This window comes from Kosakonia sp. WA-90 (assembly GCF_039871955.1).
GTDB classification, from domain to species: Bacteria; Pseudomonadota; Gammaproteobacteria; order Enterobacterales; family Enterobacteriaceae; genus Kosakonia; species Kosakonia oryzendophytica.
Genome location: NZ_JBDPLJ010000001.1, coordinates 172,499 through 230,169 on the forward strand (window position 1 = coordinate 172,499; position 57,671 = coordinate 230,169).

Sequence of the window (57,671 nt, forward strand, 5' to 3'; positions counted from 1 at the left end):
TGTGCAACGCTCATGGCCTGCGACTCATTGGTATCCGGCAGGATCAGCAGGAACTCTTCACCTCCGTAACGGAAGGCGAGCCCTTTGTCATCCAGCACATCGGTAATCAAACGTGAGAGTTCGCGCAAAACCTTATCTCCCGCTTCATGTCCGTGCAGGTCATTGAGTCTCTTGAAGTAATCAACATCCACCATCAGGCAACTCAACATTGTGCCTTCAACCATTGCCTGATCGATCATACTGCGTAGCGTCTCATCCAGACTGTGGCGGTTCCGCAACCCGGTCAGCGAGTCGAAAGTCGCTTTTTCGGTGAGTGTATCGCGCAGGATCTGGTTGGCTAATGCCAGCGCCAGCGTTTCCGCTAACAATTCCAGATAGATATACGGCGGCTCTTTATCCGGCGTGTAGTTATCGAAAGTCAGTAGACCAATGCTCTTATTCTGCGCGTTCAGCGGTACACAAATCGCTCGTGGTGCAATCTCCGGCGAAATATGTTCGCAGGGCATATCCACCGCGTCTTTACTGGGGCTGTGCAATTGCCCGCGTTTCAGTGCCCAGCAACTGTCAGGTGAAAATGCCGGATCCTCGCCCGGCGGCAGCCCCCAGCGCGCGGCACATTTCATGCGCCCGGTGCGTTTATCGAGTAGATACAAACGACCGCCCATATTCGGAATGATTTGCGGTGCGAAACGGCTGACGACTTTGATGATCGCGCTGTGGGAGTCGCAGCCCTGCAAGCGCTGCGTCATGCGCGCCAGTAGCGTCCGCGTTCCCCATTCCGCATCGCGCTCCTGCTCCAGACGCTGGCGGGCCAGACCGTTTTCACGAAATACGCGAATCGCCTGCGCCATATCGCCAATTTCATCCACCTGCGCCAGGACTGGCGCTTCCACGGCGTAATCCTGCGTCGCCAGGCGGTTAACCACATCGCTTAAGGTGACCACCGGGCGCAGAATGCGATGTTTGATAATAAAACCGAGCACAAAGAGAAACAGCACCGCCGTCAGACCAACCATGATTTCCGACAATGTTCGCAAACGTAACGAACGTTCAGTGGCTTCGTTAATGACCGTCTGGGTGCGTTGATCGGCGAGGCTGCGGAAATGGGCGAAACGGTACTCCGTTTCCGAAAGACGCTCTTCATAGTTCGCGCTAAACAGCAAATCCATCGCCTCACTGACTTTACCGGCCTCCATATTGGCAATGGCGATACGTTGTTCATCTTCAAGCTGATCCAGTGTCGCAATACCATCTCGCAATATCAGGATCTCTGCATCAGATGCGCCGTTATCGTGAAGCGCGATCAGGTGGTTCTCCAGCGCCACATCCTGCTCTTCGCGGGTTTTCCAGCTCTGTATCGCTTCAGGTTGCTTTTTTATCACCGCTTCACGCGCCAGGTCGGTGAGGGCGTACGCTTCTTTTTCCAGATCATCGGTGAGGGAGTCGAAAACACGGTTTTGTGCCACCGCGGCGCGCTCAGCGCGCTCCGCATTGGACGCCAGAAATAACGCCACGCCCGATGTCAGCGTTAAGACCACCGTGGCGACATAAGCAAAATTAGTGATCGTTGCGATACGCACGCGATATTGCCTTTTAAAAGGTAAAGAGAGGTATGCCTATCATTTTAGCCATCCTGTTAAAAATCAATGCGCAATATTCACGTCATTTATTCGTCATATTCCCTGCCTATAGTCAGCCGAATCAAATCCCAAAGAGGATACCAGTATGTTTGCTCCCCTGACTTGTGCGCAGGTGGATGCGTCCTGTGAGCTGCGGTTCATGGGTCAGTCACGGCTTCCTGCTGCGGGAGCCTGCTGATGGATGCATTCACGGATATCCGCCTTAAAGGTGTCTCCTACGCTTTTGGCACACACACCGTTCTCCATCATATCGACTTACATATTCAACCCGGTAGCGTCGTTGCGTTGCTAGGGCCTTCCGGTTGCGGCAAAAGCACGCTGCTGCGTTTGCTGGCGGGGCTGGCTGAACCCGCATTCGGTGAGATCTGGTTTGGCGATCGCCTGATGGCAAAAGCGGGTTGGTCGTTACCGCCTGAAGCGCGTGACATTGGCATGGTCTTTCAGGATTACGCGCTGTGGCCGCATATGAGCGTAGCGCAAAACGTCGCCTTTCCGTTGAAGATGCGCAATGTTCCGCGTGCCGAGCGTGAGCAACGCGTCATGCAGGCACTGGAAAGAGTCGGGTTGACGGCATTCGCCGGACGTAAACCCGCAGGGTTGTCCGGCGGGCAACAGCAGCGCGTCGCACTGGCGCGCGCCATTGTCGCCGAACCCCGTGTGTTGCTGTTTGATGAGCCGCTCTCCAATCTCGACAGCGCACTGCGCGAGTCTTTATGCCATGAGATGGCGCAATTGCTGCGTCAAATCGGCACCACTGCCGTCTATGTCACCCACGATCGTCGGGAAGCGGAATGGCTTGCCGACCGCATTGTGCATCTCGCCGCTGGCACTGTTGAATCTGAATGCACCGTTACATCATCCTCAGGGGAAATGGCATGAAAACCATACTGTCTGTCAAAAAAGGAGTCGCTTTAGCCATGGTGTTGTCGTCCATGATCATGTCCAGTGCGCATGCGCTGACCGTCTATACCGCCGGTCCTGGGTCGCTGGCAAAAAGCCTTGCCAACGGTTTTGAGCAGAAGACCGGCGTGAAGGTCAATATCTTCCAGGCCACCACCGGCAAAGTCATGGCGAGACTGGAAGCAGAACAAGCCAATCCACAGGCGGATATTTTGATCTCTGCCTCCTGGGACACTGCAGAAGATCTGCATAACCGGGGCTGGTTGCTGCCGTTTAGCAGTGCGAACGCCGCGAAAGTGCCGGAGACGCTAAAAAGCACGGACTACATTGCGCAAGGGGTTTCCGCGCTGGGCATTGTATGGAACAGCAAAAGCGGCACTCCGGAACCGAAAGAGTGGCAGGATCTGACCACCGCAGATTTTAAAGATAAAGTCACCACGCCGGATCCAGCGCTCTCTGGCGCGTCGCTGGATCTGCTGATTGGCCTGCAAAACGGCATGGGTGAGAAAGCCTGGCAGTTGTTCGATGCCCTGAAACAAAACGGCATGGTGGTAAGCGGCCCAAATGCCCAGGCCGTCACACCCGTGATGCAAGGCGCGAAAGCGGCAGTGTTTGGCGCAGTAGATTACGTCACCTACGGCAATATTGCGCAGGGTGAATCGCTGAAAGTGATCTTCCCGGCCAGCGGCACGGTAATTGCGCCGCGCCCGATGATGATCCTCAAAACCACGCAGCATGCCGATGACGCCAAAGCATTCGTGGACTATGTGCTGTCGCCGGAGGGACAGAAAATGGTTGCCGATGCCTGGCTAATGCCTGCCCGTACCGATGTTGAAGCAAAACGCCCGCTGTTCACCGAACTGAAGGTGCTACCGACGCAAAGTGGCGGCGCCAGCGAACGCGGTGAAGTCCTGAAGCGCTTTAATACGCTGTTTGCGCAGTAATGCCATTCTCATTTCAGCGGGGGTAACCCCGCTTTCAGGATTGCCGCTGTGAACCAGAAGATAATTGCGCGAGTGACGATGGCGCTGCTGGCGCTGTTGGTGGCGCTACCGTTACTGTTTATTGTGTTGCAGGCTGTTTTCCCCCATTTCAGCGCCGGGACATTCAACGATGCGTTCGCCGGGGTGCCTGCGCTGCTGGCGGAACCGCAACTGCCCGCCATGTTCAGCGGTACGCTGCGTATTGCCACCGGTGTTGCGCTACTCAGCATGTTGATTGGCCTGCCGCTCGGCATCGTGCGGGGGTTATTCGATGTGCCGTGGCCAAAATTATGGGATCTGCTGTTTTTAATCCCGTTCCTCACGCCGCCCTATATTGCCGCCTTGTCATGGATGCTGATCCTGCAAACGCAGGGGTATCTGATGCAGCTTACCGGTCTCGACCTGAATAATCTGCTGTTCAGCAAAAGCGGGATTGTGCTGGTAATGACGCTGAATATTTTCCCGGTGGTCTATTTCGCTGTATCACGCAGCCTGCTCGCCAGCGGGCAACGCCTGGCACAAGTGGCGCGTGTCCACGGTGCGACGTCCTGGCGGGCGTTTTGCCATATCACATTGCCACTCTTGTCTCCCGCACTGGCTGCCGGGATGCTGCTGGCGTTTACCCTTGCAGTAGAGGAGTACGGCGTTCCCGCCGCGCTGGGGACACGTGCCGGCGTGGTGATGCTGACAGTGGGAATTGAAGAGAAGCTGGCCGACTGGCCCATCGACATGCCAGGCGCCGCGCTGCTTTCCGTTGTACTGATCGCCATTGCCCTGGGCGGATGGTGGCTGCAACGCAAACTCACCGGCAGCAGCGACGTTACCAGCGTCTCGGGTAAACCCACTGAAAACGTGGGCGCACGGCTCGGTCTGGCAAGCATACCGGTTGTCATTCTCATGGCGCTGGTCGGTTTTATTGCAGTGGTGTTGCCTGGATTGTCGATGGCCATTACCGCATTCAGTTCAACACTCTCGGGCGGCGTGTCGCTCGCTAATTTGACGATGAAACATTTTGCCGCGCTGTTTGCTGAACGGGGCGATGCACTTTGGGCGCTTGGCACCAGTCTGTCGCTGGCGCTGGCGGCGGCGCTGCTCACCGGTTTTCTGGGGTTGTGCATTGCCTGGCTGGTGGTATTACAGAAGGTAAAAGGGCGCGCCATCATCGATGCGCTTTCGCTGATGCCTGCGGCGTTGCCAGGGGTTGTGGTCGGGGTGGGGTTAATCCTGATGTGGAACCGTGCATTCTGGCCGGTTTCGCCTTACAACACGTGGGCGATTTTGCTGCTCTCCTATTGCTGCCTGCTGCTGCCCTGGCCGGTGCGCTATATCAGTAGCGCTATGCGTCAACTTGGCGGCAATCTTGAGCCCGCCGCGCGGGTACACGGTGCCAGCGCCTTTCAGGCACTGCGTCTGATTGTGCTCCCATTGATCTTTCCGGCCATGCTGGCAGCCATGTTAATGGTGTTCGCCATTGCCTCTCGCGAACTGGTCACCTCACTGTTGCTGGCCCCCGCCGGAACACAAACGGTCGCCGTGTTTATCTGGCGGCAGTTTGAGCAGGGATCGGTGGGTCAGGGGATGGCCATGGCGACACTGACGTTGATCGCCGGATTGCTGTTAATGCTCACGGCGCTGAGCCTGTTGCAACGCAGCACAAAGCGATAAATGCAGGGCACAAAATCGCCGGTACAGGGAAAAAAATGCGTTATAACAAAGGGACATCTTTCGCAAGGAGCCTGTATGACCCCTTTTTTGACCGCTTATCTGGCCCGTATTGGCTGGAACGCTTCTCTGGATGTGTCGCTGGAGACACTGCGGGCGCTGCATCTGCATCACAACAGCGCGATTCCCTTTGAAAACCTTGATGTGGTCCTACCGCGTGAAATCGAACTCAGCGATGAGGCTGTCTTCCAAAAACTGGTGGTGGCCCGCCGTGGCGGCTACTGTTTTGAACAAAATGGATTATTTGAACGCGCGCTGAACGAGGTGGGCTTCGAGGTGCGCAGTTTGCTGGGGAGGGTGGTGATCGCCAACCCGTCGCAGATGCCGCCGCGCACCCACCGCATTTTGTTGGTTCAACTTGCGGGAGAGCCGTGGATCGCCGATGTGGGCTTTGGCGGTCAAACTCTGACCGCGCCGATCAGGCTGCAAGCTGATATTGAGCAGATCACTCCGCATGGCGTGTACCGTTTACAGCGCGCCGGAGACGACTGGGTGTTGCAGTTCCGTCACCATCAACGCTGGCAGTCGATGTATCAGTTTGAAATGGGGCGGCAATATCAGGCGGATTTTGTGATGGGTAATTTTCACTCCGCCCACTGGCCGGCGTCGCATTTTCGCCATCATCTGCTGATGTGCCGCCATTTGCCGGACGGGGAGAAACTGACGCTCACCAACTTCCACTTTACCCACTGGCGGCAGGGGCAGGTGCAGGAAGAAAAGGTGCTGGCCGACGTGGCTGCACTGTATGAAACCCTGCAAACCCGTTTTGGTCTGGGAGTGAATGACGCGCAGCATGGTTTTAGTCTGCAAGAGCTGGAGACGGTGATGTCGCGTTTCGAACTGCACGGTGTACAGGCTTAGCACAGTTCTTTTGTGATCATAACCGCCAGATGGCGATTGAAGGCTGCTTCATCGACATCTGGCATCCCCAGCATACAAATGCCATCCATCCCACAGACAAAGGCAATGAGCCGCCATGCGATATCGTGCGCCGCATCGCCGCCGGTAAACTCGCCTGCGGCACGGCCTTTGTCGATCAGCTCCACGACTTTGTCACACCACATTTCCATGGTCAGCAGATATGCGCCTTTGATTTCCGGCTCTTTACCAGCCAGCACCAGCGCTTCACGCCACAGTCGCACGTAAGGCTCCAGTCCACCGTCATCGCTGCCGAGCATGGAATGCAATTGATCGCGCCACGGTGCAGTCGCAGGGACCACTTCCACATTGAGCAATGCGTCGATCAGCCGGATAAACGCCTGCGCTTTAAGTTCATTCGACGAGGCGAAATGGTGATGAACCTGGCCCGTCGCCACAGCAGCTTCCTGGGCGATACGCCGTACCGTCATGGCGGCGAACCCATCCGCCAGCGCCACACGCATGGCGGCCTGTAAGATCACCTCCCGGCGATCATCACGGTGTAAGTAACGCATAAAAACTCCCCTCAACAGAGACGAAACCGAGTGTAACAAAAAGCTGGACATGCGTTCAACTTTACGTAGGATCGGCATTCTGGACGCCTGTCCAGGATTGATAAAACGTGGAGTGTTGTATGTTTCGTCAGTGGTTAACGTTGGTCATTATCGTGTTGGTGTACATCCCGGTCGCCATCGATGCGACGGTATTGCACGTCGCTGCGCCGACGCTCAGCAGCGCACTGAACGCCAGCGGTAATGAACTGTTATGGATAATTGATATTTACTCGCTGGTGATGGCGGGCATGGTGCTGCCAATGGGCGCACTGGGTGACAGAATCGGTTTTAAACGCCTGCTGCTGATGGGCAGCGGCCTGTTCGGTACGGCTTCGTTGCTGGCGGCTTTCGCAACCAGCGCCAGCTGGCTTATCGCCACACGCTCACTGCTGGCAATAGGGGCGGCGATGATCGTACCGGCAACGCTTGCCGGTATCCGCACGACGTTCTCGCAGGCGCGTCACCGTAATACTGCGCTGGGTGTGTGGGCGGCGGTAGGTTCCGGCGGAGCCGCGTTCGGTCCTTTAGTCGGGGGCATGCTGCTGGAGCATTTTTATTGGGGTTCCGTATTCCTGATTAACGTGCCGATCGTGCTTATGGTGATGGCGCTGACTGCCCGCCTGGTACCGCGCCAGCAGGGGCGTAAAGAACAGCCGTTAAACCTGAACCAGGCGCTGGGGCTGATTGTGGCAATCCTGCTGCTGGTCTGGAGCGCCAAAAGCGCCATGAAAGGGGCATTGCCGCTGTGGATTATCACCAGCACGTTGCTGGTCGGTGGCCTGTTGCTGGCGACGTTTGTCCGTCTGCAGTTAGCGGCAAAAACACCGATGATCGATATGCGTCTGTTTACCCACCCGGTGATTTTAAGCGGCGTTGTGATGGCGATGACGGCGATGATCACACTGGTCGGTTTTGAGCTGTTGATGGCACAGGAACTGCAATTTGTGCACGGCTTTACGCCGTTTGCTGCCGGGGTGTTTATGCTGCCGGTGATGCTGGCCAGTGGGTTTAGCGGGCCAATTGCAGGCTTTCTGGTGTCCAGCCTGGGTTTACGGCGGGTCGCGACGGGTGGAATGGCGTTAAGCGCATGCAGTTTTCTTGGCTTGTCGGTCACCCATTTCTCCACGCAGCCATGGCAGGCCGGAATATTGATGGCGTTGCTGGGATTCAGCGCCGCCAGCGCATTACTGGCGTCAACCTCGGCTATCATGGCCGCAGCGCCAAAAGAGAAAGCGGCGGCGGCGGGCGCGATTGAAACCATGTCCTACGAACTGGGGGCCGGGCTCGGGATTGCGGTGTTTGGCCTGATTTTAAGCCGCAGCTTTGCCCATTCTATCCAGTTGCCGTCGGGGTTGAGCAGTCACGAAGTGACACAGGCGTCCTCCTCGATTGGTGAGGCGTTCCGCCTGGCGCAGGAGAGCAATACGGGTCTGGCGCAGGAGATTATCGCTGCCGCAAAAACGGCGTTTATCAGTTCTCACAGCGTGGCGCTGAGTACAGCAGGTGTGTTGTTGATCGTGCTGGCGGTGGGGATCTGGTTCAGTCTGGCAAAAGCGGAACAGCCGTCACGATAAGGACGCAGGGCTTCACCTGCGCCCGCAGACGCCGGGTTAAGCCACCTGCCGGGTCGACCACCAACAGAGCAACGACCCGGCGCACACCATCACCGCGCCTTGCCAGAATGAGAAGGAGAGCGGGGCGCTTAAAACAAACGCCGCCAGAGCCGAAGAGAACACTGGTGTAAAATACGACGCCGCCGCCAATACAGTCACGTTGCCGTGCAATATGCCAATATTCCATGACGCATAACCAAAACCGAGCGCGATACCGGTCATCACTAATTTCACCACCACCGGCAGTGTAAAGAGCATGGCGGGTTGCGGCGTGAGGGCAAATTTTACCCACAGGGTTGCTGCCGTCAGTAAAACAAACAGCGTAATGCCATTCGCCCCTTTGGCGTATTTGGTGGTTACCGTACAGTAAATTGCCCAAATAAATGCCCCGGCGAAAGCCAGCGCGTAACTGAGCGGGTTGGAAATAATATTGCGTTGGATATCGGCAATATTCAGACCGTTATTACCGCCTAATACCCAGCACACACCCACTAATGCCAGTAATAAACCGGGGACAACCCACAGCGTGGATTTTTGCCCGTTAAATAATATCGCGCAGAGAATCGTCAGGCTCGGCCATAAATAATTCACCATCCCCACTTCTATCGCCTGCTGGCGCGTATTCGCATACCCCAGCGAGAGTGCCAGGCACAACTCATAGCTGACAAATAGAACGCTACCGGCAATAAGATAATGGTGGGGAATAGCGCGCAGGCGGGGAAAACCCACCGTAAAGATTAACAACAAGCCACTGATGCTGTAGATCATGGCCGCGCCGCCCACCGGGCCGAGTCCTTCGCTGACTGCCCGAATAAACCCGACCATCGTGCTCCATAATAATACCGCCAGTAAACCAATTAGCGTTGCGCGTTTTTTCGTCATCGCTGCACTTATATTGTCCGTAACAAAACCTCACCTTATAACACAGTTACTTGTTGCCGGGCGAATGACGTAATCCTTAAGGATAAGAAAAACCCCACAGCGGCGACTATTAGGTATCAGCCCCCGGCGGTTATTGATTTATCGCAATTACCACACCGTGTGGAATGTTTAGTTTCCCGCCCGAAGTCGAAAACCAATAATGAGGAAAGCAATGGACGTCAGCCGCAGACAATTTTTCCGCATCTGCGCGGGCGGTATGGCAGGAACCACAGTTGCCGCATTGGGGTTTGCCCCGAAAATGGCGCTGGCTCAAACGCGAAATTATAAATTGCTTCGCGCAAAAGAGACCCGAAATTCCTGCACATACTGCTCCGTGGGTTGTGGGCTCGTCATGTATAGCCTGGGAGATGGCGCAAAAAACGCCAAAGAGACCATTTACCACATTGAAGGGGATGCCGATCATCCGGTCAGCCGGGGCGCATTGTGCCCGAAAGGCGCTGGCTTGCTGGATTACGTACACAGCGAAAACCGCCTGCGTTACCCGGAATACCGCGCACCCGGCTCGAATAAATGGCAGCGCATCTCCTGGGATGACGCCTTCAGCCGTATTGCCCGTCTGATGAAAGACGATCGCGATGCGCATTTTATGGAAACCAACGCCACAGGGGTGACAGTCAATCGCTGGCTCTCTACGGGTATGCTTTGCGCATCAGCGGCAAGCAATGAAACCGGTATGCTGACACAAAAATTTGTGCGCGCCCTCGGCATGCTGGCGGTAGATAACCAGGCGCGTGTCTGACACGGACCAACGGTAGCAAGTCTTGCTCCAACATTTGGTCGCGGTGCGATGACCAACCACTGGGTTGATATCAAAAATGCCAACGTGGTGATGGTGATGGGCGGTAACGCCGCTGAAGCCCACCCGGTCGGTTTCCGCTGGGCAATGGAAGCCAAAAATAACAATGATGCCACGCTAATTGTGGTCGATCCGCGCTTTACGCGTACTGCATCGGTGGCTGATATTTACGCGCCAATCCGCTCCGGGACGGATATCACCTTCCTCTCCGGTGTGCTGCGCTACCTGATCGAACATAACAAGATTAACGCCGAATACGTCAAACATTACACCAACGCCAGCCTGCTGGTACGGGATGACTTTGCCTTTGAAGAGGGTTTATTCAGCGGTTACGACGCGCAGAAACGCCAGTATGACAAGTCATCATGGAACTATCAGTTTGATGAAAACGGCTACGCCAAACGCGATGACACCCTCAGCCACCCGCGCTGTGTGTGGAACCTGCTGAAACACCATGTCTCACGCTATACCCCGGAAACCGTCGAGAACATTTGCGGCACGCCGCAAGCGGACTTCCTGAAAGTGTGTAACGTGCTGGCCTCAACCAGCGCAGCCGATCGCACCACCACCTTCCTCTATGCCTTAGGCTGGACGCAACACACCGTTGGCGCGCAGAACATCCGCACCATGGCGATGATCCAGTTACTGCTGGGCAATATGGGCATGGCTGGCGGCGGGGTGAATGCATTGCGCGGGCACTCGAATATTCAGGGGTTAACGGACCTCGGTCTGCTGTCGACCAGCCTGCCAGGTTACCTGACGCTGCCGTCGGAAAAACAGACGGATTTGCAGCAATACCTGAGCGCGAATACGCCGAAAGCGATGCTGCCGGATCAGGTGAACTACTGGAGCAACTACCCGAAATTCTTTGTCAGTCTGATGAAGTCGTTCTACGGCGATGCCGCGCAGAAAGAGAATAACTGGGGCTTCGACTGGTTGCCGAAGTGGGATCAGTCTTACGACGTCATCAAGTATTTCCACATGATGGCGAAGGGGGAAGTCACTGGCTACATCTGCCAGGGCTTTAACCCGGTAGCCTCGTTCCCGGACAAAAACAACGTCGTCAGCACCCTGAGCAAGCTCAAATATATGGTGGTGATCGACCCGCTGGTGACGGAAACCTCCACCTTCTGGCAGAACCACGGTGAGATGAACGATGTCGATCCGGCGATGATTGCCACGGAAGTGTTCCGTTTGCCGTCGACCTGTTTTGCCGAAGAGGATGGCTCTATTGCTAACTCCGGACGCTGGTTGCAGTGGCACTGGAAAGGTCAGGATGCGCCGGGAGAAGCATTGAATGACGGTGAAATTCTGGCCGGGATTTTCCACCGCCTGCGTGATATGTACCGTATGGAAGGCGGAAAAGGTGCGGAACCGCTGCTGAAAATGTCATGGAACTACAGCCAGCCCCACAATCCACACTCGGAAGAGGTGGCGAAAGAGAACAACGGCTATGCGCTGGCGGATCTGTACGATCCCAACGGTCAGTTGCTGGCGAAAAAAGGGCAACTGCTGAACAGTTTCGCACTGCTGCGCGATGATGGCACTACGTCTTCGTCCTGCTGGATCTACAGCGGTAGCTGGACTGAACAGGGCAATCAGATGGCGAATCGCGATAACGCCGATCCGTCGGGGCTGGGCAATACGCTGGGCTGGGCGTGGGCATGGCCAATGAACCGCCGTGTGCTGTACAACCGCGCCTCCGCCGATCCGCAAGGGAAACCCTGGGATGCGAAACGGATGTTGATCCAGTGGAACGGCACGAAATGGCACGGTAACGATATTCCGGACTTTTCTACCGCGCCGCCAGGCAGCAATACCGGGCCGTTTATCATGCAGCAGGAAGGGTTGGGCCGCCTGTTTGCGCTTGATAAGCTGGCGGAAGGGCCCTTCCCGGAACACTACGAACCGGTCGAAACCCCGATTGGCACGAACCCGTTACACCCGAATGTGGTCTCCAGCCCGGTAGTTCGGTTGTACGCGGAAGATGCGAAACGAATGGGGAAAAAAGATCGCTTCCCGTATGTCGGCACCACCTATCGCCTGACCGAACACTTCCATACCTGGACCAAACATGCGCGTCTGAACGCCATCGCCCAACCGCAGCAGTTCGTTGAAATCAGCGAAACGTTGGCAGCGGCAAAAGGCATTGCTAATGGCGATCGGGTAACGGTGAGCAGCCAGCGTGGGTTTATCCGCGCGGTGGCAGTCGTCACGCGGCGTCTGCGTACGTTGCAGGTTCACGGTCAGCCTGTGGAAACTATCGGCATCCCGCTGCACTGGGGCTTTGAAGGCGTGGCGCAGAAGGGGTATATCGCCAACACCCTGACGCCAAACGTCGGTGATGCGAACTCGCAAACACCGGAATATAAGGCGTTTTTAGTGAATATCGAGAAGGCGTAAGGGGCGAGTATGACAATGGAAACTCAGGACATTATCAAACGCTCCGCAACCAACCCGGTGACGCCGCCCCCACGGGCGCGCGATCACAAAGCGGAAATCGCCAAGCTGATCGACGTCTCCACCTGCGTAGGCTGCAAAGCCTGCCAGGTGGCCTGCTCGGAGTGGAACGATATCCGCGATGAGGTGGGGCACTGCGTCGGGGTTTACGATAACCCCGCCGATCTCAGCGCCAAATCCTGGACGGTGATGCGTTTTAGCGAAACCGAACAGAATGGCAAGCTGGAGTGGTTAATCCGCAAAGACGGTTGTATGCACTGTGCGGATCCCGGCTGCCTGAAGGCATGCCCGTCCGCCGGGGCGATCATTCAGTACGCGAATGGCATTGTCGACTTCCAGCAGGAGAACTGCATCGGTTGCGGTTATTGCATCGCTGGCTGTCCGTTTAATGTCCCGCGCCTCAATAAAGAGGATAACCGGGTCTATAAATGCACGCTGTGCGTCGATCGCGTCAGTGTGGGTCAGGAGCCAGCCTGTGTGAAAACCTGCCCGACAGGTGCCATTCATTTTGGCACCAAAGAGGAGATGCTGGAGTTGGGGCAACAGCGGGTTGAGAAGCTGAAAGCGCGGGGTTACGACAACGCAGGGCTGTATAACCCGCAGGGGGTCGGCGGTACGCATGTGATGTATGTGCTGCATCATGCCGATCAGCCTCAGCTTTATCACAATCTGCCGAAAGATCCGCATATCGATACGGCGGTCGGGCTGTGGAAAGGGGTGTTAAAACCGCTCTCTGCCGCCGGCTTTATCGCCACCTTCGCCGGGCTGATTTATCACTACGTCGGCATCGGGCCGAACAAAGAAGTGGATGACGACGAGGAGTCCCCCCATGAGTAAGTCGAAAATGATTGTGCGCACAAAGTTTATTGACCGCGCCTGTCACTGGACGGTGGTTATCTGCTTTTTCCTTGTCGCCTTGTCCGGGATTTCGTTCTTCTTCCCGACGCTGCAATGGCTGACAGAAACGTTCGGTACACCGCAGATGGGACGTATTCTGCACCCGTTCTTTGGTGTGGTGGTGTTCATGGCGCTGATGTGTATGTTTGTGCGTTTTGTTCATCACAACATCCCGGACAAGCAGGATCTGCCGTGGCTGAAAAACATCGTCGAGGTGTTAAAAGGCAATGAGCACAAAGTGGCGAAAGTCGGGAAATACAACGCCGGGCAGAAGATGATGTTCTGGACCATCATGAGCATGATGACCGTGCTGCTGGTCACGGGCGTCATCATCTGGCGACCTTACTTTGCGCACTATTTTCCCATTCAGGTGATCCGCTACAGTCTGCTGCTGCACGCCACCTCGGCCATTATTTTAATCCATGCCATCCTGATCCATATGTATATGGCGTTCTGGGTGAAAGGCTCCATTAAAGGCATGGTGGAAGGTAAGGTCAGCCGCCGTTGGGCGCAAAAACATCATCCGCGCTGGTACCGTGAGGTCGAGCGAATGGAAGCCAAAAAAGAGAGCACGGAAGGCATTAACTAACTGAAAAACTGCGCCAGCACCTCGTCTGGCGCAGACGGCTTAGAGAAGGGGTTTATTAAGCAACGTTAAGCGATATACATGCGTTTGCCGCTCAAAAAAACCAAATTTATGGTACAGCGCGTGGGCCTCTTCACGCTCAGAACGAGAGGTCAGTTCGATATAGCGCGCAGCATAAATGCAGGCAAAGGAGAGGGCGGAGCGCAGCAACGCCGTCGCGATGCCACGGCGTCGGAATTCGCTGCCGACAATCACATCTTCGATCATGCATTTCTTGCCAGAGAGCAGTGTCGCACAGACTAAGGTCAACATACCGGCGGGAACGCCATCATCCCAGGCCACAAACAGATGCACCGAGTCAGACGCAAACACGCGTTGAAAGTCTTCCACGCTTAGCGTTGGTGCGTGGGGGGAAAGCTCTGCCAGCAGCCGGGTTAAATCGGTTGCCAGCGTATCGGTAATGGATGACAGTCGTTCAACGCGAAGCGTATGCATGGCTTTCCTGCTCCAGGAAGAGGGAACTCTTTGAGCATAGCCTGGTTTATGCCGGCGCGGCAGTCTGCCGTTACGTTTATTACCGTTCGCACGCCATTCGATATCCGACAGATCAAAAGCGACCGAATCCATGGATTAATGTGCCAGCCGGGACATTTCAACTGGTCTGCCCGGAGCGGATGGTCAATAATGCGAGTCGCAATCTTTTAACAAGTGGTCCGTAGTATGAAAAAAACGGTTTTTTCGTTGGCACTTGCGACCTTTGGTTTAGGCATGGCGGAGTTCGGCATCATGGGCGTCCTCACCGAACTTGCCAGGGATGTCGGTATCTCTATTCCTTCTGCCGGGTACTTAATCTCCGGTTACGCCGTGGGCGTGGTCATTGGCGCGCCGATTATGGCGCTGTTCTCCAGCCGCTTTTCGCTCAAAAAGGTGATGCTGTTTCTGGTCGCGTTGTGCGTCCTTGGTAATGCTATTTTCACCTTTTCCAACTCCTACACGATGTTACTGATTGGCCGGTTAATCTCCGGGTTTCCCCACGGTGCGATTTTTGGCGTCGGCGCGATAATCCTCTCCAAAATTGCGCCGCCGGGCAAAGTGACCATGGCGGTGGCGGGGATGATCGCGGGCATGACCGTCGCCAACCTGGTGGGGATCCCGCTGGGTACCTGGTTGGGGCATGAATTTAGCTGGCGTTACACATTTATGCTGATTGTGTTATTCGATGCAGCAGTGATTGTTTCGGTGATTTTCTGGGTGCCGGACCTGCACGATACTGCGCCAACCCACCTGCGTGAGCAGTTTCATTTTTTGCGAAAAACGGAACCGTGGCTGATTTTTGCCGCCACCATGCTCGGTAATGCCGGGGTGTTTGCCTGGTTCAGCTACGTCAAACCGTTTATGGTGACTATCGCTGGCTTTTCCCCCACCGCAGTGACGTTGATCATGATGCTGATGGGGCTGGGTATGGTGCTGGGCAATATGTTCAGCGGCAGACTATCGGTAAGATTCAGCCCGCTGCGCATTGCGGTTGTGACCGAACTGATTGTGGTGCTGGCAATGCTGGCGCTGTTTGTGCTGGGTGAACATAAGCAGGCGTCGCTGGCAATGGGGTTTGTATGCTGCGCCGGGTTGTTTGCCGTTTCCGCGCCGCTGCAAATTATGCTGCTGCAAAATGCGAAGGGCGGTGAAATGCTCGGCGCAGCAGGCGGGCAGATGGCGTTCAACCTCGGCAATGCCCTCGGCGCCTGGTTCGGCGGGCTGATCATTGCGTTTGGCTTTACCTACAGCTACCTCACACTCCCTGCTGCGCTGTTGTCACTGGCCGCAATGGCGGCCTTGATGATGTACGGGCGTCGTAAAGCCGCGCGCCAGTTGGAACCGGTGGCAGAGTAAACCCGCGTCTTCTCCGGCCTGCAACGCGGGTGATGAAAACCCTTGCAGGCCGGGTCTCGCTGACCCCCATTATGGCAAATAGGGTTCTCCGAGCGTCAGCATCAGGCGGTTAGCCCAGGCAAAAAACGCCGCCGACTGGATCAGATCCAGCTGTTGCAAGGTATCCAGCCCCTGCGCATCCAGTGTCGCCAGATGGGCCGCCGTTAACGCCGGCGGTGTCACCGATAACGCCGCAGCACTCTCAATTTCAGCACCCCAGCGCGCCGATTGCCCCTCGCTTAACGTTTTCCCCGGCGGTACGGCCAGCAACGCTTCTACGGCATTGTCATCCTTCGACAATTGGCTGGTTTTACGCGCATGGACAGAAGCACAATAGATACAACCGTTAATCTTGCTGGCGACCGTCGCGGCCAGTTCACGCTCTGCACGCGGCAGACCACCTGGGGTGTAAAAAATGCCTTTATCCGTTAACGTGCGCTGTTCCAGCACCGGTAAGTTACGCCCTAACAAGCGAAAATAGTCCGAATCGGTATGACCGAACTTTGCCAGAATTGCCTGTTCGTCCGGCGTAAATTCCGCCAGCGGTTTCGCTGCAATCCACGGCTCCCAGCCAAGCTCTTGCTGGGTAAAAGCCACCGGTGCGACTTTGCCACTCTGGGTACGCGGTGCGGTATGCCATACACCTGCGGCTACCGTGCTCTCGCTGGCAGCAACCGGTTTTCCATTCAGCAACCGTAACCCCACCAACAACCGGCTCTGAAAACTGACAAACGCGATCAGTTGCGCCAGCGTGACGATGCTCTGTTTATTCCAGCCAGCGCTCGCCAGCGATTTCAGTGCATCCGGTGTGGCTTTTACCGGAGAGAAGGTGAGCAAGCGGGCAAAATCCAGCGCCGGGGAAAGTCGGGGGGATGTGGGGTCGGCCAGACCAAAACTGGCGTAATGCGCCGCCAGATCGTTGGCGTTGTGCCATTTCGCCACTTTCGCCGCCACAATAAAGCGCTCATCGGCCGGGAAGTCGGCGTTTTCCGCACTAAACAGGGCATCGTAGCTACCCTGTGCGTGAAGCGTCGCGGCATCACGGGTATCGCGGGCGCTGGCCAGTGTGGAACCGGGGGCGATCTCCGCCAGTTCAGCCAGAATATCCTGACGTAAAGCCATCGTGACTCCTTATAAAATATGTGGGGCGACATGCCCGGCAATCAGTTCGATAGAGCGTAATGTGTCCTGATGCGACGGTTCCACAGAGTGAACCTGGAAGGAGATATCGGTTGCGCGCGCCAGAATGCTGTCGTTTTTCAGGGAGGCAACCACCGTTGACGGATCGCCGATATGCGCATCGAACTGGCGAATATAATCCGTGACACTGTCACCAATAACCTCATAACCCGCCGCACGGTGCTGCTGCGCCTGGCGGGTTAACCCCGGTGTTGCTACCTGCAGCGCATATTCCGTGCTGTCGGCAACAAATGCAGTGCGCGAGGCGAGAATGCGCGGCGCAACACCTGCCGGAAGGGCGTCAAGGTAGGCATCAACCATCGGGTTTTGCAGCGCATCCAGTGTCAGTGAAAGAGCGTCTGCCGGTCGCGGCTGCGTGCGGGAGAGCATTAATCCGTGCCCCGCCTGTCCGGCGCGGATTGCCCCCTCAACGGAAAATGTGGCGATCCATACACGCTCCGCCAGTTGCGGTGCCGGTGGGTAAAGATGATTATCGGGATGGGTCAGTAAATCACCGCGCCAGGCACTCTGGATCAGATGCAGATATTCAGCAAACACGCTTGCTCGCTGGTCAATCGTCAGGCCAAACGGCAGAAACGAGGTCGGCGTACCGCCGGAGCCAAAACCGACTTCCAGTCGCCCGCCGGCCAGCAAATCCAGTACGGCCGCATCTTCCGCCACGCGCAACGGGTTTTCCAGCGGCAGGGTGATGATCGCCGTACCTAAACGGATGCTCTGCGTATGCGCAGCGACATGCGCCAGAAATACCAACGGTGAAGGCAAACCGCCTTCATGCTCATGAAAGTGGTGCTGCGCAATCCACGCACTGTCAAACCCCTGGCGCTCAGCATGGCGGATCTGCTCTGTCGCCAGTCGGTAGCGCTCCTTAGGCGGCGCATCATCCAGTAAACGGGTAAAAAATCCCAGGCGTTTTCGCGTCATGCGAACTCCTCCGTGGCAGGTGAAAAATGGGGAATGGCATTAATCAATTCCCGGGTGTAGTTGTCCTGAGGCGCGGCGAAGAGACTTTCTACCGTTCCGTGTTCGACAACACGGCCATTGCGTAGCACTGTCACGCTGTGCCCAATGCGGCGAACCGTCGCCAGGTCATGTGTAATAAACAGATAGGTCAGCCCGAGTTGCTGCTGTAATTGCTGGAGCAGGGCAAGGATCTGTGCCTGTACGGTCACATCAAGCGCCGAGGTGGCTTCATCCAGCACCAGAATGCCTGGTTCGAGGATGAGGGCGCGGGCAATCGCAACGCGCTGCCGCTGTCCACCTGAGAGTTCATGAGCATAGCGACTTAACAGTTCCGGCGACAACGCAACGCGCCGGGCCACGGTTTCCACCCGGCGTTTACGCTCAGCCTTATCGACAGGCTCGAAATTCTTCAGCGGCTCTTCAATGATGTCGAACAGCGTCTGGCGCGGATCCAGCGACGCAAACGGGTTCTGATAAACAAACTGAATTTTGCGGCGTAACTGGCGGCGGGCCTCCTGGCTCAGGTGCGTGGCATCAATGCCATCAATCATCACGCTACCGCTGTCGGCCTGTTCAAATCCCAGCAGAATACGCGCCAGTGTGGTTTTGCCGGATCCAGACTCACCCACCAGCGCATGCGTACTGCCGCGACGGACATCGAAACTGACGCAGTCGAGCGCCTGCAACGCGTGGCCTTTACCCAGTGAAAACTGCTTACTGATCTCCCGCACACGAATAGCCGCCAACGCCAGTGGCTGACCGGATACTGGCGCAATTGTCAGCGCATGGCCCTGAAGATCGCTCAGTAACTGGCGGGTATACGCCTGTTGCGGCGCGCGAATAATATCCGCCGTTGCGCCTTGCTCCTGAATTTCTCCGTGCCTGAAGACCAGTAAACGGTCGGCTCGCTCAGCCGCCAGTGCCAAATCGTGCGTCACAAACAGCACCGCCGTACCGGACTCGCGCCGCAGCCTGTCCAGCAGATCGAGGATCCTTTTTTGCACCGTGACATCGAGTGCGCTGGTGGGTTCATCGGCAATGATCAAGTCCGGTTGCAGCGCAATCGCGATAGCAATTAACACCCGTTGTTTCATGCCGCCGGAGAGTTGATGCGGAAACTGTTTCATCCGCTGTTCCGGGTGGCTCAACCCCACTTTAGTGAGCAATGCCAGCACCTGTTCATCACGTTCACGGGCGCTGATTTTGCTGTGCAGCGTGAGGATTTCTCCCACCTGTGCGCCGATGGTTTTAACCGGGTTAAGCGAATTGCCCGGATCCTGCGGAACAAGGCTGATGCGAGCACCGCGCAGACTATCCAGTCGCCTGGCTGACCACTGGCTTATCGCCTCACCATTAAGCAGGATCGTTCCACTGTCGCGACGGGCATTGTCGGCCAGCAGCCCCATAATCGCCTGCGCGGTAGTGGTTTTTCCTGAGCCGGATTCCCCGACAAACGCCAGCATTTCGCCGCGCTTGAGCGTAAAACTGACGTGATGAACCACCTCTCGCCATTCACGCCCGGTACGGTAACTGAGCGTCAAATCTTCTACGGTAAGCACCGTCATGGACGACCTCCGCTAAGCTGGCGGCTGATGCGGTTCGCCGCCAGCACGACCAAAATAACCACGACGCCGGGGAACGTGGTCAGCCACCAGGCTGTGGATAAATAGTTACGCCCTTCGGCAATCAGCAATCCCCATTCCGGGGTGGGCGGCGGCGTGCCGTAGCCGAGGAAACTGAGGGTGGAGAGGGCGAGGATCGCCTGGCCGAATTGCAGCGTGGCAAAGGCCAGTACTGCGGTCAGCGAGTTCGGTAAAATATGCCGCCACAGCACAGCCAGGAATGTACCGCCACTGCCTCTGGCGGCTTCAACGTAATCGGTATGGCGAATACGCACCACTTCCCCACGCGCCAGACGGGCAAAACTGGCAACCGACGCCACCCCAACCGCAATCGCAGCATTCACCGTGCCGAACCCCAGGAGAATGATCACCGTAAGTGACAACAACAGCGACGGAATAGAGAGCAGCACATCCACCAGGCGCATCAGTAGCGACTCGGTGCGCCCACCAACAGCCCCCGCCATGACGCCCAGCAAGGTGCCGGCCAACAATCCCATTGCCACGGCGGCCAACGCAGCAGAAAGGGAGTGCGACGCACCAAAAATAATCCGGGTATAGAGATCGCGCCCAAGTTGATCGGTGCCCAGCCAGTGGTTGGCCTGGGGTGCCAGCCGTTGTGCACCGGCAATCCCTTCAACGGGACTGTAATGCGTGAGCAGCCCCGGAAAAAACGCCGCCGTCACCGCCAGCACTATTATTAGCCAGGCCAGCCATAAGCCGGGCTGCCAGCGAAATACAGGAAATACCTCTACCCGCTTACGGGCGGCAGCTGCGTAGTCAACCAGACTCATAAGGCACCTCCGGTCACCGTTTTCAGCCGTGGGTCAAACCACGGCATAAGGAGATCAACAAGCAGGTTAATCAGCACAAACCCAAGCGCAGAGATCATCACCACGGCCTGTAAAACTGCGATATCCTGGTTATTCACCGCCTGCTGGGTCAGTTGCCCCAGCCCGCCGCGACCAAATACCGTTTCGGTGATCAACGCGCCCGCAATTAACTCACCCAACAGTAAACCGGCAACGTTCAGCACCGGCAGTAACGCGTTACCGGTCACATGCCGCCACAGTACGCCGGTTTCGCTTAAACCTTTCGCCCGCGCCACTGCCACAAACGGCTGCGCGGCAACCTGGTCGAGGCTGCGCATCAGGATCTGCGCCAGCGGTGCGGAGATCGGAATAGCGACCGTGATAATCGGCAGAATCACCCCTTGCAGCGGCGACGGGTTGATAACCGGAACCCACCGCAACTGGAAGGAGAACACCTGAATCAGCGCGATACCGAGCCAGAAGGTTGGCAGCGAGATAAACAGTACTGGCAACGCCTGAATCCCGTTGCTTATGCCACGCAGGAACGGCAGTCGCGAGGCAAATGCCAGGGCAAAGGCCAGCACCACGGCAAGCGCAAATGCGGGAAGGGCGAGGCTCAGTGTTTCGGGCAGATTACTGCGAATCAGTTCGCTCACTGCTACGCCAGCCTGGACCGAATAGCCAAAATCGCCGCGCAACATCGCGAACAGTGTGTGCACATATTGCTGCCACAGCGGGCTATCCGCGCCATAGGCAAGGCGCATCTCCTCGATTTGCGCCGGGCTGAGCCCCAGATCCGGATTTTGAAATTTAATCAGTACCGCGTCGCCCGGCAGCACCTGAAGCAGTACGAAGGAGAGCGTAAAAGCTGCCCACAGTACCAGTAGCCCAAGCCCTGCACGACGCAACAGATAGTGGCTCATCGCTCGCCCCCTTAGTGTTTCGCAATCCACGCGCCGTAAAACGATGGACGCCCCACGGCTTCAAAGTTGACGTTTTTCACCCAGGGCGCGCCAGCAAAGACCTGCGGCTCTTCGAAAATAGGGATCACATAGGCATTTTCCAGCAGATAGCGCTGCGCATCGCCAGTCAGTTGCAGACGTTTTTGTGGGTCAACTTCGGCGGAAATATTCACCAGCAAGGCGTTGAGTTTGTCGTCGCGAAAGCTTTTTACCTTGTCGCTGGATCCGCCCTGTTGCAGCAGCGCGTCGCGGTTGGCGGGGTAGAACATACTTTTCACCACATCCGGATCGGCACGGCCGACTTCCGAAACGGTAAGCGGCGTTTTCAGCGGGTCAAGGTTATCGAGCGTGCGGCTGCCTGCATCACCGGCTTTGACCGTCAGCGCCACGCCGACCTGACGCCATTGCTGCGCCACCAGTTGCAGTACCTCTTTGTTTTGTGGCTGCGGCAGTGACTCATAAATGGTCAACGCCAGCGGTTGACCCTCTTTGGTGCGGATCCCGTTCGCTGCAGTTTTCCAGCCTGCGTCATCAAGTAACTGCCGGGCTTTGACCGGGTCAAATTTCAGTGCATCGCTAAGGTTGACGTAACCCGCAGCAGTGTGGGCAATAACCGAAGTGGCTTGCGGGTAATTGGCAGAGAAGAGGGTGTCGACGACCTGTTTCGCATTTGTCGCATGGAGTAAGGCCTGGCGCACGCGTAGATCGGCAACCAGCGGATTATCCGGGCGGAAACTGATGCTGTCGTTGACGCCACGGGTTGGTGGCGCATAGATGGCAAAGCCTTGTTCCGTGGCCTGTTTTTCATCATAGGCCTGTACCTGACGAATAAAACCGGCCTGTCCCGCCAGCAACGCGCCAATGCGCACGCTGTCTTCCGGCGTAACGATGAATTTAATACCATCCAGATTGGCCGGGCCTTGCTGGGCACTGTTTTTTGGTCCCCACTGATACGCTTTACGCGCCTGTAGCGTCACTTCACGCCCCAGTTTCTCGTCCGTCACCACAAACGGCCCGGAGCCGATAATATGTCGCGCATCACCCAGCTCATCGAAGTTGCGCTGCAACGTGCTGAGAGAAACCAGCCCTGACCCGATTGTCGCAGTGCCTTGCAGGAACCCCGGCGACGGTTTTTTAAAGTAGAATTTCACCGTCTGCGCATCAATCACTTCACTGTGATCGTAATTATTAATGACTTCCGATACCGGCAAGCGCTGCGCTTTGTTGCCGAGTCCGTAAGTGTCGAAGTTCTTCGCCACAGCAGCCGCATCAAGCGGAGTGCCATCTGAAAAGGTGACACCAGGGCGAATTTTAAAGGTGTATTCCGTTTTGTCGGCGTTGGTGGTCCAGCTTTCAGCAATCCACGGTTCCACCTGCAACGTTTGCGGGTTCTGCCAGGTCAGCTTGTCAGTGATCTGGTTGAGGATGCCGCCGTTAGGGTAAAACCCGCCTGCCGGGGGATACAAATTGGTGTGCGCTTGCTGTTCAAGGTAAATCAGGGTACCGCCTTTAACCGGCGTTTCCGCCGCAAAGGCCTGAACCGAACTGACGGTAATCAGCGCCGTCAGCAGCGGTAAACGAAAAGCGATGTGCATGGTGAATTCCTTTGTTATCTATTGTCTTAGCCTCGAAAGCATCTTCCGGTGTGGCTGATAACAAGGGAACAAAGGAATTGAGATAAGCATTTCAGAAAAGAGCAAAACGCGCGGCAGGCCTGTATATCAGGCCTGAGAACGCGTCAACGCAGCCAGGGCGTGACCGTCAGTCCGACCAGCAGACCTTCAGGGCCAAGCAACCGCGTCACGCTTTGCCCCCACGGCTCCAGGCGGTTTGCCACCAGTAACTGATACCCTTTTTTCATCAGTATATCGGTAGCCGAAGTCAGATCGTCGACTTCGAACTCAATCCAGCCTTGCGGAACCGGATGTGTATCCGGCCATACCGAAGTACCGAAACAGGAGGCTGCCGCCTGGTCCAGTGGCCACAGAGCAAAGTGCTTTGCCCCCGTCAGCGCATCGTGCTCGGCGACCAGGTAGTCGCTGTTGCCTTCCATCGGTTTCAATGGCAAGCCAAGGGTTTGCTGATAAAAGTCCTGACTGTCGCTCACGCGTTGGGGGATGGGGCCGAACCCGGCGATAAACAGCACGTCAAGCCCGGGAATAGACGTTGTCATAAAGCACCTCCATTGGGTAAAAAAGGGGGCGCAGGCCCCACTCCTGGATACAATATCCGGTAATTCATCGCGTAAAGCAATCACCCGGTCGCGTCTGAAAAGAGTGCATTCCAGCCTGTTTTTCGGGCGAATCATCAACGCGTCGCTGTCATGCTGCTGTCATCATTTGTCGCCAAATTGTTGCTTTCTCTCAACAAAAGAGTGATTAACAATGCATCTGGTGAAAAATATCCTCGCAGCCAGCCTTTTTCTCTCCGCGTATGCACAGGCTGACAATATTCTTGCGTTCCCGCAGCCGCAAAATACCCCGGACGAGTTTTACGCGGTGACCGAAATCCCGGCGGGCAGCATGATCAAATATGAAACCGACGCGAAAACCGGTTTTATCGTCGTTGACCGTTTTCAGTCCATGCCGGTGGCTTACCCGGCGAACTACGGTTCGCTCACGCAGTCACTGGCAGGTGATGGCGATCCGCTGGATGTGATTTTTTACACCCGTGCGCCACTGGCCCCCGGTACGCTGATTAAACTGCGTCCCATCGGCGTGCTGAAAATGGTGGATGGCGGCGAGACCGACGACAAAATCGTGGCGGTTCCGGCCAGTAAAATCGACCCGACTTATGACGATATTAAAACCGTTACCGACCTGCCCAAAATTGAGCAGGATCGACTGGAAGCCTTCTTCCGCGTCTATAAACAGTTGCCTGACGGTCGCAAAAAAGTGGAGCTGAGTGGCTTTAACGACGCCGCCACGGCAAAGCAGGAGATCAAAGGGGCATGGGATGCCTGGAAGGCGAAAAACCCGCAAAAATAAACGACCCAGAGATGGCCCGCACGGGGCCATCCTGTCGCCAGTTTACTGGCGTACATACATCGGGTAGGTGAAGAGCAATAAATGGCAGATATTCAGCGCGAAATGAAACAGTACTGCCACCCAGAGACGCCCGCTCCACATCCAGGCAAGACCGTAAATTACCCCGGCCAGGCTGGCAAAAATCACCAGCAACATACCGCCTGCGACATGTACGCTACCAAAGATAAGCGCCTGTATCACCAGCGCAACAACCGGGTGCATAAGCCCTGCTAACCGCTGTTGCAAATAGCCGCGAAACAGCGCTTCTTCCGCCAGAGAGACAAAGAACAGATTGGCCAGGGCGAATGGCAATAACCACTGGGGCCAGTGAGGTTCAATTTTTAACCCGCCCAACAGGACAGCCAGCAACAACAAGGCCGGAACGGAAAGAAGCAATACCAGCCATTGCCATAGCGGGCGGTGCGTTGGGATTTCACGGACGAATAGCGTTCTGGTACAGATCAGCAGAACAAACGGCGTTAACGCTTTATCAACATTAAAATAGAGCGTGAAGGGGGCGCTTTGCGGCCCCGCTTTAACCAAATCCAGTACCTTTGGATTGTGAAAACCGGGCATAAGATGGAGCGTCAGCGCAACGGCCAGCACCACCAGCAGACACTCAAGAGTCCGCTGTATCGCAGGGCGTTGCGGGAGAGTGAACCCCGTCATACTGATCGCCGCCAGCAGAATAATGATCCCGGCAGCCCAGAGTTCGATAACACCAAGCCAGCCCGCCCACACGGTGGCGGCAAGCAATAACCCAACGGCGATTTTTTTGTTAAATGACAGAGTCAATAAAGCAAGTGCAAGTAGTATCCACATACTCATCCCGGATGTGTTAATGAGAAAAACGCCTGGGGAGAATAAACCAGGCCGTGCAACGTTGTACGGCCTGGTTTAGATTACGTCAATTGCCTGTTAATACGTGTTATCTCCTCACGCCATTGCGCCTGTAGTTGCGGTTTCTGGTGTTTCGGTTTGCGGGCCAGATCCTCTGCCAGGCGCGTTTCCAGCTCAATAAGCCGTGCCAGCAGGGTATCCTGATCGTCCGCGACCTCCGTCACGGTGTGTTGCGACCGGGCAGTTGCATTGAGGGTGCCAGCGCTTTCCCGCAATCGCTCATACACGGCTTGCACATCATGCCACTCCTGCAACTCACCGTTTTCCACCAGCCAGAAACGGTTACAGCTTGCGCTGATCAACTGACGATCGTGGCTCACCAGCAGCACACCACCGCTGAACTGTTGCAGCGTGTGCGCCAGCGCTTCTTTACCGGCCATATCCAGATGGTTGGTGGGTTCATCCAGCAACAGCAGGTTAAACCGTGCCAGCGACAGGCCAACAAACAACAACCGCGAACGCTCACCGCCGCTCAGCGTCGCAACGCGCTGCCCATGACGCGCCCATGCAAAACCGGCGCTGATCAGCGCCATTTTGCGATCCTCCGGCGCAGGGGCGAAGGGTTCCAAAGCCTCAAACAGCGTGGCCTCATCCGGCAACTGGTGCAGCGTCTGATCGTAGTAACCGGCCTGCAAACGTGGGTGCAGGCGCAACGTCGCTGGATTTTGCTGGCGGTACGCCTGCCAGATTAACCGCAGCAGCGAGGATTTCCCGCAGCCATTACGCCCGACAATGGCGACCCGATCGCCGCTCTTCAGACGGGCGAGGGGAACGTGAAACAACGCCGGTAAACCCACCGCGGGCGCAACCGGCAACTGTTCCATTTCCAGCAGACGATCCGCCGGTAACGCCTCACCATGCAGCGCAAGCGTCCACCGGCTTCCGGCGGTCAGTTCCGTCTGACTCTCTTTCAGGCGTTCAACCTGTTTTTCCATCTGTTTGGCTTTGCGCGACAGGTCTTCATTGTCATAAACCCGCCCCCATGTCGCCAGCCGTTTGGCGCTGGCGGTAACGCGATCGATCTCCTTTTGCTCCGCTTTATGCCGCAGTGCGTCACTCTCATCCCGATCCTCCAGCGCAAGACGCGCCGCACTACAGGGTAATGCGAAGCAATGCAGCGTATGGTCACGCAGGATCCAGGTGCCGTTGGTCACTGCATCCAGCAGAGAAGCATCGTGTGAGACCATGACAAAACTGCCGGACCAGTTTTGTAAAAACTGCTCCAGCCATAGCAACGTAGGCAGATCAAGGTGGTTACCGGGCTCGTCCAGCAGGAGAAGATCCGGTTCGCGGATTAACGCCCGCGCCAACAACAAGCGGGTATGCTGACCACCGCTCAGCGTCGCCGCTGTCAGGGCAATCTCCTGCGGGCTCAGTCCCATACTGGCCAGTAACGCTTCGCCTCGCCAGCGCTGGCTCTCCCGTTCCGTTTCAGAGATCTGAGCCAGTACCGCCTCCAACAGCGTGACAGGCAGTAACTCAGCGGGGAGATGTTGTTCCACGCGGGCTAACAGACAGTGGTGCGCCACCGTCACAGTACCGGAAAGGGGGGACAGCGAACCGTCCAGTACCTTCAACAGCGTGCTTTTACCGCAGCCATTGTCACCAATAAGGCCAAGGCGATCGCCTTTTTTCAGGGTAAAGGAGAGTTCGGAGAATAACGGACCGAAAGCCGTTTCAACACGGATTGATTGTGCAGATAGTAAAGTGCTCATTGCTTACTCAAGAGTTACAGGCATGTGTATGCCTCGTCAAACATCGCTGACGATAACCCGGTAAGCCCAAGGGAAGGGGATTGTGTCTTCGCTCAAGCAGAAGTTATCGCAGCACGATACCGATAACGCTTGAGCAGGTGCGATCACCAAGAGTATGTGAAACATAAAACAGTTCACAATACAGCATAATTAGCCTCCTTTTATATTCAGTAAGTTGATGGGTGAAAGGAGTGTAGCGGGGAAATAAATGATTTGCCAGCGTCGCCGGTACGTACCGCGTGCAAAAGCCGCCATCACAGCCATCCGCAGATGGCTGTGAAGAGGCAACTGGCGCTAAACGCACCGTCAAACCTGGGTCATTCCGCCATCCACACAGATCTCTGCCCCTGCAATGTAGCTGCTCTCATCGCTCGCCAGAAAGAGCGCTGCGTTGGCCACTTCATCGGGTTTGCCCATTCTGTGTAGCGGGATATTACGGGTTAACGCGTCGCGAACCTCATCAGTGACAGCCGCCATCATTTCGGTGTCAATTGGACCCGGCGCAACAACGTTAATGCGGATACCGCGGCTGGAGAGTTCACGTGTCCAGGTCCGGGCAAATGAACGCAGCGCCGCTTTACTGGCGCCGTAAACACCGTATCCCTCCGTGCCGATCGTATCGGCTATCGAACCGATAAGCACCACGCTCGCACCGGGCTGCAACAGCGGCAGCGCGGCCTGCAAGGCAAACACAGGCGAACGAACATTCAGACCAAATATCTGGTCAAAATGCGCTTCGCTGATTTCCCCGAGGGTGGCGTATTCCGACATTCCGGCATTAATCACCAGTACATCAATGCGACCCGCTTGCGCCTTAACCGTTGCCATAATGCGGGCCAGTTCGCTTTGTTGACTCACATCCGCGCGCATCGGCATGGAAACGCCTGACAGGGTGCGACTGGCTGCCTGGAGCTCCTCATCACGCCGTGAAGTAAACCAGGTTGTTGCCCCTTCACGGGTGAAACGCTGGCTGATTGCCAGGCCAATGCCTTTTGCACCGCCAAGCACCACAGCCACTTTATTGTCTAATCTGCCCATCTGTTCTCTCCGGTTTGAGTGGAAAACAGATGATATAAATTTTATACTTAATATCAATTACGCACTTTGTTTATATCTGATATCGCGGAGTATATCGCTATGGAGAAAATTGACTGTAACAGCCTGAACAATGTGGGAAAAACCCGCTGGGTACTGGAACACATCACCAATAAATGGTCGATTATGATCCTCACAGTACTCTGCACCGAACCTGCCCGCTTTAATGAAATCCGCCGTCGGCTGGATGGCATTACCCACAAAGCGCTGGCGGATGCGCTAAAACGGTTGGAGCGCAATGGACTGGTGCGCCGTGAAGTACTGCCGACTTCGCCGGTGGGCGTGGAGTACAGCATCACACCGCTGGCGCAGACGCTACAACAACCGTTTATGGCACTGAATGATTGGGCACTGGAGTACGGTCCGGCACTGGAGCGAGCGCAGGCGGCCTACGATCTTGTCCATGCCAATGAAGAAACAACAACGGATTAGGTGATCAGCGCGGGCACACCCGGAGCACAGCGACTCCGGGTGGAAAACAGGCGGTTAGATCGAGGTACGGCGATAGCTGCGGTACTTCGGCTCCCAGAAGTTATCATTAATGGCTTGTTCCAGCGCTTCGGCAGAGGTTTTCACCGCCAGGCCTTGTTGCTGTGCCATTTTGCCGACGGCAAACGCAATAGCGCGCGACACTTTCTGAATATCTTTCAGCTCCGGCAACACCAGCCCTTCGCCATTAAGCAGCAACGGCGAGTATTCTGCCAGCGTTTCACTTGCCGCCATCAGCATTTCATCGGTAATGCGTGACGCCCCTGCGGAGATCACCCCCAGACCAATGCCAGGGAAGATATAGGCGTTGTTGCACTGTGCAATTGGGTAGGTTTTCTCTTTCCACTGCACCGGCGCAAACGGGCTACCGGTTGCGACCAACGCCATACCGTCAGTCCAACTGATGATGTCCTGCGGCGTCGCTTCCACACGGGAGGTCGGGTTAGAGAGCGGCATAATAATCGGGCGCGGGCAGTGTTTGTGCATTTCACGGATGATCTCTTCCGTGAACAGCCCGGTCTGACCGGAAACGCCAATCAAAATGTCCGGTTTCACATTGCGCACCACATCCAGCAGGGAGATGGCTTCGCTCTGGGTTTCGCGATCCCAGTTTTGCAGATTTTCACGTTTCTGCACCAGCTTGCTCTGGAACGGCAGCAAGTTTGGCATTTCGTCGGTCAGCAGACCAAAGCGATCCACCATATAGACTTTCTGGCGTGCATCCGCTTCGCTCAGACCTTCGCGCTGGGTCTGCGCAATAATCTGCTCGGCAATCCCGCAGCCAGCGGAACCCGCGCCGAGGAAGACGATTTTCTGCTGGCTCAACTGGCTGCCCGCTGCGCGACTGGCGGCAATCAGTGTCCCGACAGTCACGGCTGCGGTTCCCTGAATATCATCGTTAAACGAGCAGATTTCGTTGCGGTAGCGATTCAACAGCGGCATGGCGTTTTTCTGCGCAAAATCTTCAAATTGCAGCAGCACATCCGGCCAGCGTTGTTTGACCGCCTGGATAAATTCATCGACAAACGCGTAGTACTCATCCCCCGTAATACGTGGGTGGCGCGAGCCCATATACAGCGGATCGTTAATCAGTTGCTGGTTGTTGGTACCAACGTCCAGCACCACCGGCAGGGTATACGCCGGGCTGATCCCGCCGCAGGAGGTATAAAGCGAGAGCTTACCGATTGGAATGCCCATTCCGCCAATCCCCTGGTCGCCCAGGCCAAGGATGCGCTCGCCGTCGGTGACAACAATCACTTTGATATTGTGGTTGGGGACGTTTTGCAGAATGTCGTCCATGTTGCCGCGATTCTGCCAGGAGATAAACACGCCGCGCGCGCGACGGTAAATGTCCGAAAAACGTTCACAAGCCCAACCGACCGTTGGGGTATAGATCACCGGCATCATCTCTTCGAGATGGTTATCCACCAGGCGATAGAAAAGGGTTTCGTTCGTGTCCTGGATGTTACGCAGGTAAATGTGCTTATCAATATCGGTTTTAAAACCCTGATATTGTAGCCAGGCACGTTCCGCCTGTTCTTCAATCGTTTCAACCACTTCGGGCAACAGACCCAGCAGGTTGAAGCTGCTGCGCTCTTCCATGCTGAAGGCGCTGCCTTTGTTCAGCAGGGGAAACTCCAGCAACACGGGGCCGGCATAGGGGATATACAACGATCGGTTTTTATTATGTTTGGCATTCATCTTACTGCTCCTTTATCAACGATCACTCCGCGTGGCATAGCGTAGCGGGTGGGTACTGCGGCGGGCGCAAGTATAAAGCATCAATACGGTAAATACTTCCTATTCGCGGCATTCGTTGATTGAATTTTTATCAAGCAGAAGAGAAAACAAAACGCCACTCCGAATGGAGTGGCGAGGGTGGAAAACATTAGCCAGCGCGGCGATGACGCCCGGAACGATGGACCACCACCGTTTCTTCGTGGTTGTCTTTGGTCACCACTTTGCGGGTATTAGACACTTTGTAATCCAGTCCCATGATATGACGTGCCTGACGGTTCGATTTCATGCTTACTCCTTAATCCAGTTCAATGTTTCAAGGACAAGCCCGGTAAACTGCGCCGGGCGAAATACAATCTCATCATTGCGCGGTATAAAAAACATACCGGACTGTCATCCTCGGACATCGTGACGCAAAGCGCAAGCGATTGACGACTTTTAAGAACAGTCTCTTATTATTCGTGGCGCAGGTCATAGAATTGAACAATAAACGAACTTGATCACTTGACTGATCAAGTGAACCAAACCTATTTTTGATGGGCATCTTCCATTTGCTTTCAGAGGGTTGCCCGATGGGTTTTATTCGTACGTTGCATGGAGATATTGCCCCCGCCCAGCTGGGTGTGACCTACAGTCACGATCATATCTACTGCATTCCGCCGTATTGGGCAGAGCGTAACGATGAGGATCTGCTGCTGGATTCAGCGGAAGCCTCGGAAAGGGAGCTGGCGGATTTTCGCGCCGCTGGCGGGCACTCTTTCTATGACGCCACCGCGCCGGATTATGGCAGACAGGTCGAGGTTGTTGCCAGAATCGCACAGCGTCAGCACGTACAGATCATCGCTACCGCCGGGTTTAACAAAGGCTTCCTCTGGAGCTGCAAACGCCCTGGTCACAACGACACGTTTGCACAGTGGATTGAACACTCGCCGTTGGACGCACTGGTGGAGCACGTTGTCCGCGAAGTGACGGACGGCATCGATGGCAGCCAGTACCGGGCTGGCGTGGTGAAATGCGGCACCGGCTATAACATGATTTCGCCACTTGAACGCAAAACGCTGGAAGTGATCGTTCGCGCGCAGCAAATTACCGGCGCGCCGATGCACAGCCATACGGAAATGGGCACTATGGCGCTGGAACAGACGCAGGTGTTTAAAACGCTTGGTCTTGATATGTCCCGTTTGTGCTTTGCACATATGGACCGAAACCCCGATCCCTGGTTACATCGTCAAATCGCCAACACCGGGGCGTACCTCTCTTTTGACGGTATTACCAGGATAAAATATCACCCTGAGCATATTCGTACACAGGCCATCCTCGAACTGTGTAAAAGGGGATATCAAAAACAGATCCTGATCGGTGGCGATTTCGCCCGTAAAAGCATGAGCGCCCACTATGGAAAAGGGGGGCTGGGATTGAAGTTTATCCTGGCGGACTGGCGGCCAAGGTTTATAGAAGAAGCGCATGAAGCCGGTTTTGACGGCGAGGCACTGCTGCATGATTTTTTCATTGCTAATCCGGCCCGTTATTTTACCTTCAGCCAGGACAGCCAATGAAGCTGCAAATGCTGAACGAATCGCAGGCCAGTGCGGCGCTGCGCCGGGCGCAGATAGCCTTACTGCCATTGGGCGCGGTAGAACCGCACGGCGATCATCTGCCGTTGGCAACGGACAATCTGCTGGCAGAGCGTTTTTGCGAACGACTCGATGCAGCCCTTGGCGAAGCATCCGTAATGCTGCCAGTGCTACCGTTTAGCCAGGTCTGGTCGTTACAGGGTCACGCTGGTGCGGTGGATATTGGTAACGATTTACTGAGTCAGCTTTTACAGGCGCTGGCGCGCAATATGGCAGGCTATGGCATTCCGGCGCTGGCGGTCATTAATGCGCATTACGGTAATTTTGACGCCATAAAAAGCGCGGCCAGGGCCTTGAAAAAAGAGGGCATTACGCTACTCAGCTACACCTGGGCGGGTATGAATGATTGCGTGCATCGTCTACGGGAATCGAAAGAGGCCAAAGCCGGATATATGCATGCCGATGAGATTGAAACCTCCCTGATGCTGGAACTGGCTCCGGAAGCGGTGCAGATGGCGCAGGCAAGGGCGCACTATCCTGAGTTCCCCCCTAATTTCGCCTGGCAACAGATGCACTGGACGGAGTTTTCCGACTATGCGGTGCTGGGCGATCCGCGTTGCGCCACGGCAGAAAAAGGGGCAGCGCTTGTCCAGCAGGCACTGGACACCACGCTCCACTCTCTTCGTCACTATCTTGCGCAGGTATCCCGATGATTGCACGCCAGGCCATACAACTGGACCATCCCGCAAACACGCCGGAGCAGGCGATTCTGGCAGCAGGCAACGCGCTGCTGGCAAGCGATGCGTGCACTGAACGTTATGTCCAGGCGATGGTGGACAATTTTCATCAATTCGGCCCCTATTTTGTGATAGCGCCAGGTCTGGCAATGCCCCATGCACGGCCAGAACAGGGCGCGCTGACGCCGCAAATCAGTTTTATCCGCCTGCGCCAGCCTGTGGCGTTTGGACACAGTGATAACGATCCCGTCTCGCTGGTGCTGGGGTTATCCGCAACTGGCCAGGATCAGCATATTCAACTTATCCAGCAACTGGTGACATTGCTCAGCAATGAGCATACGTACCACACTTTTCTGCACAGCACGGACGCAGAAGCGATTTTCTCCTGTTTTACGCACAAGAATTAATCACGGAATCACGCACTTCGAGGGCTGATAATGAAAATTCTGACGGTTTGCGGTTTAGGCATGGGCTCCAGCCTGATTTTAAAAATGAACGTCGAAACGGTATTACAAAAAAACGGTATTCAGGCGTCTGTCGAACACATGGATGTCTCTTCCGCCTCTTCGGCGCAGGCCGACCTGGTGATCACCAATAGTGAACTGGTGGACAACCTGCGCCAGCTTTCCTGTCCGGTGGTGGTGGTGAATAACTACATTGATACACAGGAAATCACCCGCGCCTTAGCACAGGCGGGCGTACTGAAAGAGGGTGCCTGATCATGAGTGAATTTATCGATGTGCTGCACTGGATAACCGTCAATATTTTCGGCGAAGCCTCCATTCTTATTGGTTTGATCGTCCTTCTCGGGCTGGTGTTACAGAAAAAACCGTTGGCGGATATCGTCTCCGGCACGCTGAAAGGCATTCTCGGTTTTCTGATTATTGGCGCAGGCGCAGGCATTATTGTCTCCGCCTTGCTGATTTTTCAGCCCATCTGGACCGAAGTGTTCGGTCTCAGCTCAATGAACCTGACGGACATTATGGGGCAGGTGAAATTCAGCGAACGCTACGGCAGCAGCGTAACCATTGCGATTGCAGCGGGTTTTGCCATTAACCTGCTGCTGGCGCGGCTCACCCCGTTCAAATATATCTACCTGACCGGCCATATGATGTTCTGGACGACGATGATCTTTGCCGGGATCATGGTCAACACCAACCCGAACATCTCCGCGGTGCAGTTAACGCTGATGCTGTCGGTGATCATGGGACTGTACTGGACGCTACAACCGGCGATGGTGCAACCGTGGGTGCGAAAAATCACCGGCAACGACAATGTCGCCCTCGGCCATACATCGGCCTCCGTCGCACTGCTGGGTGCGGTGTTCGGCACGCTCTTCGCTGCCAACAAAATTAACGCTGAAGATATTCAGGTACCGAAAAAGCTCGGTTTCCTGCGCGACTCCAACGTGGTCACCGCGTTAACCATGACGCTGTTGTTCTTTGTGGGCACCTTTATTCTGCAAATCAAAGCCACGCCGAAAGCGGCCGAAATCCTCTCCCAGTCAGGGGGGCTCAGTTTTTATATCTACGCCCTGAAACAGTCGCTGATCTTCACCGGCGGCATTGCTGTGGTCTTACTTGGGGTGAGGATGTTTATTGGCGAGATGGTGCCAGCGTTTAACGGCATTGGTTCACGGCTGGTGCCCGGCGCGAAACCGGCGCTTGATTGCCCGATTTTATTCAACTTTGCACCCAACGCGGTGGTGCTTGGCTTCGTTGGTGCCTTTATCGGTTCACTGTTGTGGCTAACGGTGATTGGTCGCTCCACGGGGTATGTGTTTATTCCCAGCATGATTGTTATTTTCTTCCATGCAGGCACGGCGGGGGTGTTTGGCAATATCACCGGCGGCTATAAAGGCGCGCTGCTGGCGGGGTTTGTCACCTCGACTGTGGTAGCGTGGGGGCAATACTTCTGCGTCAGCTTCTTTATCAACGACACCATTCCGGATACCGCGTTGTGGGCGGGTGATAGCGACATGTTTATGCTGGCACCGCTGATCAGCGCGTTAACCCGTTTGCTGACCTTCTGAGGATCTGCGATGAGCGACGCGTTGAACCACTACTATGCACAAATCCACCAGAAATTGCGGGAGCTGGAGCAGCAACGCGACGTGATTGACCGGGCGGCAGAGATGATGTTCGACACCGTGTGCAACCAGCGCAATCTGTTTGTCTTTGGCGCCAGCCATGCCGGGATCCTGGCGGAGGAGATGAGCTACCGTGCCGGTGGGCTGGCGATCGTTAACCCGCTCTTTAACCCGGCGCTGATGCTTAACGTACGACCATTAACATTGACCAGCGCCGTGGAAAATGTTGAAGGGTTAGGGCGCGTTCTGGTGGAGAGCTCACCGCTACAGGCCGGCGATACGCTGCTTATCCACTCCGTATCGGGGCGCAACGCCATTACTCTGGATGTGGCGATTTGCGCCCGCGAGCGCGGGGTGAATGTAGTGGCGATCACCAGCCTGGATACCGCTGCGAAAGTGACCTCACGCCACTCCAGCGGCAAACTGCTGGCCACGGTGGCAGATGTGACCATTGATAATCTCTGCGAATACGGCGATGCCGCTGTCACCCTACCGGGAATGGCGCAGCGTGTCGCACCGTTGTCCACTATCATGGGGGCAACCATTGCCAACAGCCTGGTGCTGCGCTTATGCGAACGGATGCTGGAAATCGGCCTTACGCCGCCAGTACTGGCCAGTGCAAACATAGACGGTAATCAACAGATAAATCGGGATATACTGGAAAAATACAGGAGCCGGATACACTACCTCTGAAGCGGAGTTGAAGTATGTTTGAGTCTGACGGACTCCCACTTTACCTGAAGATCAAAGAGATTATTCTGCAACGGATTATCTCGTTTACCTATGATGACAGACTGCCCGGCGAACTGCTGCTGGCGGAAGAGTTTCAGGTGGCACGCGGTACGATCAAACAGGCCATCGATGCGCTGGTCAGCATCGGGATGGTGTACCGCGAGCAGGGAAAAGGCACCTTTATTAACCGTGATGCGCTGCTCAAACACTACACCGACCTGCCGGATACGCTGGTCTCGTTTGTTGATCCGCAGCCCGTGCATCTGGAGGTTATTTCTCTCTTTCCTTCCATGGCAGACAGCGTGGTAGCCGAGAAAATGGGGCTAAGCCTTGGCCATCAGGTCGTGCGACTTGAACGGGTAATGATGCAAAACACGCAGGTCGTCGGGCATGTAATCAGCTGGCTCAACGGCCGGATTTATACCGATATCAGCCATATTGATGGCGCGCGTTCGCTGCACGGGCAATTACGCGAAACCTTTGGCTATGCGCCGACACGCGCCCATGAACAATACATGCCGGTGGTGAGCGACAACGCGCTGGCTAAACAGCTCAACGTGGCGGTGGGCAGCCCGCTATTACGCATCGAGCGAATTGCCAGTAACCTGGATGATGTGGTGTTTGAATACAGCGTCAGCCATGTGAAAGGGGCGTCGCTATCCCTGCGAGTCGCAACCAGTCAGAGTGCGGGGAATGCGCAATGGAGTTGCGCTGTTTCCTGGTAACAGATCGTCACAAGACCCACGCGGTTACGCCTGAAATGAAAAGGCCTGAGTCCGCTCACATCACGTACCCAGGCCATAAACGCCGCTCAATGTGACTGCCCGGTTTGACAGGGCAGTCCATGTTTTCTGCTTTTACCGGATATTAGTGGATAAGCCCCTGAACACGGGTAATGGCGTTGTCATACACCGTATTGGCTTTTTCATTACGGGCTGCCTGGTAATATCTCAGCGCTTGCTGATAATCACCCGCCGTTTCGTAAATTTTGCCGATGTTATAATTTGCCCCGGCACGAACCGTTGGCGCACCTGTGCCGCTGGCTAATGCCAGCGCTTTACGGTTGGCCCACAGTGCTTCCGCCGTGCGACCGGCTTTCTGATACACCAGCCCCAGGTTGCCGTATGCCTTGCCGTTATCCGCCCACGCGTTGACGGCCGCGGTGAACTGCGCGATCGCCTGATCGTAATCATTTTGCTGGTAAGCCGCTTCTCCCAACAGATTGAAATTACGCGACGCGCTCATATCCTGTTGTGACCAACCCGCATTGTGCGACGCGGTCCAGGCGTCTGCCAACGCAGGCGAGAGGAGCGTGCCGATGTTCGCGGAGTCGGTCGTCACCCCTTCAATTTTGTTGATATCGACAAAGTCGCCCGATGGGGTGATTTTAAATACCGTCCACAGATTCCCGGTCTGATGCTGCGGAACATAATAGGTTCTCACCAGCGATTCGCCGACGTAGACAAACACTTTCGCCTGGCTTTCGGACAAGCGTGTCGTGCCCGGATTTAAGCGATCGGTAAAGTCATGGATAGCGTAGACATAGGACTGACCATTCTGCCGTGCTGTCAGGGTGATGGTTTCAGGACCATAACTGTCTGTATCGTCAACATCCAGATTGCCGTTATCACCCTCTTGATGGTCGAAATAAATATGGTTGCCCGGATAAACGATGTGCGAATCCAGATCCTCAGGCTGCGCTCCCCAGGTTAAGACCACACGCATACTGTCCAGCCCGCTCAGTACCGGGCTTAACGCATACGACATGCCGTTACAGGGGCATTTCACCACCAGATTTGAATAACCGTTTTTTTTGACAATCAACAGCGTGTCGCTGGTATCGGGCAACGCGCTCTCCAGTACGGCCTGTCCCTGTGCGTTCGTCGTCGCCTTGATCGCGCTTTCACCGTTTCGTTGCAGCATAAGCTGTGCATCGGGGATTTTCGCGTCTTTGACCACGGCGCTCAGAATTTCAACCTGGGTTGTGCTGGCAGAACCATAGCCAGACAACAGAAAAAGCGGTACAAGCAGCCATGACTTCATATTACTCTTCATTTAATCCCTTAATATCCTGGCAAATTTATGCCCTGTTACGTTGTCATCATCTCCCCGTCCGGTTATCGGCGACCGGAGGAGGAGGTAAAAAGCTGGCGAACAGTCATACCGCATTCTGCTCACTCAGCCAATTTGAACTATTCGCGCGGATTATACTTACCGCAACACCATGAACAAAATGCATTTTTACGAACCCTGCGTGTGGCAGTGCGCGGTTAATCATGCCCGTCGTGTTTCGCCGCGAACAGATGCGTCATATCCCCGCCCATTCGGGTATTTTGTAGCGGTCTGAGCGCCGTGATGCGCTGGTTTAACGCTGTATCACACCGCTGAAGCTGGCACCAGGCCTCCAGCCAGGCCAGGTTGGTTGTGTGCTGTAAAAAAGCGCGATCCTGCGTTACCCCGGTTTGCTGTGCATAGGGGGCGGGGTCATCCAGCGAAGCAATGATTTTCGCGCCCAGCCGTTGTAATGCCTGGTTGTTTTCTGCCGTCACATCCACACCGTTCGCCCGCGCAAACAGGGCGATCATCACCAACGGCTGTATCGCGTAATTATGATAGGAAAAGGCCCGCTGTCGGCGGCGTAATTCATTGGGTAAAAATCCCTGTGCATCCACTTGCTGCATAGCGGTGCGGTAAATCGCCAGTGACGAGTCAAACAGATCCTGACGTTGGGTGACCACCGCAGTTGACATCAGTGCCCAGGCAGCCCAGTAGCTGTGGTTATTGACTTTATCCAGCGGCAGATCGCGCCATTCACTGGCAGTTAACGTAGCCAACTGGCTCAACCAGCGCGTGACGGTTTCCTGCTGCGCAGCATAAGCGGCAAGCGGGTGCGCCGGTGAGAAAACCAGTTGTAACCACGCCGAGGAGAAACTTGCCAGTGCCCATTTGCGCAGAGACTTGCCGGTATGATTCGCCGCTGCACCGGTTAATGCACCTGCGTTAGCCCACGCGCTAAGTGTGTTAACAACACAGGCGACATAACGCGGATCGCCGCTGCGTGCCCAGGCGATCACCTGCTTACTGACCAGACTCTCCATGGCAGTAATGTTTTGGGTTTGATCACGAAACGCAGCTTCAGCCTGCGGGTTAAGCGTGGCACGGGCGCTGTCGGAGCCTTCGTATTTACTGCGGAAATCGAGCGTGCCGGTAAACGGCGTGGGAACGGCAGGGCAGTTGACCGTTTTTGCTGCATCAACCCGATGCGCGGGCGGCTGCATAAAACCGGAAGGGGGGTGTAAACTGTCGGCAGCATGGGCCGCCACCGACAGGACGAACGACAAAAGAAACATCAGGACTGCTTTGCAGGAAACCATGCTGCGCCTCTTTTCCGCAACGGAGTCCGTGACTATAGCAGGGATCAGTTACCGCCAAAAACATGTACCGCGCGATGCAGACGGGCGGCGCGTTCAGAGAGATCTTCAGCGGCGCTGGTCACCTGTTCCACCATCCCGGTGTTGTTGTGCGTCATTGTGCCGATGCGGGAAACCGACTGGTTAATCAACTCCAGTGCCTGCGTTTGTTCATGCGTAGCAACGCCAATCTCTTTGATCATGGTCGACATATTAATCACGCTGTCAATCATGGCTGTCAGGTGCGTTTCCGTCTTCTCAACCATTTCCACGCCGCTTTTCACATTCGCCACGTTATGCTCGATCAACGACTGAATTTCCCGCGCGGCGGAAGCGGAGTGCTGCGCCAGATTGCGCACTTCGGCGGCCACGACGGCAAAACCGCGACCGGATTCCCCCGCACGCGCCGCTTCTACTGCCGCGTTCAGTGCCAGGATATTGGTCTGGAAGGCAATACTGTCAATCACACCAATGATGTCGACGATTTTATTGTTGTCCGCAGAGACAGCCTGCATCATGGCGATGGTTTTCTTCATCACGTCGCCGCTATTCATGGCACTGGCGCTGGTTTCATCGGCACGGGCCATCGCATCGGACGCCGTTTCCGCCGTTTGCCGCACCGCGCTGGCGATCTCTTCCACCGCCGCCGCAGTTTGATGCAAGTCAGCGGAGGTTTCTTCTGTGCGTTTTTGCAAGGACTCGCCTTCGCTGGTAATGCGCCCGCTAATGGTACGAATACCGTTAATCTGTGCGGAAACATCCCCAACCAGCGAGCTGAGATTTAACCCGGATTGGTTAACCAGTCGCATCAACAAACCAATTTCATCCACGCGGTTAAAATGCCGGTAGTCGGCTTTACGCCCGGAAACCACTTTCTGCATTTGCGACAAAACTATTTTCAGCGGGCGAGATATTTGGCTCTGCAAAAAAACGGAAAGCAGTCCGAGGATAATAATTGACGCGCCCGCTTTGGTTGCAGCATTCAAGTCCGTATATTGTAATGCGACCAGAAGAGCAGCCGTAATTATGGTGCCGAAATTGATACGTTTTGAAACATTGATGCGCTGAAAAAGAGATAAAAAAGAAAATAAACCACGGCGTACCACCAGCCCTTTATAGAAACGATACCCTTTAAGTTTATTCTCATTAACTTGCTGATAGAGTGCCGAACTGGCATCCACTTCTGCACGTTCAGGAATATTACGCACAGAGATATAACCGGTTAACTGCCCCTGCTGATAAATAGGGGTAACGTTGGCACGAACCCAGTAGTGGTCGCCGTTCTGGCGACGGTTCTTCACCATCCCGGTCCAGCTGTCGCCCTGTTGAATAGTAAACCACATATCGCCAAATGCCGCAGGGGGCATATCCGGGTGGCGAATAATATTATGTGCCGCCCCCATTAATTGATCTTCATTAAATCCGCTGGCGTCAATAAATGCCGTATTGGCATAAGTAATATGGCTGTGCGTATCGGTTGTCGACAGCAACGTCGTACCGTCGTTAAGCAAAAACTCTTTTTGTGTAACGTGAGTGTTACGCTTCATGAAAAAAACTCCACGATGGACCGCAATCAATGAGTTTTGCTGACGCGGTAATACGTGTGATTAATTTACCGGCCAGTGACTGTTGTTCGTTATTACCTGTGCATTTTCTACGAACTTATCGGCAACGGAAAGTAGCAACATTAAATATTTTTTTAGTCATGCTTACGCCTTAACTTTTAAATATTGTTATGATTTTGCGACAAAAAAAAGACTGATTAAAATCTTCGGCGAGATAAGTAAATCCTTAAGCTAAATTATCAGCCAGACATCCGATAAAGCATGAAAAATAATCGCAGAACAAACAGAAATGTTAACAGAAAAAATAGCTGTATTTACATTAAAACACTATTTCAAAGCCCACAGTGCCGTGCAACTTGCTGCTCAGTAATACAGCAATACTTAAATCGTATGACAACAGAGCGGATAAAGACATGATAATTTACAGGGTTAATAAGAAGGGTATCGCTTATTTTTACGGCGGTCACCGGCGGCGGAATATCCGCCGCCGGGAGATTAATGGCTGAGGATTTGATCGAGGAACTGGCGGGTACGCGGATGCGCCGGTTGTGTAAAGAACGTTTCTGGCGCAGCAGACTCGACAATGCGACCCTCCGCCATCAGGATCACATTGTCCGCCACGGTACGCGCAAAACCCATCTCGTGCGTCACCACAATCATGGTCATGCCGCTCTCCGCCAGATCAAGCATCACATCCAGCACCTCTTTGATCATTTCCGGATCGAGCGCCGAGGTCGGCTCATCAAACAGCATGATTTCCGGCTGCATACACAGGGCGCGGGCAATCGCCACACGCTGCTGTTGCCCACCAGACAATTGCAGTGGAAACTTATGCGCCTGGTTGGCTATGTGCACCTTTTCCAGATAGTGCATCGCCAGTTCTGTCGCCTGCGTTCGCGTCATCTTGCGCACCAGCGTCGGCCCGATAATCAGGTTATCCAGCACGCTTAAATGCGGGAACAGATTAAACTGCTGGAACAGCATGCCAATGCTCAAACGGATCCGGCTGATGTTGCGCACGTTGTCATTCATTTCGATGCCGTTCACCAGAATCTGCCCCTTCTGATGCTCTTCAAGACGGTTAATACAACGGATAAGCGTCGATTTACCGGAACCGGACGGGCCGCAGATCACCACACGTTCGCCTTTTTTCACGCTCAGCGACACCTCGTCCAGCACCTGGAATTTCCCGTACCATTTGCTGACCGATTTCATCTCAATTATCGCATCGCGCGATGTTATGTCCTGCATCAGGAGACTCCTTCAGGGTTACGGCGGGCATCAATACGTCCTTCCACCCACACCGCATAGCGAGAGAGCAAAAAGCCGAATAATAAATACAACGAGGCAATAAACACATATGACTCGATATAGTAGCGACGCCACTGCGGATCCTGCATCACCGCGCTGGTGGCCGTCAGCACATCAAACAGACCAATAATGATCACAAACGAGGTATTTTTCATCGCGGCGATAATATGGTTGGTCACGGCGGGCAGGCAGATACGCAAAGCCTGCGGCAGAATGATTTTGGTGGTGGTGTGCCAGTAACCGAGGTTCAGCACTGCCGCCGCTTCATACTGACCACGAGGGACCGATTGCAAACCGCCGCGGATCACTTCCGCCTGGTAACAGGCAAAGAACAACGCAATACCAATGATAATGCGCAGCAGTTTATTGACTTCCATATCCGCCGGTAAAAACAGCGGAAAAACATTCACCGCCACAAACAGGATGGTGATCAGCGGCACGCCGCGCAGACCTTCAATAAATACCACCGACAAGCCGCGCAAGAAGGGCAACGGTGAGCGCCGCCCAAGTGCCAGCATCACAGAGACGGGCATACCAATAATCACCGTGCCGGAAAAAAGCAGCAGCGTCAGCGGCAGGCCGCCCCAGTCCGCAGAGGGCACCGGTTTCAGACCGAATACGCCACCGCTCATCAGTGCCGACATTGTCGCCAGCGCGATGAGCCACAACGGCCATAACAGGCGCGAATGCCAGCAGGCGGGGGAAAGCGACACGCCAACAGTAATAAACCACACCAGCATTGCCAGCGCCGCACGCCACTGTTCATCATAGGGATACAGGCCGAACAGAATAGGGCGATACTTCTCGCCAATTACCGCCCAGCATGCGCCAGTCGCCGCCCGACATTGCTCCACATTACCGCTCAGCCCGACAGCGTTAATGACGCCCCAGCGCAGCAATGATGTTCCCACCATCAGGATCACTGTCAGCAGCAGAAGTGTCAGTACCGTTTGCAAAATGCTGCTGAAAAGATGACGTCGCAGCCAGAAAAGCACAGGGTTTTGCATCACGGTTCCTTAGCGCTCTTTAATGGCGACGTAACGGTTAAACAGGTTCATCAACAGGGACGTCGCGCCGCTGATAATCAGATATACCCCCATCATAATGGCGATCGCTTCCAGCGCCTGACCGGTCTGGTTCATTAGCGTATTACTGATATTCGCCAGCTCCGGGTATCCCACCACAACGGCGATGGAGCTGTTTTTCGCCAGGCTGACATACTGGCTGGCCAGCGGCGGCACCATCACCCGCATCGCCTGCGGAAGGATCACATGGCGCATCACATGCCACGGGGAAAAGGAGAGTGCCCGCGCCGCCTCAAGCTGCCCTTTGGGCACCGATTGAATACCCGCGCGAACGATTTCGGCAATAAACGCCGACGAGTAAAGGGCAATACCCAACAGCAGCGCAGTAAATTCCGGGCTGATGGTAAAACCACCTTTAAAGTTGAAACCGCGGAGTTCCGGGCGATTCAGTTCGTGCGGCGCACCAGCAAGCACCCACACCAGCAACGGCAGGCCGATAATCAGCGCAGCCCGCAGACGAGCCACCGGCACCATTTTGCCGTGGTGCTCACGCCAGCGACGCGCGACGCGTGCAAGCAGCACGCTCATGACACAGGCCGCCAGCAGCGCGATAAAGGCCCATCCCCAACCGCTGTGTGCCGCCGGGACGGCAAAGGTCAACCCACGGTTGGTTAAAAAGCCCATGCCGGGCAGAATGATCGCCTCACGCGGCGAGGGCAGGTTACGGATCACCACCGACCAAAAGATCACCTGCAAAATAACCGGTACGTTTCGCAACAGCTCTACGTAGCCGACACATACTTTCATCAGCAACCAGTTTTTCGACACCCGCCCGATGCCAACAATAAAACCGAGCACGGTGGCAAGCACAATGCCACACACGGTGACGTACAGAGTATTGAGTAACCCCACGGCCAGCGCGCGGGTGTAGCTGTCGCGTGGCGTGTAGTCGATAAGTTTCTCGCCAATAGCAAATTGCGCACGCTGATGCAGGAAGCCAAAGCCGGTGGCAATACGCTGCGCGCGCAGGTTATCCACCACATTGCTGTAAAGCCAGTAGCTAAACCCTAAAAGCAGCGCTGCCAGCAAAAACTGGTAGCACCAGCTACGCACGGTTTTGCTGCCAAAAAAGGTGAAAAGGCGAAACACGGTGGACTGCCGGGTCGTGTCAGACGCAAGGGCAAGCGCACCGGAGTTGTCAGTCTGTTTCATCATTAAACATCAAGGTTATTACGGGAGTGGAGAAAGGTCACCCCACCGTCTGGGGTGACCCGGCGATTAACGGATCGGCAGACCGTAAAGCAAACCACCTTTGGTCCACAGATTGTTTAAATCGCGATCCAGCGGTTCAGTGCTCTGCGGGCCGAAATGACGGTTGTAAATGTCGCCATAGTTGCCCACCTGTTTGACAATGTTGTACACCCATTTATCATCCAGACCGAGTTTCTGCCCAAAGCCGCCAGTCACGCCAAGCAGGCCCTGTACATCCGGGTCGGTGGATTTCAGTTCAGCGTCGACGTTGCTCTGGTTGACGTTCATCTCTTCGGCGTTAAACGTGGCGTAAACAACCCATTTCACAATGTCAAACCACTGGTCATCGCCTTTGCGCACCGCCATGGCCAGTGGCTCTTTCGAGTAGATGCCCGGCAGGATGATATGGTCGTCCGGTTTTTCCGCATCAAAAGTTTTGATGCCCGGCAACGCGACTTTGTCACGGGCAATCACATCGCAACGCCCGGCAAGGTAAGCCGCAACATATTCTTTATTATTCTCGATCACCACCGGCGTGTAGTGCAGGTTACGCGACGAGAAAATCTGCGCCACATTCTGCTCGGTGCTGCTGCCCGGCGTGATGCACACCGTTGCGCCGTCAAGATCTTCTACCTTTTTCACGCCGCTGTTGGCACGCACCATAAAACCAGTGCCGGTGTAGAAGTTAGGCGGAGCGAAGTTCAGCCCCAGCGACACATCGCGCGTCAGTGAAGCGGTAACATTACGTGATAACACATCGACTTCGCCTGACTGGATCGCCGCAAAACGCTGGGCGGTAGAGAGCGGGGTGAAGCGCACTTTGGATGCATCGCCAAATACCGCCGCCGCCAGTGCGCGGCAGAAGTCCACATCCAGACCTTCCCATTGGCCTTTGCTGTCAATCGAAGCAAAACCGTGGCGGGCAGGGTGAACGCCGCACACCAGTTCGCCGCGCGCTTTAATTTTCTTCAGCGTGTCGCCATTTGTGACGGGCGCATTTTCTGCTTGCGCAGGGAAAATAAAACTCCCCAGCGTCAGCAACAATACCGACGCCGCAAGGTGGGTTTTCTTCAGCATGGCTATTCCTTTTTAAAGGGTTGTTGTCAGATTAACTAACTGTATTTATTTATTTTTAAATAACACATCCGTTTGTATACCTATGTTCTTCACCTATAACGCATTTGGCAAAGAACGAATTCAGTAAAGCATATATGCCAAAGAAGTAAGGAATTATTTCACCCATCCTTCTATACCCTGCCACAGCAGTTGCGCACTAAGCAGGATCATCGTCACACGAAACAGCACGCGGAACAGTTTTTCGGGCAAATTATCCAGCACCCGGGTCCCCAGCCAGGTACCGAGCGCGCCGCTGATAATCATCGCCGCCAGCACCGGCAACCAGTTGGCCCAGGCAAACCCCATCAACCCAAAGGCCAGGATCTTCAACCCGTGCTGCAACACCATACAGGTGGCATGGGTGGCGATCAGCGGCTGGCGTTTCAGTCCTTGCGAACTGATAAGACCGGCGACCATTGGCCCAGTGGCACCCACAATCATCGTGCCAAGGCTGCTGAGTCCGCCGCCGATGATAAAGAACGGGCGACTCAATGGTTTTTGCTCCCCGCGTTTACGCAGCACCGACCAGAGAATAAACATCCCCAACGCAATACGGGCAAGACTGTCCGGAATGATTGCGGCCACCGGTGCGCCCACGGCAATACCTACCGCGCTGCCGAGCAGAAACCACAACACCAGCGGCCACACTACGTGCATACGCTGGATCAGCGTACGGCTCAGGTTCGAGCCCATTTGCACCATGCCGTGAACCGGCATCAGACTGCTGACCGGCATGCCCAGCCCCATGACCGCCAGCAGGGCCGTGCCACCACCGAGCCCCATTGCCGCCGTCAGCGCCGAGGTAAGAAAACTGCAAAACACCATTACGCCTGCAAACAGGGGCGATATTTCAGGGGGGATCCAGGTGATGGTCATTCGGGCATCCGGTTAGCGGTAATCATCCTGCAACAGGCGCTGATACAGCGCCTGCGCACCTTCCGCAGACAATACGCGACTGGCGCAGTCGAGGAATTTCTGTTCAATCAGGTTGTCAGGCAACGGAATTGCCGGGCTGGATCCCCGCGCCCCCGCCACACGCTGGCTGAATTGTCGACCATCGGTGGTGGTCAGTGTCACAAACGCGCTATGTGTGATCTCTTCGCTGTGTTTCTCCAGCGTGACCTTGTGCATCAGGGCTTGCGTTGTCGGGTCGAAGAAGCGCGTATCGTCAATAAAATCATCCAGCGTCAGCGTGCCGGTGACAAACGCGCGCGCCACGCAATAATGCAGACTGAACTTCCCGGCGAGCGGGTTTTCCGGCAGGGGAATATTGATGTGCGGAAAACGAATCGGGTGAACCTTGATATCAATGCGTTCAATCGCCTCCGGTGAAAGCCCGGTCTCTTCGCGCAGCGCCAGGATGCCATCCAGCGGCGACAAAATCGCATAGCAGCAGGGGAAGTATTTGTAGTTGTTGCTTTTCACCGTATCAAGAATAAAGGGGGTGGCTTCCCAGCGTTCCGTTAGCGGCAGGGGATCGACATTTGCCTCGCCGTTATAAACGTGAAAATACCCCTGATGATGTTCAAACGCCGTCGCGCCAGCGCTGAATCCCTCTTTCGCCAGTTTGCACGCCATCACGGCACTGCGTGCTGCCTGGCCCACGGCTAACGCTTTGGTTTCGCTACCGAAGTTCGACTTGATCCCCGATGCCAGCGACGCCGTCATCGCCAGCGCAGTGGCCGTTTGTTGTTGATTGAGATCCAGCAATACTGCACAAGCGGCGACACCGGCGAAAACACCCACGGTGGTGGTCGGGTGCCAGCCGTGACGATACTGGAACGGGCTAACCGCTTTTCCCATGCGCACGGCAGTTTCATAACCCGTGATATACGCGCGCAACAGTGCTTCGCCATGGCGACCCTGTTCATCTGCCAGCGCCAGCAGCGCAGGCAGTACGGCCACAGAAATATGCCCGTGCAACCAGGAGTTGGAATCATCAAAATCAAGCAAGTGTGAGGAAACGCCGTTTAACAGGGCGGCATCCAGCGCGTTCAGTTTCAGGTCAGTGCCGAAGACGCGGCTGTTGCCGCTTGCGGCAGACGGCACAATGACGGACCGCAGTTTACTGGCGCCATCCTGTACGCCGCCAGCCAGCGTAACGCCGAGAGTATCAATAATGGCGGTACGCGCATTGCTGTATGCAGCCTGCGGAAACGCCTGCCGGGAGAACGCCAGTAAATTACCGGCAAGTTGTCGGGCAATGGTCATCTAACAGAGTTCCTGTGCAAAAAAAGAATCAGCGATCGCCCGCAAGCAGTTCCGTCATGCGGGCCAGTGAGCCTGGGCGCTCGAAATGGCAGGCCGCATCGTAGAGATCTGCGCTACGCACCGCACCGAGAACCGGAATAGTGAGGGCGTCAAACTTGGCGCGTAACTCTTCATCGCTCAGTGGGTTTTGCGCGTGGCCGCGATAGACATCAGTATGGGCGTGAAGCACCTCGCCGTCATCCAGCCAGACATCGATAAAAGCCGAACTGGCGGACTGACCGTCAACGGCTTCTACCTGCAGCAAAGGCAGCAGGGCGCGCGGTTGCGGATCGTCCACGGTTGCCTGCGTGAAATCGGTGTCCGTCAAATTGTAACCACTTAAAGCAAGGGTAATACAATGAGGGATACTGAATTTGCTCTCCAGCGGAGTACGCGGTTCCATAATCCCGGCATTGACCATCCCCATTGGGTGCACTTTGGCGCTAATACGGGTAATTTTCCGCCCTTGCAGTTGCGGGTAAATTTTTCGCGCAGTTTCAATCGACGCATGTGTGCCGCGGCAGCTGGCGTAAAGCTTGTAACCGTTGGTCAGCAGTTCCCAACTCTCGCCAAAGTCCAGCGGCGGTATTTCCGCGCTGCCATCCTGAATAAAGATTTTGACCCAACCGTCCGCTTCATAAAAATGGTGCGCGCCAACGAAGTTTTCTGCCGCCAGTTGCGCCGCCATAATGCCATCCATCGCTGCTTTACCGGCATGGAAAGGCTTGCCGTGCGTCCCGGAGGATTTTTGCAGCCCCCCCATCATGGTCGCTGCAGCCCCAAGTGCATTGCGAATCTGCTCTTCAGAAAGTTGTAAAATAGCGGCAGCAACCGCCGCTGCACCGGCTCGTCCAACTACCGACGTGGGGTGGAATCCCCGGCGTTGTAGATTGCGTCCGACGCCGGGTACCCAACCGCCGCCCAGTTTTGCCATCACTTCAAAGCCGGTAATAAACGCGAGCAGCACTCTCTCTTCTTCGACCGGATACGCCTGCGCCATCGCCAGCGCGGTAGACCAGCACGGTCCGCCCGGGTGTCCGGCACCGGCAGGGTGTGTATCGTCGTAATCCGCCGCATGTGCCATGGTGGCATTCACCAGCGCGGCAAGAGCAGGAGTTGTCGTTCCCGAAAGGAACATGCGCGCATCACCAACGGCGTTCCAGTTTTTTGCCACCTGGCGAACCGCGGTTACGGCATCGTCATTAACCGCGCCAATCGCTACGCCGAGATAATCAATCAGGGCGCGTTTTGCTTCATGTCGAACGGCGGGGGGAATAGTGAGTTGATGAGCCTGGTGAATAAACTGGCTGAGCTGTTCTCCACGGGTTAATGCAGCGTCTCTTTTTTTAGTCATCGTGAAACAAAGATCCCTGGTGTTGACCTATAAATATAAAAGCAGAAACTCTCTTTGTGTTTATTTGAATTCATTTGTATACAATGAATGTAAAATAAACATAGCAGCCATTCCGTAAACGTCAAAAGATGTTTTTTAGATAAGCAAAGAATAAAAAAAGCATAGACGTCACCTATCCTGTGGCAAGATGTCCGACGGCAGGGTGCCAGCCTTTATCAGGGTCATCACACAGACAAACGGAGCTTAAACGTGAAATCGACGGGTCGCGACACAGGCTTAACGCCTTTTGAAATCTTGCTTTCCGCCATTGAAGCGGGGGATCTGCAACCAGGGGAACGTTTGCAGGAAACACGACTGGCAGAACAGTTTGGTATTAGCCGTACACCTATCCGTGAAGCCCTTCACCGGCTGGAGACACTCGGGCTTGCCGAGCCTGGCCCGCAGCGTGGGTTGATCATTGCCCACATCGGTTATGAGCGGCTGCGCCAGCTGTTTGACGTTCGCGAAGGTCTGGAGCGTCTGGCGATGGATCTGGCGGTCACAGCCGCCTCCAGCGAAGAGATTGCACTGTTGCAGGAGATGGTGGATATCGAAGCCACACTGACCGACAGTAAAGCACTGCACGATCATAACCGTATGTTCCACCGTCAGATTTATCGCGCAACGCACAACCCCTATCTGAATGAAATGCTGGATAACTTGCGTATTCACCTGTCGCTGTTGCGCAACACCACCTACGAATTGCCGGAGCGTACTCTTGAAGCCAAACGTGAACACCAGGCCATTGTCGATGCGCTGACCCGTCGCGACCGCGCAGCGGCCCAGGATGCTGCCAGTCAGCATATTCGCAATGGCTATCGCGCACGGCTCACTATTTTAAGCCAACGAGAACGCTAAAAGAATGGCCCTTAATTGGCCGACGAGATTTTAACATTCTTGCTAGACTGGCGTGATGGCAGCATCTATGTAGATTTTGTGTGGGCATTTTGAGGGCAGCATTTCGTGTTAGCGACTTTGATTTACCGTAGCCGACTGAATCGAACATTAGATCCCTCTCAACTGACTAACCTTGTCGAGCGAGCAAGCCTGCGTAATTCACAATTGCAGGTAACGGGCATCTTACTGTTCGACGGCGATCATTTTTTGCAGGTTCTTGAAGGACCGCTGGCGTCTGTCAACGCTGTTTTTGAACGAATCAAACGGGATCATCGCCACGGTAATGTGGTGGAGCTCTTACGTGATTTTGCACCTCGTCGTCGCTTTGTCGATCGCGGCATGACGCTGTTTGATTTACGCGTAATGAAGCCGGCAGCAGCACTGCGCGCTATTCTGCGGTTTGGCACGTTGCGCTACCAGTTGGCCAGTATCGACCGGGTATACAAATTTATCCGTAATTTTATCGCTTCGCAGAATAACAATGATCGGGTACGCAGTACGTCGCCGGAGCACTGGTGCTTTGTCTGTAAGACGCCGCCGTTCACGCACACCAACGCGCCGGTCTTCACCGAACAACCCTGCCAGTTTGCCTTTCAGCCCATCATCGAGCCACTGCGCGGGAATATTTCCTCTATCGAAGCGTTGATCCGCGGCCCAAACGGCGGCAGTCCGCTGGAGTATTTCTCCAGCATCCCGTCGGACAAACTGCATGAAGCCGATCTGGCGTCCAAAGCCTGGGCGCTGGCGATGGCCAGCCGTATGGGGATCGGCAATCATAAGGTGGCGATAAACCTGTTACCCATGTCGCTGGTCAAAATCCCCGGTGCAGTGGATATTTTGCTCAGTCATATTACGCGTAACAATCTCAATCCCGGGCAGATTATCGTTGAGGTAACGGAAGACGAAGTGATCTCGGGGTATGAAGAGTTTACCTGGGCTATTCGCCAGCTTCGCGCCGCCGGTATTGGCCTCGCCATTGATGACTTCGGTTCCGGTTTCGCCGGGCTATCGCTACTGGCGAAGTTCCAGCCGGACAAACTGAAAATCGACCGCACGATCGTGACCGATATCCATCTGCATGGCCCGAAACAGGCGATTGTCAAAGCCATCATTGATTGCTGTGCAGAACTGCAAATCACGGTGGTAGCAGAAGGGGTCGAAAAAGTGGAAGAGTGGTGCTGGCTGGAGGCAGTCGGCATTGAACGTTTCCAGGGCTTCCTGTTCGCCCGCCCGGTGCTCAATGGTATCTCGCCCATTAACTGGCCGCACAGAATCTCACGCTAAACAACGTTATATGCCCGTGTTGCCCGCTCTGACTTCCCCTGTGTAAAAGCAGGGGCCAACTCCCGCTTAACGCCTGTTCGGTGCGAATGACGCGCTTATTTGGCTTATAAATCATCGTGCTTCTATGCTTAACAGAATAACAGTGGATGTGGCTTTGGAGGGATAATGAAATTCAGGAAAAATGTTGCGCGTGCACTCGCGCTCAACTCATCTCTTGGCCGCAGTATCACTTTTTTTATGGCAGGGCTGCTGTTAGCTGGCATTGTCACCTGTGTCTGGACGCTGACGCGATCGTGGGACAAGACCGTGCAGGACGCGGAGCGTAGCGCCATTAATCTCTCTGTCTCGCAGTCACGCCAGGCAGAAGACACTTTTTTGCAGGCGGAGCTGGTCCTGCGTGAAGTGCGCCGCAATATTCCGCAGGAAGGGCTGGCGTCGATCACCATTCCTCCCTTTAACACCTATCTGGCCGAACTGAAAGATCGGGTTCCGCAGTTGCATGGCGTGATGGTTTTTGACGCGCAGGGGATAATGCTGGCCACATCGCTCGACAAACGCCCGCTGATGACTAACTACAGCGATCGTGAATACTTTATTTATCATCGCCGCAACAATCACGGCAGTCTGCACATTGGACATGTGATCCGCAGCCGCTCCACCGGGGACATGGTGATCCCGGTATCGTTACGTATCAACGATGCGGCAGGCGGTTTTGAGGGCGTATTGCTGGCCACGGTAAAAGTGGAGTATTTCCGCCATTTCTATGGCTATTTCGAGCTTCAGGATCGCGACCTGCTGGCGTTATTAACCACTGACGGCACGACCTTATATGTGCGCCCGTATGGTGATGAGACCATCAACCAAAACCTCTCCTCCAGCCCCTTGTTCACCCGCGAATTGTCGCAAAAAGATCGCGGCCACGGCACCTGGGTGTCCACGCTGGATAACATAGAGCGTATTTATGGTTTTGCCCGCTCGGAGCGCTACCCGCTGGTGGTTGCCGCAGGTTACGATAAATCCGCCTTGTGGAATAGCTGGTTACGCGGCAGCCTGCCGGATATCGTTTTAAACGCCATGCTGCTGCTCGGCACGCTGCTTATGGGCGCGATCATTTTCCGCCAGGTCCGGCTTAACGTACGAAATCAGACGCAACTGACGACGCTGCGGGATGAGCTGACCAGCATTAACCACACGCTGCAACTGATGGCGCTGGCCGATGGTCTGACCGGGCTTGCCAACCGCCGCCAGTTCGATCTGTTCTTGTCGCAGAGCCTCAAAAACTCAGCGCAAACGCAAAAACCGGTGTCACTCATCATGATCGATATCGACTACTTCAAACGCTATAACGATTTTTACGGCCACGTTGCCGGAGATAACTGTTTACGGCTGGTGGGCGATATTCTGCAAAAACTGCAACTGAACAAGAACGACCTGATTGCCCGTTATGGCGGTGAAGAGTTTGCCATCATCCTGCCGGATACCGGGCCAGAAGCAGCGCTGTTTGTTGCACGACGCGCCGTCAGTATGGTAAGAGGGGCGAAAATCCCGCACTCACAGGCAGGCGGGCAGCACGCAGTAGTAACCATTAGCGCAGGGTGTTACAGCGTGATTGCCGATGCTGATTTTGATGACGCCATTCGCCTGAAGGAGGGCGCAGATAAAGCACTTTATCAGGCGAAGATAGAAGGGCGTGACCGTGCGATGGCGACCAGCGATAGCTAAACCGTCAGATCGCGGGTCAGATAGTGGCGCTGCATTCCCGGTTGCGGGAAGTCCGGCAGCGTCATTTTCAGCACATACCCTAATTTTTGATAAAACGGCAAGGCCTGAAAACTGAACGTATCCACCAGCGCATGGCGGCACCCCATCGCCAGCGCCTCTTTCGCCGTACGCTGCATCAGCTCACGTCCCAGTCCGGAACCACGCCGATCTTCATGCACCCACACATAGTGAATATTCAGCCATTCGCCTTCCTGTCGGGCAATCACACCACCTTGCATCACATCGTGCTCATCACGTGAATAGACCGCCAGATGCCCCCACAAACTGACATCAATAAACTGCTTATTGTAACGTCTTAGCCCCGTGAACAGTTCTTCCTGATCCTGCGCAGTGATGTCGTGCTTCACAATCAAACCCATGCGATTTTCCTTTAAAACGTTAAGTCCCGACATCGTAATAAAAAAAAGCCCGATAACGCTACGACTATCGGGCCTTCGGCAGGCGACATACATCAACAGGCTTACAGTTTCTTCAGAAACGCCAGCAAATCATCGTTTAACTGGTCCTGGTGGGTTACCGCAAAACCGTGCGGACCGTTGTCATACACTTTCAGCTCCGCCCCGGCGATCAACTCAGCCGACAGTTTGCCCGTTGCTTCAAACGGCACGATCTGGTCATTGCTGCCATGAATCACCAGAGTGGGCACATCCACTTTCGCCACATCCGGACGGAAGTCGGTTTCAGAAAAGGCAGTGACGCAGTCCAGCGTGCCTTTTAGCGATGCCAGCAGGGCAATATTCAGCGTTTGCGTCAGCACGCCCTCAGAAACCTTCTGCCCGGCGTTCAGACCGTAAAACGGGGTGGCAAAATCACTGATAAACTGTGCGCGATCTTTACGCAAACCCGCCTGGATACCGTCAAATACGCTTTTGTCCACACCCTGCGGATGATCGGCAGTTTTACCGAAAATCGGCGTCACCGCCCCCAGCAACACCAGGCCCGCAACGCGTGCGCTACCGTAACGGCCGATATAACGGGTCACATCGCCGCCGCCCATTGAGAAGCCCACCAGGGTTACCTCATTGAGATCAAGCGTCGTGATCAGATCGTTAATGTCCGATGCGAAGGTATCGTAGTTATAGCCGTTCCACGGTTGATCGGAACGCCCAAAACCACGGCGGTCAAACGCAATAACACGGTAACCACGCTCGGCGAGGAAATTGAGCTGGCTGTCCCACATATCACCATCCAGCGGCCAACCATGGCTGAACAGCACCGGCTTACCCGTCCCCCAGTCTTTGTAATAAATCTGAGTACCATCCTGCGTCTTAAATGTGCTCATCTGCTTACCTCATCGTTAAGTAGTGGGTGATTGCCATAAACTTACCGCTCACCGGGCGCTATCAGATACCGCATAACCGGCGAGACGCCGCCCCGGTGGAACGCCAGCACGCGCTCCTGAATCAAACGGTCATTGACCGTATGACGCTCATGCTGGCGCAAATGCTCAATCCACGATCCCATCAACCAGGTTTCCACGAACACCCCAGGCTGACGGATATCCTCGTACACTGCCCACCCCATCGCGCCAGTGCGTCGCCGCACACGCCGCATCTCCTGGATGGCCAGCATAAAGTGTTGTGCTTCCTGCGGTTCAATCTGGTATTCACAACTCACCAGCACCGGCCCGCGTTCATGAGCCACGGTCATCTCAACTAAGCCGTCCGGCGGCCCGATAAGATCGAGATTCAGTGCGGCATCTTTTTCCAGCCGCCAGCGTAAAACTGTAGCAGCCCCCAGCAACATTCCCACTGTCGCCGCACACAGCGACCATGAAATGCCATACGCCGAGGCCAGTTTTCCCCAAAGGGCGCTGCCCAGCGTCATCGAACCGAAAAATACCGTCAGATAGACCGCCAGCGCCCGTGCTTTCACCCAACGCGCCGCGCTCCGCTGCGCGCCAACGTTAAGCGTCGACAGCACAGCTATCCATGCAAACCCGGTGAAAAACTCAAACAGATTCAGCAGCCAGAAATGACGGACAAACGCCAGCGCCAGCATGGTCAGGGCAAACAGTAAACTGGCCGATACCATCATCTGATCGGCATTCAGTCGCTTACGCAGCGTCGGCAGCACCACGGCACCGCAAATCGCTCCCAGACCAATGCAGGCGAGCATAATGCCGTAACCGCCTGGCCCGAGCCCCAGTTCACGGCGTGCCACCAGCGGCAGCATTGCCCACCCGGCGCTACCAAAGAGGAAAAAAGCCACGGTGCGCGCCAGTACGTTGCGCAGCACTGGCGCCGCATGCACATAGCGTAGTCCGCCACGGATAGCGGTAAAGAAGTGCTCAGGCGGCAGGCGTTGCAGTGTCGTTTGTGGTTTCCAGCGGTGCAGCACATAGCCGACGCCCAGCACGGACAGGGCGTTGAGCATAAACACCATCCATGGCCCGGCAAACGAGAGGATCAAACCGCCTAACGCGGGGCCGATGGCGCGACTGATATTGATCCCCAACGAGTTGAGGGCAATCGCCGGGCTGAGCTCCTGTTTTTCCACCAGATCCGGCACGATGGCCTGAAAAGCAGGGGAACTGAGCGCCGCGCCGGTGCTGAGCAAAAACGTGGCAGCCAGCAACACTTCCGGTGTGACATTGCCGGTAAATGACAGCAGCGCCAGCCCTGCGGCGGCACAGAACGTCCACACCTGCGAAAAAAGCAGGATTTTGCGACGCTCGACAATATCCGCGAGCACCCCGGCAGGCAGGACAAACAGGAACATCGGCAGACTGCTGGCCGCCTGTACCAGTGCCACCGCCAGCGGATCCGCACTCAACGAGAGCATCGTCCAGTTCACGCCAATATCGCTCATCCATGAGCCGATATTGGACACCACCGTCGCAATCCATAGCATGCGAAACACGCGCTGACGCAGCGGTTGCCAGGCCGATCCAGAGGGTTCTCCCGCAGAAGGTGGTGACACTGTCACTGCTGCATGCAGTTCGTTTTGTTGCGTCATGCAAGGGCTCCTCTGGCAGGCAGGGTGACGCGCCAGCGACCCGGCCCGGTCAGCAACAGGGTGGTAAAGATAATCAGCAACAGCCAGCCGAATTGCCCCTCCGCCAGCGACCAGTCCGCATGCACCACCAGCATCGCCACCAGTAAAACGACGATGATCGGCACACATGCCAGACGCGCCCAGAGACCGGCGATGATAAACAGCGGGCAGACAACCTCGGCAAAAATGGCCGGTAACAGGCTCATCCACGGGCCGAAACCGAACGGATCCTCGATGTGCGCCAGTTCGTCGGTAAAATGGACGATTTTCGGCAGACCGTGTACATACAGCAGCAGCAGACTGCCCGTCAGGCGCAGGAATAACAGCCCCATATCAATACGGGGCGCAGAGACCGGAAATGTTGATGTTTTCATGATGTCAGAACGCAAAGCAGCTACAGCCAAGGGCACCCCAGAACGCGTTCTCATCCGCTACCGGCACGGCGGAGCCGCGGGCGATATCATGCTGATGAACGTGAACCCCACACGGCCCGGAACAGTGGTGCATCCCCGCAGCCTGACCCACACGCGCCGTCTGTGGCGGTGCGCTGCGATAATGCCCGGGCACGTTCACCACAGGAGACCACTCCGGCAGTACCGGGATCGCCGGTGGTGCTAACGGTGCAAAACGACCTGCGGCATACACAATCTCACCGCCCACCACCGTCAGTACCGACTCAATGCCTTTGATCTCTTCTTCCGGCACGCGGAAATAGTCTTTACTCAGCACCACCAGGTCTGCCAGTTGACCGGCTTTGATCTGACCTTTTTTCCCCTGTTCGCTGGAGAACCAGGCACTGCCTTGCGTCCACAGCAACAGGGCGGTATCACGATCGAGTCGCGCACTGCTTTCGTACATCTGCATACCGCCGACGGTACGCCCGGAGACCAGCCAGTAGAGTGCCGTCCACGGGTTATAGCTGGCGACACGAGTGGCATCGGTTCCCAGACCAACCGGCAACCCCGCTTCCAGCATGCGCGCTACCGGTGGCGTATGTTTCGTGGCTTGCTGACCGTAGCGCTCGGCGAAATACTCGCCCTGAAACGCCATCCGGTGCTGTACAGCAATGCCGCCGCCCAGCGCTTTGACACGCTCAATATTGGCTTCGGTAATGGTTTCCGCATGGTCGAAGAACCAGTGCAGACCATCAAAGGGGATCTCGCGATTCACTTTTTCGAACACATCCAGCATGCGGCTGATGGACTCGTTATAGGTGGCGTGCAGGCGGAACGGCCAACGGTGTTCGACCAGGTGGCGTACCACGCGCTCCAGTTCCTCTTCCATACCTGCTGCCAGATCCGGGCGCGGTTCAAGGAAGTCCTCAAAATCTGCTGCGGAGAACACCAGCATTTCACCTGCGCCATTATGGCGGAAGAAATCGCTGCCCTGACCGGGCGTCAGCATGTCGGTCCATTTTTCAAAGTCTTCCAGCTCATGCCCCGGACGCTGGGTAAACAGGTTATAGGCAATGCGCACCGTCATCTGTTTTTTGGCGTGCAGTTCGGCAATCACCTCATAATCTTCCGGGTAGTTCTGGAAACCGCCGCCTGCGTCGATAGCGCTGGTCAGGCCGAGGCGGTTCAGTTCGCGCATAAACTGGCGCGTGGAATTGACCTGCTGCTCCAGCGGCAATTTCGGGCCTTTCGCCAGCGTGGCGTAGAGGATCATCGCGTTCGGGCGGGCGATCAACATGCCGGTAGGGTTGCCGTTACGGTCACGCTGGATCTCGCCGCCGGGTGGGTTAGGGGTATCGCGTGTGTAACC

At 55.4% G+C, this 57,671-nt stretch carries 52 protein-coding genes (2 of these 52 running past the window's edge); 21 read left to right on the plus strand and 31 right to left on the minus strand.

Annotation, left to right across the window (positions count from 1 at the left end; all coding sequences use genetic code 11):
* Window positions 1-1,580, minus strand: partial view of a diguanylate cyclase gene (locus tag ABGA49_RS00780; RefSeq protein ID WP_347664969.1) — the 5' portion only. Its footprint begins 214 nt before the window's first position; the window shows 1,580 of its 1,794 coding nt (coding positions 1-1,580); it begins with the start codon at window positions 1,578-1,580; the stop codon falls past the left edge of the window.
* Between the two features lie 237 nt (window positions 1,581-1,817).
* On the opposite strand from ABGA49_RS00780, the gene ABGA49_RS00785 reads away from it, so the two are divergent.
* From ABGA49_RS00785 to nhoA, 4 genes are all read left to right on the plus strand, one after another.
* Complete coding sequence (locus ABGA49_RS00785; RefSeq protein WP_134318169.1) at window positions 1,818-2,519, plus strand: ABC transporter ATP-binding protein; 702 nt, start codon at window positions 1,818-1,820, stop codon at window positions 2,517-2,519.
* Window positions 2,516-3,484: an ABC transporter substrate-binding protein gene (locus ABGA49_RS00790; protein WP_347664970.1), complete on the plus strand. Its 969-nt coding sequence runs from the start codon at window positions 2,516-2,518 to the stop codon at window positions 3,482-3,484. Before ABGA49_RS00785 ends, ABGA49_RS00790 begins: the two co-directional genes overlap by 4 nt.
* A 48-nt stretch (window positions 3,485-3,532) precedes the next feature.
* Window positions 3,533-5,188 carry an iron ABC transporter permease gene (locus ABGA49_RS00795; protein ID WP_347664971.1) on the plus strand — a complete coding sequence of 552 codons (1,656 nt, stop codon included), beginning with the start codon at window positions 3,533-3,535 and terminating at the stop codon, window positions 5,186-5,188.
* A gap of 75 nt (window positions 5,189-5,263) precedes the next feature.
* Window positions 5,264-6,106 (plus strand): N-hydroxyarylamine O-acetyltransferase, encoded by an 843-nt coding sequence (nhoA, locus tag ABGA49_RS00800; protein ID WP_347664972.1) that lies wholly within the window; start codon window positions 5,264-5,266, stop codon window positions 6,104-6,106.
* Here nhoA and ABGA49_RS00805 read toward each other — a convergent pair.
* The gene (locus ABGA49_RS00805) at window positions 6,103-6,678 is read right to left on the minus strand and encodes a TetR family transcriptional regulator (protein WP_061495917.1); all 576 of its coding nucleotides are present in this window, start codon (window positions 6,676-6,678) and stop codon (window positions 6,103-6,105) included. The genes nhoA and ABGA49_RS00805 overlap by 4 nt on opposite strands.
* Window positions 6,679-6,797: 119 nt before the next feature.
* On the opposite strand from ABGA49_RS00805, the gene ABGA49_RS00810 reads away from it, so the two are divergent.
* Window positions 6,798-8,291, plus strand: coding sequence for an MFS transporter (locus ABGA49_RS00810; RefSeq protein ID WP_347664973.1), 1,494 nt, complete (start codon window positions 6,798-6,800; stop codon window positions 8,289-8,291).
* A gap of 36 nt (window positions 8,292-8,327) precedes the next feature.
* On the opposite strand, the gene yddG is transcribed toward ABGA49_RS00810, so the two are convergent.
* Complete coding sequence (gene yddG, locus ABGA49_RS00815) at window positions 8,328-9,212, minus strand: aromatic amino acid DMT transporter YddG (protein WP_347664974.1); 885 nt, start codon at window positions 9,210-9,212, stop codon at window positions 8,328-8,330.
* Window positions 9,213-9,423: 211 nt separating this feature from the next.
* On the opposite strand from yddG, the gene fdnG reads away from it, so the two are divergent.
* From fdnG to fdnI, 3 genes are read left to right on the plus strand one after another with little or no spacing between them, the layout of a single operon-like run.
* On the plus strand, window positions 9,424-12,471 hold the full coding sequence (fdnG, locus tag ABGA49_RS00820) for a formate dehydrogenase-N subunit alpha (protein ID WP_347664975.1): 3,048 nt from the start codon (window positions 9,424-9,426) through the stop codon (window positions 12,469-12,471).
* Window positions 12,472-12,480: 9 nt separating this feature from the next.
* Entirely contained in the window at window positions 12,481-13,365 is an 885-nt protein-coding gene (fdxH, locus tag ABGA49_RS00825; RefSeq protein WP_061495907.1) for a formate dehydrogenase subunit beta, read from the plus strand.
* Window positions 13,358-14,014 carry a formate dehydrogenase-N subunit gamma gene (gene fdnI, locus ABGA49_RS00830; RefSeq protein WP_061495905.1) on the plus strand — a complete coding sequence of 219 codons (657 nt, stop codon included), beginning with the start codon at window positions 13,358-13,360 and terminating at the stop codon, window positions 14,012-14,014. The genes fdxH and fdnI overlap by 8 nt, the downstream gene beginning before the upstream one ends.
* Before the next feature lie 39 nt (window positions 14,015-14,053).
* Here the strand turns inward: fdnI and ABGA49_RS00835 are convergent, their stop codons facing one another.
* Window positions 14,054-14,506, minus strand: coding sequence for a GNAT family N-acetyltransferase (locus ABGA49_RS00835; RefSeq protein ID WP_061495904.1), 453 nt, complete (start codon window positions 14,504-14,506; stop codon window positions 14,054-14,056).
* A 225-nt stretch (window positions 14,507-14,731) separates the two neighbouring features.
* On the opposite strand from ABGA49_RS00835, the gene araJ reads away from it, so the two are divergent.
* A complete protein-coding gene (gene araJ / locus ABGA49_RS00840) occupies window positions 14,732-15,901 on the plus strand; it encodes an MFS transporter AraJ (RefSeq protein WP_347664976.1) in 1,170 nt (389 codons plus the stop codon).
* A 69-nt stretch (window positions 15,902-15,970) separates the two neighbouring features.
* Here the strand turns inward: araJ and ABGA49_RS00845 are convergent, their stop codons facing one another.
* From ABGA49_RS00845 to ABGA49_RS00875, 7 genes are all read right to left on the minus strand, one after another.
* A complete protein-coding gene (locus ABGA49_RS00845) occupies window positions 15,971-17,062 on the minus strand; it encodes an alkylhydroperoxidase domain protein (protein WP_347664977.1) in 1,092 nt (363 codons plus the stop codon).
* A gap of 9 nt (window positions 17,063-17,071) precedes the next feature.
* Window positions 17,072-18,061, minus strand: coding sequence for a putative FMN-dependent luciferase-like monooxygenase (locus ABGA49_RS00850; RefSeq protein WP_134318176.1), 990 nt, complete (start codon window positions 18,059-18,061; stop codon window positions 17,072-17,074).
* Window positions 18,058-19,665, minus strand: a complete 1,608-nt coding sequence (locus ABGA49_RS00855; protein ID WP_134318177.1) for an ABC transporter ATP-binding protein — start codon at window positions 19,663-19,665, stop codon at window positions 18,058-18,060. Before ABGA49_RS00855 ends, ABGA49_RS00850 begins: the two co-directional genes overlap by 4 nt.
* The gene (locus ABGA49_RS00860; protein ID WP_347664978.1) at window positions 19,662-20,513 is read right to left on the minus strand and encodes an ABC transporter permease; all 852 of its coding nucleotides are present in this window, start codon (window positions 20,511-20,513) and stop codon (window positions 19,662-19,664) included. The genes ABGA49_RS00855 and ABGA49_RS00860 overlap by 4 nt, the downstream gene beginning before the upstream one ends.
* The gene (locus tag ABGA49_RS00865; protein ID WP_061495892.1) at window positions 20,510-21,454 is read right to left on the minus strand and encodes an ABC transporter permease; all 945 of its coding nucleotides are present in this window, start codon (window positions 21,452-21,454) and stop codon (window positions 20,510-20,512) included. Before ABGA49_RS00865 ends, ABGA49_RS00860 begins: the two co-directional genes overlap by 4 nt.
* An 11-nt stretch (window positions 21,455-21,465) precedes the next feature.
* Window positions 21,466-23,088 carry a TIGR04028 family ABC transporter substrate-binding protein gene (locus ABGA49_RS00870; protein WP_088237557.1) on the minus strand — a complete coding sequence of 541 codons (1,623 nt, stop codon included), beginning with the start codon at window positions 23,086-23,088 and terminating at the stop codon, window positions 21,466-21,468.
* A 143-nt stretch (window positions 23,089-23,231) separates the two neighbouring features.
* Window positions 23,232-23,666, minus strand: a complete 435-nt coding sequence (locus ABGA49_RS00875) for a VOC family protein (RefSeq protein WP_347664979.1) — start codon at window positions 23,664-23,666, stop codon at window positions 23,232-23,234.
* Window positions 23,667-23,877: 211 nt separating this feature from the next.
* Between ABGA49_RS00875 and ABGA49_RS00880 the strand changes: the two genes are divergently transcribed.
* The gene (locus ABGA49_RS00880) at window positions 23,878-24,480 is read left to right on the plus strand and encodes an inorganic diphosphatase (protein WP_347664980.1); all 603 of its coding nucleotides are present in this window, start codon (window positions 23,878-23,880) and stop codon (window positions 24,478-24,480) included.
* 42 nt (window positions 24,481-24,522) lie between these two features.
* Here ABGA49_RS00880 and ABGA49_RS00885 read toward each other — a convergent pair whose 3' ends face one another.
* The 3 genes from ABGA49_RS00885 to ABGA49_RS00895 all read right to left on the minus strand — a co-directional run bounded on the left by ABGA49_RS00885 (window position 24,523) and on the right by ABGA49_RS00895 (window position 28,211).
* On the minus strand, window positions 24,523-25,341 hold the full coding sequence (locus ABGA49_RS00885; protein WP_088237556.1) for a CPBP family intramembrane glutamic endopeptidase: 819 nt from the start codon (window positions 25,339-25,341) through the stop codon (window positions 24,523-24,525).
* 80 nt (window positions 25,342-25,421) lie between these two features.
* Window positions 25,422-27,134, minus strand: a complete 1,713-nt coding sequence (locus ABGA49_RS00890) for an ABC-F family ATP-binding cassette domain-containing protein (RefSeq protein WP_347664981.1) — start codon at window positions 27,132-27,134, stop codon at window positions 25,422-25,424.
* Between the two features lie 345 nt (window positions 27,135-27,479).
* On the minus strand, window positions 27,480-28,211 hold the full coding sequence (locus ABGA49_RS00895) for an SDR family oxidoreductase (protein WP_347664982.1): 732 nt from the start codon (window positions 28,209-28,211) through the stop codon (window positions 27,480-27,482).
* A gap of 99 nt (window positions 28,212-28,310) precedes the next feature.
* Here ABGA49_RS00895 and ABGA49_RS00900 point away from each other — a divergent pair, with 99 nt between their 5' ends.
* The gene (locus ABGA49_RS00900; RefSeq protein ID WP_061495878.1) at window positions 28,311-28,700 is read left to right on the plus strand and encodes a helix-turn-helix domain-containing protein; all 390 of its coding nucleotides are present in this window, start codon (window positions 28,311-28,313) and stop codon (window positions 28,698-28,700) included.
* Between the two features lie 54 nt (window positions 28,701-28,754).
* On the opposite strand, the gene ABGA49_RS00905 is transcribed toward ABGA49_RS00900, so the two are convergent.
* Window positions 28,755-30,458 (minus strand): NAD-dependent malic enzyme, encoded by a 1,704-nt coding sequence (locus ABGA49_RS00905; protein WP_061495876.1) that lies wholly within the window; start codon window positions 30,456-30,458, stop codon window positions 28,755-28,757.
* A gap of 187 nt (window positions 30,459-30,645) precedes the next feature.
* Window positions 30,646-30,783, minus strand: coding sequence for a stationary-phase-induced ribosome-associated protein (gene sra, locus ABGA49_RS00910; RefSeq protein WP_061495875.1), 138 nt, complete (start codon window positions 30,781-30,783; stop codon window positions 30,646-30,648).
* A 283-nt stretch (window positions 30,784-31,066) separates the two neighbouring features.
* Here sra and ABGA49_RS00915 point away from each other — a divergent pair, with 283 nt between their 5' ends.
* Genes ABGA49_RS00915 through ABGA49_RS00945 form a run of 7 tightly spaced genes read left to right on the plus strand, consistent with a single transcriptional unit; the run spans window position 31,067 to window position 36,351 of the window.
* Window positions 31,067-32,050, plus strand: coding sequence for a phosphotriesterase (locus tag ABGA49_RS00915; RefSeq protein WP_347664983.1), 984 nt, complete (start codon window positions 31,067-31,069; stop codon window positions 32,048-32,050).
* On the plus strand, window positions 32,047-32,781 hold the full coding sequence (locus ABGA49_RS00920; RefSeq protein WP_088237552.1) for a creatininase family protein: 735 nt from the start codon (window positions 32,047-32,049) through the stop codon (window positions 32,779-32,781). The genes ABGA49_RS00915 and ABGA49_RS00920 overlap by 4 nt, the downstream gene beginning before the upstream one ends.
* Complete coding sequence (locus tag ABGA49_RS00925; protein ID WP_061495869.1) at window positions 32,778-33,212, plus strand: PTS sugar transporter subunit IIA; 435 nt, start codon at window positions 32,778-32,780, stop codon at window positions 33,210-33,212. Before ABGA49_RS00920 ends, ABGA49_RS00925 begins: the two co-directional genes overlap by 4 nt.
* 30 nt (window positions 33,213-33,242) lie before the next feature.
* On the plus strand, window positions 33,243-33,524 hold the full coding sequence (locus ABGA49_RS00930) for a PTS sugar transporter subunit IIB (protein WP_061495867.1): 282 nt from the start codon (window positions 33,243-33,245) through the stop codon (window positions 33,522-33,524).
* A 2-nt stretch (window positions 33,525-33,526) separates the two neighbouring features.
* The gene (locus tag ABGA49_RS00935; protein WP_082794165.1) at window positions 33,527-34,837 is read left to right on the plus strand and encodes a PTS ascorbate transporter subunit IIC; all 1,311 of its coding nucleotides are present in this window, start codon (window positions 33,527-33,529) and stop codon (window positions 34,835-34,837) included.
* Window positions 34,838-34,846: 9 nt separating this feature from the next.
* Window positions 34,847-35,587 carry an SIS domain-containing protein gene (locus ABGA49_RS00940; protein WP_061495866.1) on the plus strand — a complete coding sequence of 247 codons (741 nt, stop codon included), beginning with the start codon at window positions 34,847-34,849 and terminating at the stop codon, window positions 35,585-35,587.
* 14 nt (window positions 35,588-35,601) lie between these two features.
* A complete protein-coding gene (locus ABGA49_RS00945; RefSeq protein ID WP_061495864.1) occupies window positions 35,602-36,351 on the plus strand; it encodes a GntR family transcriptional regulator in 750 nt (249 codons plus the stop codon).
* Window positions 36,352-36,493: 142 nt separating this feature from the next.
* Here the strand turns inward: ABGA49_RS00945 and ABGA49_RS00950 are convergent, their stop codons facing one another.
* The 10 genes from ABGA49_RS00950 to ABGA49_RS00995 all read right to left on the minus strand — a co-directional run bounded on the left by ABGA49_RS00950 (window position 36,494) and on the right by ABGA49_RS00995 (window position 48,908).
* Window positions 36,494-37,669, minus strand: coding sequence for a tetratricopeptide repeat protein (locus tag ABGA49_RS00950; RefSeq protein ID WP_347664984.1), 1,176 nt, complete (start codon window positions 37,667-37,669; stop codon window positions 36,494-36,496).
* Between the two features lie 227 nt (window positions 37,670-37,896).
* Window positions 37,897-39,000 carry a mannuronate-specific alginate lyase gene (locus ABGA49_RS00955; protein ID WP_347664985.1) on the minus strand — a complete coding sequence of 368 codons (1,104 nt, stop codon included), beginning with the start codon at window positions 38,998-39,000 and terminating at the stop codon, window positions 37,897-37,899.
* A 44-nt stretch (window positions 39,001-39,044) separates the two neighbouring features.
* Window positions 39,045-40,583, minus strand: a complete 1,539-nt coding sequence (locus tag ABGA49_RS00960) for a PAS domain-containing methyl-accepting chemotaxis protein (protein WP_088237549.1) — start codon at window positions 40,581-40,583, stop codon at window positions 39,045-39,047.
* Between the two features lie 513 nt (window positions 40,584-41,096).
* On the minus strand, window positions 41,097-41,852 hold the full coding sequence (locus ABGA49_RS00965; protein ID WP_061495858.1) for an amino acid ABC transporter ATP-binding protein: 756 nt from the start codon (window positions 41,850-41,852) through the stop codon (window positions 41,097-41,099).
* The gene (locus tag ABGA49_RS00970; RefSeq protein ID WP_061495857.1) at window positions 41,852-42,919 is read right to left on the minus strand and encodes an amino acid ABC transporter permease; all 1,068 of its coding nucleotides are present in this window, start codon (window positions 42,917-42,919) and stop codon (window positions 41,852-41,854) included. The genes ABGA49_RS00965 and ABGA49_RS00970 overlap by 1 nt, the downstream gene beginning before the upstream one ends.
* Window positions 42,920-42,928: 9 nt before the next feature.
* A complete protein-coding gene (locus ABGA49_RS00975) occupies window positions 42,929-44,152 on the minus strand; it encodes an ABC transporter permease subunit (RefSeq protein ID WP_061495854.1) in 1,224 nt (407 codons plus the stop codon).
* 63 nt (window positions 44,153-44,215) lie between these two features.
* Window positions 44,216-45,265 carry an amino acid ABC transporter substrate-binding protein gene (locus ABGA49_RS00980; protein ID WP_061495853.1) on the minus strand — a complete coding sequence of 350 codons (1,050 nt, stop codon included), beginning with the start codon at window positions 45,263-45,265 and terminating at the stop codon, window positions 44,216-44,218.
* Window positions 45,266-45,418: 153 nt separating this feature from the next.
* Window positions 45,419-46,180, minus strand: a complete 762-nt coding sequence (locus ABGA49_RS00985) for a sulfite exporter TauE/SafE family protein (protein ID WP_061495851.1) — start codon at window positions 46,178-46,180, stop codon at window positions 45,419-45,421.
* A 12-nt stretch (window positions 46,181-46,192) separates the two neighbouring features.
* On the minus strand, window positions 46,193-47,515 hold the full coding sequence (locus ABGA49_RS00990; protein WP_061495849.1) for an MmgE/PrpD family protein: 1,323 nt from the start codon (window positions 47,513-47,515) through the stop codon (window positions 46,193-46,195).
* A 28-nt stretch (window positions 47,516-47,543) separates the two neighbouring features.
* Window positions 47,544-48,908 carry an MmgE/PrpD family protein gene (locus ABGA49_RS00995; RefSeq protein WP_061495847.1) on the minus strand — a complete coding sequence of 455 codons (1,365 nt, stop codon included), beginning with the start codon at window positions 48,906-48,908 and terminating at the stop codon, window positions 47,544-47,546.
* 249 nt (window positions 48,909-49,157) lie between these two features.
* Between ABGA49_RS00995 and ABGA49_RS01000 the strand changes: the two genes are divergently transcribed.
* The 3 genes from ABGA49_RS01000 to ABGA49_RS01010 all read left to right on the plus strand — a co-directional run bounded on the left by ABGA49_RS01000 (window position 49,158) and on the right by ABGA49_RS01010 (window position 52,850).
* Entirely contained in the window at window positions 49,158-49,805 is a 648-nt protein-coding gene (locus ABGA49_RS01000; protein ID WP_347664986.1) for a GntR family transcriptional regulator, read from the plus strand.
* A gap of 105 nt (window positions 49,806-49,910) precedes the next feature.
* Window positions 49,911-51,128: a diguanylate phosphodiesterase gene (locus tag ABGA49_RS01005; protein WP_061495844.1), complete on the plus strand. Its 1,218-nt coding sequence runs from the start codon at window positions 49,911-49,913 to the stop codon at window positions 51,126-51,128.
* A gap of 165 nt (window positions 51,129-51,293) precedes the next feature.
* The gene (locus ABGA49_RS01010; protein WP_347664987.1) at window positions 51,294-52,850 is read left to right on the plus strand and encodes a sensor domain-containing diguanylate cyclase; all 1,557 of its coding nucleotides are present in this window, start codon (window positions 51,294-51,296) and stop codon (window positions 52,848-52,850) included.
* Here ABGA49_RS01010 and ABGA49_RS01015 read toward each other — a convergent pair.
* From ABGA49_RS01015 to ABGA49_RS01035, 5 genes are all read right to left on the minus strand, one after another.
* On the minus strand, window positions 52,847-53,269 hold the full coding sequence (locus ABGA49_RS01015) for a GNAT family N-acetyltransferase (RefSeq protein WP_061495840.1): 423 nt from the start codon (window positions 53,267-53,269) through the stop codon (window positions 52,847-52,849). The genes ABGA49_RS01010 and ABGA49_RS01015 overlap by 4 nt on opposite strands.
* Window positions 53,270-53,370: 101 nt before the next feature.
* A complete protein-coding gene (locus ABGA49_RS01020; RefSeq protein ID WP_088237544.1) occupies window positions 53,371-54,192 on the minus strand; it encodes an alpha/beta hydrolase in 822 nt (273 codons plus the stop codon).
* A 41-nt stretch (window positions 54,193-54,233) separates the two neighbouring features.
* Entirely contained in the window at window positions 54,234-55,868 is a 1,635-nt protein-coding gene (locus ABGA49_RS01025; protein ID WP_347664988.1) for an MFS transporter, read from the minus strand.
* Entirely contained in the window at window positions 55,865-56,281 is a 417-nt protein-coding gene (locus ABGA49_RS01030) for a DoxX family protein (protein WP_347664989.1), read from the minus strand. The genes ABGA49_RS01025 and ABGA49_RS01030 overlap by 4 nt, the downstream gene beginning before the upstream one ends.
* Before the next feature lie 4 nt (window positions 56,282-56,285).
* Window positions 56,286-57,671: the 3' portion of an amidohydrolase gene (locus tag ABGA49_RS01035; protein WP_061495834.1), read on the minus strand. Its footprint extends 489 nt past the window's final position; only the last 1,386 of its 1,875 coding nucleotides appear in the window; the start codon falls outside the window, past its right edge; the stop codon is at window positions 56,286-56,288.

What these genes read in the sequence shown, in the direction of transcription:
- ABGA49_RS00785 (WP_134318169.1), top strand. Translation starts at nt 1,818, where the DNA reads ATGGATGCATTCACGGATATCCGCCTTAAAGGTGTCTCCTACGCTTTT.
- ABGA49_RS00790 (WP_347664970.1), top strand. Translation starts at nt 2,516, where the DNA reads ATGAAAACCATACTGTCTGTCAAAAAAGGAGTCGCTTTAGCCATGGTG.
- nhoA (WP_347664972.1), top strand. Translation starts at nt 5,264, where the DNA reads ATGACCCCTTTTTTGACCGCTTATCTGGCCCGTATTGGCTGGAACGCT.
- ABGA49_RS00805 (WP_061495917.1), bottom strand. Translation starts at nt 6,678, where the DNA reads ATGCGTTACTTACACCGTGATGATCGCCGGGAGGTGATCTTACAGGCC.
- ABGA49_RS00810 (WP_347664973.1), top strand. Translation starts at nt 6,798, where the DNA reads ATGTTTCGTCAGTGGTTAACGTTGGTCATTATCGTGTTGGTGTACATC.
- yddG (WP_347664974.1), bottom strand. Translation starts at nt 9,212, where the DNA reads ATGACGAAAAAACGCGCAACGCTAATTGGTTTACTGGCGGTATTATTA.
- fdxH (WP_061495907.1), top strand. Translation starts at nt 12,481, where the DNA reads ATGACAATGGAAACTCAGGACATTATCAAACGCTCCGCAACCAACCCG.
- fdnI (WP_061495905.1), top strand. Translation starts at nt 13,358, where the DNA reads ATGAGTAAGTCGAAAATGATTGTGCGCACAAAGTTTATTGACCGCGCC.
- ABGA49_RS00835 (WP_061495904.1), bottom strand. Translation starts at nt 14,506, where the DNA reads ATGCATACGCTTCGCGTTGAACGACTGTCATCCATTACCGATACGCTG.
- araJ (WP_347664976.1), top strand. Translation starts at nt 14,732, where the DNA reads ATGAAAAAAACGGTTTTTTCGTTGGCACTTGCGACCTTTGGTTTAGGC.
- ABGA49_RS00845 (WP_347664977.1), bottom strand. Translation starts at nt 17,062, where the DNA reads ATGGCTTTACGTCAGGATATTCTGGCTGAACTGGCGGAGATCGCCCCC.
- ABGA49_RS00850 (WP_134318176.1), bottom strand. Translation starts at nt 18,061, where the DNA reads ATGACGCGAAAACGCCTGGGATTTTTTACCCGTTTACTGGATGATGCG.
- ABGA49_RS00855 (WP_134318177.1), bottom strand. Translation starts at nt 19,665, where the DNA reads ATGACGGTGCTTACCGTAGAAGATTTGACGCTCAGTTACCGTACCGGG.
- ABGA49_RS00860 (WP_347664978.1), bottom strand. Translation starts at nt 20,513, where the DNA reads ATGAGTCTGGTTGACTACGCAGCTGCCGCCCGTAAGCGGGTAGAGGTA.
- ABGA49_RS00865 (WP_061495892.1), bottom strand. Translation starts at nt 21,454, where the DNA reads ATGAGCCACTATCTGTTGCGTCGTGCAGGGCTTGGGCTACTGGTACTG.
- ABGA49_RS00870 (WP_088237557.1), bottom strand. Translation starts at nt 23,088, where the DNA reads ATGCACATCGCTTTTCGTTTACCGCTGCTGACGGCGCTGATTACCGTC.
- ABGA49_RS00875 (WP_347664979.1), bottom strand. Translation starts at nt 23,666, where the DNA reads ATGACAACGTCTATTCCCGGGCTTGACGTGCTGTTTATCGCCGGGTTC.
- ABGA49_RS00880 (WP_347664980.1), top strand. Translation starts at nt 23,878, where the DNA reads ATGCATCTGGTGAAAAATATCCTCGCAGCCAGCCTTTTTCTCTCCGCG.
- ABGA49_RS00885 (WP_088237556.1), bottom strand. Translation starts at nt 25,341, where the DNA reads ATGTGGATACTACTTGCACTTGCTTTATTGACTCTGTCATTTAACAAA.
- ABGA49_RS00890 (WP_347664981.1), bottom strand. Translation starts at nt 27,134, where the DNA reads ATGAGCACTTTACTATCTGCACAATCAATCCGTGTTGAAACGGCTTTC.
- ABGA49_RS00895 (WP_347664982.1), bottom strand. Translation starts at nt 28,211, where the DNA reads ATGGGCAGATTAGACAATAAAGTGGCTGTGGTGCTTGGCGGTGCAAAA.
- ABGA49_RS00900 (WP_061495878.1), top strand. Translation starts at nt 28,311, where the DNA reads ATGGAGAAAATTGACTGTAACAGCCTGAACAATGTGGGAAAAACCCGC.
- ABGA49_RS00905 (WP_061495876.1), bottom strand. Translation starts at nt 30,458, where the DNA reads ATGAATGCCAAACATAATAAAAACCGATCGTTGTATATCCCCTATGCC.
- sra (WP_061495875.1), bottom strand. Translation starts at nt 30,783, where the DNA reads ATGAAATCGAACCGTCAGGCACGTCATATCATGGGACTGGATTACAAA.
- ABGA49_RS00915 (WP_347664983.1), top strand. Translation starts at nt 31,067, where the DNA reads ATGGGTTTTATTCGTACGTTGCATGGAGATATTGCCCCCGCCCAGCTG.
- ABGA49_RS00920 (WP_088237552.1), top strand. Translation starts at nt 32,047, where the DNA reads ATGAAGCTGCAAATGCTGAACGAATCGCAGGCCAGTGCGGCGCTGCGC.
- ABGA49_RS00925 (WP_061495869.1), top strand. Translation starts at nt 32,778, where the DNA reads ATGATTGCACGCCAGGCCATACAACTGGACCATCCCGCAAACACGCCG.
- ABGA49_RS00930 (WP_061495867.1), top strand. Translation starts at nt 33,243, where the DNA reads ATGAAAATTCTGACGGTTTGCGGTTTAGGCATGGGCTCCAGCCTGATT.
- ABGA49_RS00935 (WP_082794165.1), top strand. Translation starts at nt 33,527, where the DNA reads ATGAGTGAATTTATCGATGTGCTGCACTGGATAACCGTCAATATTTTC.
- ABGA49_RS00940 (WP_061495866.1), top strand. Translation starts at nt 34,847, where the DNA reads ATGAGCGACGCGTTGAACCACTACTATGCACAAATCCACCAGAAATTG.
- ABGA49_RS00945 (WP_061495864.1), top strand. Translation starts at nt 35,602, where the DNA reads ATGTTTGAGTCTGACGGACTCCCACTTTACCTGAAGATCAAAGAGATT.
- ABGA49_RS00950 (WP_347664984.1), bottom strand. Translation starts at nt 37,669, where the DNA reads ATGAAGTCATGGCTGCTTGTACCGCTTTTTCTGTTGTCTGGCTATGGT.
- ABGA49_RS00955 (WP_347664985.1), bottom strand. Translation starts at nt 39,000, where the DNA reads ATGGTTTCCTGCAAAGCAGTCCTGATGTTTCTTTTGTCGTTCGTCCTG.
- ABGA49_RS00960 (WP_088237549.1), bottom strand. Translation starts at nt 40,583, where the DNA reads ATGAAGCGTAACACTCACGTTACACAAAAAGAGTTTTTGCTTAACGAC.
- ABGA49_RS00965 (WP_061495858.1), bottom strand. Translation starts at nt 41,852, where the DNA reads ATGCAGGACATAACATCGCGCGATGCGATAATTGAGATGAAATCGGTC.
- ABGA49_RS00970 (WP_061495857.1), bottom strand. Translation starts at nt 42,919, where the DNA reads ATGCAAAACCCTGTGCTTTTCTGGCTGCGACGTCATCTTTTCAGCAGC.
- ABGA49_RS00975 (WP_061495854.1), bottom strand. Translation starts at nt 44,152, where the DNA reads ATGATGAAACAGACTGACAACTCCGGTGCGCTTGCCCTTGCGTCTGAC.
- ABGA49_RS00980 (WP_061495853.1), bottom strand. Translation starts at nt 45,265, where the DNA reads ATGCTGAAGAAAACCCACCTTGCGGCGTCGGTATTGTTGCTGACGCTG.
- ABGA49_RS00985 (WP_061495851.1), bottom strand. Translation starts at nt 46,180, where the DNA reads ATGACCATCACCTGGATCCCCCCTGAAATATCGCCCCTGTTTGCAGGC.
- ABGA49_RS00990 (WP_061495849.1), bottom strand. Translation starts at nt 47,515, where the DNA reads ATGACCATTGCCCGACAACTTGCCGGTAATTTACTGGCGTTCTCCCGG.
- ABGA49_RS00995 (WP_061495847.1), bottom strand. Translation starts at nt 48,908, where the DNA reads ATGACTAAAAAAAGAGACGCTGCATTAACCCGTGGAGAACAGCTCAGC.
- ABGA49_RS01010 (WP_347664987.1), top strand. Translation starts at nt 51,294, where the DNA reads ATGAAATTCAGGAAAAATGTTGCGCGTGCACTCGCGCTCAACTCATCT.
- ABGA49_RS01015 (WP_061495840.1), bottom strand. Translation starts at nt 53,269, where the DNA reads ATGGGTTTGATTGTGAAGCACGACATCACTGCGCAGGATCAGGAAGAA.
- ABGA49_RS01020 (WP_088237544.1), bottom strand. Translation starts at nt 54,192, where the DNA reads ATGAGCACATTTAAGACGCAGGATGGTACTCAGATTTATTACAAAGAC.
- ABGA49_RS01025 (WP_347664988.1), bottom strand. Translation starts at nt 55,868, where the DNA reads ATGACGCAACAAAACGAACTGCATGCAGCAGTGACAGTGTCACCACCT.
- ABGA49_RS01030 (WP_347664989.1), bottom strand. Translation starts at nt 56,281, where the DNA reads ATGAAAACATCAACATTTCCGGTCTCTGCGCCCCGTATTGATATGGGG.